Here is a 44,417-nt window from a genome sequence, read left to right as displayed (position 1 = left end):
GCGTGATCTGACGCTGAAAGCGAAGCTTTCACGTGGTCGTGCTTTTAGGTCGACACGGAGTTTAAGTTCGATTCAAACGCTTTGTATTCCTAATATTTGTTTTTCTCGAAGATAAGAGGATGTAAAGTGTGGATGATTAGTTAAGTAGACTACGACAAGATAATGTAACAAAGGAGATGTGGATGGACAGTTATGCTTTATTTTTAATCATTGCTATAGCAACAGTTTTAAGTCCTGGCCCAGGTGTGATTTTGACGCTTACTAATTCGATTCGCTATGGTATGTCTGGCGCTATTGGTGGGATTCTCGGGATTTCCTTTGGGACATTTATAGTCGCAGGTGTATCAGCCACTAGTTTAGGGCTTTTACTGGCAACATCTACACTTGCATTCAGTATCATGAAATTTGTCGGAGCTGCGTATCTTGTTTATCTTGGTATTAAATTATGGCGTTCACCTGCTAGAAAAATTGAAGGTAACGGTTCTGCTATCAGAAGCAAAAAACGACAGTTTATAGAAGGCTTAACAATTCAACTGACAAATCCAAAAGCGGTGTTCTTCTTTATGTCAGTATTCCCACAATTTATCGACTTCACCTCGAATTACGTCGGGCAATTTACGCTCTTAGTGGTCACCTACAGCAGTCTCGTTGTCATCATTCATTTGCTCTATGCGTATCTAGCAAAAACGGCACGTGGCTGGCTTTCTTCTGAAAAAGGTGGACGTATGGTTAATCGTCTTGGCGGAGGAACATTTATCGGCTTTGGTGTGGCTCTTGCGGCTGCTGGTAAGTAGCAAGCTCTTTAGGATGGCAAGGAATTTCCATTCAAATGCTTTGAACTTCCAACCTTTATTCCACTCAGGTGAGCTGAATTAGTGTGCATCTTAGAGTCATTGATAGGTAACAAATATACCAGAAGATCTAAAGAACAACCCATCCTGACCTTCCCCTTGGAAGGAAAAGGGGAAGGGACTAAGCCCCGTTCAACAAAGCTGAATTAGTTGACCAATACATTGCGAATATAGAGCGTTTGAGAGAAGCTTAAGCTCCAAGTCGGCCTAAAGGTGCGACTTACAAAATGAACGCTTCGCTTTCAGCGTCAGATTACGCCTCGTTCCTCGTCTTATCAGACCTACGTTTTTGGGTTCCACTATGAAGTCAGTTCGACGCGACGAAGTTGCGCGACTTTATGGCGTTTCAGAGTCAGTTAAAAATACCCTTCCTCGTCACATCAAAAACAATCCATGCCTTACGATATAACGAGCGTAGGTAGCAATCATGTTCCTACGCAGAAAATCAGGCATTAAAGATCTTAAACAGACTTTTTGGTAACTTTTGCGTCGTTTGGCAAAAGTTACACGCTCAGCAGAGCGGAATAAAGGTCGGGAATACAAAGCGTTTGAATGGAACCAAAGAAAACCAAATCGCCAGCGGCGAAACCTCAATGTAATAACCCCTTAATACCTTTTCCCTTTCTCTAGCTGTTACAACATAGGACGTTTTAACCAAAACAGGAGAAAGTGTCATGTCTAATAAAAAAATCTTAATGATCACGGGTGATTTCACGGAAGACTACGAAACTATGGTGCCTTTTCAGGCGTTGATGAGTGTCGGTCATACGGTGCATGCGGTGTGTCCAGATAAGAAGTCTGGCGATACGGTGGCGACGGCGATTCATGATTTTGAGGGTGATCAAACGTACACAGAAAAGCCGGGTCACCGTTTTGCTTTGAATGCGACGTTTGCGGATATCAAGGTGGAAGATTACGACGCTTTGGTGATTCCAGGTGGTCGAGCACCTGAGTATCTTCGTTTGAATAAAACCGTAGTTGCGATGGTGAAGCACTTTTTTGATACCAATAAACCTGTAGCGGCGGTTTGTCATGGCGCGCAGTTGCTTGCGGCTGCAGGTGTATTGGAAGGCAGAAAATGTTCTGCGTATCCTGCTTGTCAGCCGGAAGTGGAGCTTGCGAAAGGTGAGTTTATGGATATTCCAGTAGATCAAGCTGTGACTGATGGTAATCTAGTAACAGCGCCAGCGTGGCCTGCGCATCCGGCGTGGCTTGCTCAGTTTTATGTGTTATTGGAAAGCTAAGTTGAATGTACTGAGTGAATTCGGGTGAGTTTAGTAAGTGTAAAAGTATGAACTCATCCGACTCTTTTCCCGTATCTTGGGCTAGACTGTTTGCATTGAGCCATTTCATTCCAATAATAAAAATACGTCATTCAGTAGGGAAAATACAATGTGTAAGCTCTTTGTGAATTCAGATCCTAGCCTATGGCAAAATGTCACTCGTTCTTTGCGTATTGATGGCATGGTCACCAGTATTCGATTGGAAAGTTTCTTTTGGTTTACGCTGGAAGAGATAGCTCAGCGCGACAAGTTGTCTCTGTCGCAAATGATCGCCAAGCTCAATCATGAAGCCTTGGACGCTGGTCACGATTTAGATAATTTCACGTCTTTTTTACGAGTTTGTGCGATGCGCTATCTGCATTTGCAAACCATTGGCATGTTGCCTCACTCCCATGAAGTGAGCATTGCGTCTCTTAATACAGATCGTATTCTTGAACAGGAGAGATACTATCTAGAGACGCATCAGTAACAATTTGAGACCTTTTTACGACTACTGTGCTCACCAATACTTTGTTAAAAACAGACTCAAAATACTCATTTATAACCCATAAACTCCGCTTTTTCGTCTGTTTTTGCCTCGTCTTGGTTTCGCTCGTTACATCGTACAAAGGACTCAATATTTATTGGCGGTTATTTTTGCCCAAACATTTTTAGTAGTGTTCCATCTTTCAATACGTATTGATGAAACAATGCTGCAGCGGCGTGTAGCAAGACTAACGTCATCATGATGTTCATCGCTATTTCGTGTACATCTCCCATGATATGAATGCCTAAGTACCAAGCTGTTGCGCCAAATACTGGCACTAAAAACATCAGTAAATATAAGAATTCATGGACGATACGAGAGACGCGGTCGAGTAAACTCTTCGAGTCTGTTTTGAATTTTTTAGACATGAAGCGAACGATAATGCGGATCACAACCAGAGCAATTATGCCCAAGCCGACATATACATGCAGTGATGACACTAAGTTATAGCCAGTGTTGCTGTCGTCTAGATGTTGACGAAAAGCGCGTCCCATTCCTTCACTGACGAAGTAGTTAAAAATAATCAAAGCCGCAATGGCCCAGTGCAGTAAAATTTGCGCTGTGTTGTAAGATCGCTCTTGGTTTTGCATTTGAATCTCCATAGATAACCGATTGAGGTGGTGCCACCGCTTTTGCTCATCAATTCTAGCGATGTAAGATTAAGACTTTCTTAACAGTTATACGATTATGGATATATTTCTAGGTTTCTGGCTTTCCCTCCTAAAATGCTCACTGCGTTTCCTATATAATGGGCGCCATCTCGTTGTTGACGATTCATTCAGTTTAGGCTCTTTTTTAATAAGAAAGGCTTTTTATTAGGTAAAAATGGCACTTTATGTTTAACGCTTCATCTACTCGTTTAAATAAATACATCAGCGAAAGCGGTATCTGCTCTCGAAGAGACGCTGACCGCTTTATTGAACAAGGTAATGTGTTCATCAATGGCAAGCGTGCTTCGGTGGGCGATCAAGTTGTTGCCGGTGATACAGTGCGAGTTAATGGGCAGATCATTGAGCCGCAGGATGCGGATGACTTTGTTTTTATTGTGCTGAATAAGCCCGTTGGCATTGTGAGTACCACGGAAAGTTCTGAAAAAAATAATATTGTTGATTTTGTTAGCCATGGGGTTCGTATTTTCCCAATTGGTCGTTTGGACAAAGATTCCCAAGGTTTGATTTTTTTGACCAACAATGGCGACCTAGTTAATAAAGTATTGCGTGCTGGCAATAATCACGAGAAAGAATATTTGGTGACGGTGAATAAGCCGATCACTGATGATTTTATTGCTGGTTTGGCCGGTGGTGTGCCTATCTTGGGAACGATGACAAAGAAATGTCCTGTTACTAAGGTTACTGCTAACGTGTTTAACATCACGTTAGTGCAAGGTTTGAATCGTCAAATTCGCCGTATGTGTGAGTATTTCGGTTATGAGGTCGTTAAATTAGAGCGAACACGAATTATGAACGTGAGCCTAAAAGGCATTCCAGTAGGAGAGTGGCGAGATTTAACACCCAAAGAATTGTCTGTGTTGCTGAAATCGATTGAAGATTCATCTTCAGTAGTCAGTGCGCCAGCGAAGAAGTCTCGCAATGCGCCACGAAAAAATACTCGTACTGACGGCTCTTCAAAATCAAACTTGTCGTCAAAACCAATGAGCGCAGCAAAAGGGAATACTAAACACCCTAAAGATGACGCTAGAAAACCAGCAGGTTCTAAGGGCAAAGACAGACGTCCTTTTGGTGATAGTAAAAAGCCTGCAGGTAATAGTGCTGGTGGTGGTAAACGACCAACCGGTAAACCGGGTGGATCACCAAAAAGTAATGGCAAGCCGGCTACCAATGGTAAGCGTCCGTCAGTTGGTAGAGGCTCGCAGAAGTCTTCGCGTCCATAGTAATTGATTTGCGTTACAACGGTGGTTTTAATAAAAAAGCCCTAATCAAATTAGGGCTTAGATGACTCGAATTTAACGCCACCATGACAATATGGTGGCTAGCTGGAGGGATTAATTACCTAATACATTGGTCGGAGATTTTTTGGTCACCTTCGCTGCTTTCTTTTCTTTTGCCGTTAAAAGTGGTTTCTTTTTTGTCTCTTTTTTACTGTTTTGACCCTTGCTCATGATATTCACCATTAGTCATCACTGTATAACCTCAGTCGGTTCTCACCAACTTAAGGGCTGTTGCTGCGCACGGTTGCAATAGACGCCGTGAAATTTGTTACGTAGCAAACTGAGTATGTTCTTATTGTAGAGCAAGTAAAGGGATACTTTATTCAATAGTGTTAAGAAAGTTACTTAGTTCAATATGACTTATGCTTTGGTGCTCATTTTGTCAGTTTTTTGAGGCTTTTAAGGGGGAATTAAGAATACTTTTGTATAATATTGTTTGATGGTTTGTGTAACGCCAAGCAAGTTTCTATGATGATTTTTCATCAATGGGGTTTATTATGAAAATCATCAAGCAAATGTTTCGATTTCTATCGGTTGGTATTGTTGTGGTGACGATGACAGCTTGTGTTATGGCGCCTCCTGGACCGCCCGGTCCCAGACATGTCGGTGGACCAGGGTATGGTGGCGCTCCTGCTATGCACCCATGAGAGTGATAAAATTATTGTCATAGAAGGAACGTTTTGACGTTCCTTTTTTTTCGGATGTGGAGCTTAATTTTGATTTAGAAATTGGGTTCTATTTGGTAATGTTCGCAAGTATTTTTGTTCTGCTGATGTTCCGTAGTTTATTTGTAAAAGTACTGTTTATTAGCCACCTATTTGTATTCTCTGGAAAGTATATGAATCCTATTGCCTTGAGTGTTTCTTTATTAATTTGTAGCAACATTTTCATGACGTTTGCTTGGTATGCTCATTTAAAAGAGTTGAATAATAAGCCTTGGATCATTGCTGCTTTGATCAGCTGGGGCATTGCCCTATTTGAGTATTTGTTGCAGGTGCCTGCTAATCGTATTGGCTACACTGCACTGAATGTTGGACAGTTAAAAATTATGCAGGAAGTGATAACCTTGATGGTCTTTGTACCATTTTCGGTTTATTACTTAAAAGAGCCTTTAAAACTGGATTACCTATGGGCTGGGTTATGTTTAGTTGGCGCAGTTTATTTTGCCTTTCGCAGTAAGTTTAGCGTGTAACACAAATTGTATTGTTAAGGATGGTTATGTACACAGACGAAGATTTAAATTTAGCGGTCAAGAATGGTGTCTTTTCTGCTACGTCGGTAGAGGAGTTTCGCCAGCTTGTATCGTCCTCAAATGGCTCCTCGGCAGTAGATGAAGAGAACTTTCGTTTGGTAGGTGGTTTTAACGATATTTTTATTGTGATTGCTTGTGCTTTGCTGTTGTTTTCATCGCTTTGGGTGTTGATGTCGATTAATGAAAGCTTAGGCTATTTGGTGTTTGCTGCCTTATCTTGGGGGCTAGCAGAAGTATTTGTACTGCGCCGGAAAATGGCTTTGCCAGCGATTGTGTTGTTGCTGGCATTTGTTGGTGGAGTGTTTGCTTTTACGGTGTCTTTATTTGGTATTCAATCTAGTTACGCGGTGATTTTCGCTACAGCTTTTTCAACACTGGCTGCTTATGTTCATTGGCGCCGTTTTAATGTGCCTATTACGGTTGCTGTTGGGACAGGGACTGGGCTGGCTTTATTGGGCTCTACAGTGCTGAGTATTTTTCCTGACAGTGCTGGGTTTGCCATGGTGACCTTGTTTTTATGCGGTTGTGTGGCGTTTGTTTTAGCTATGTATTGGGATGCGGGCGATACAAGTCGTACAACACGCAAATCTGATGTGGCTTTTTGGTTGCATTTGTTGTCTGCACCTTTGATTATCCATCCTATTTTTTCAAGCCTTGGGGTGCTAGATGGTAATGAAAGTTTGAGTAATATGTTGCTGATTGTGCTTCTGTATTTATTGATGACGATGGTATCTATCTCTATTGATCGTCGCGCTTTTATGGTGTCGTCATTGATGTATGTGATTTACGCTTTGACGAGTCTAATTGAAAATTACGGCGGTGTTGGTTATAGCTTTGCGATTACTGGTATTGTGATGGGGGCATCTTTGTTGTTGCTATCTATTTATTGGCATGCGGTTCGGTCTGTATTTGTACAACGATTGCCTGAGCGTATACAAGGCTATCTTCCAGTGATTAAGAGAAGGTAGGGTAGTATGTTTTATCGTTTTATAGGAATGGCGCTCATTGTACTTTTGTCTGGTTGTAGCGCTTTACAGAAGACGATGGATGTCCATAAGCCAACGGCATCGGTAACGGGTGTTTCGATTGAGAGTTTATCGACCGAGGCCGTGACTCTGTTGGTCGATGTGAAAGTTACTAACCCTAACTCTTTTGCACTTAAGACAGCGGGTTTTGATCTAGATCTGTTAGTCAATAAACACAATATAGCGACGATAAATCAGCCTGATAGCAGTTTATCTTTGCCTGCAAAAGGCAGTAATAGTGTGCGGTTGCCTGTAACATTGACGTTTGATCAAGTCATTAAGAGCGTAGGCGATTTGGCAAACAAAACAGAATTGGATTACGCAGTTGAAGGCAAAGTGGCGATCAATTTACCTGTATTAGGTCATTTTGATATGCCAGTTGATTTTGCAGGTGTTCTTCCTATCCCTAAGCAACCGGACATTACGTTTAAAAATTTAAATATAGATTCAATTGGTTTAAGTGGCGTTAAGCTTAGTGTCGACTTGGAGATTGTTAATCCTAACCGCTTTGATGTGAACTTGAGTAACGTTCGTTATCAGTTAAATACAGAGGGTAAATCACTAGGCGAAGGCAGGATTCAAAACATCGACTTATTGGAAGGTAAGACTCAGCACCTTTCGATACCACTTTCTATCGCTATGAGTGGTATGGGTTCTAGTTTGTACCGCCTTTTGACAAGTTCTGATCCTATAGCGGTAGATGTGAGTGTTGGTGCCGATGTGGATACTAATATTGGCGGCTGGAAGTCAACCCCGTTGTCATTTGAAACTAAGCAGATATTGAATCGTTAGCGATGATTGATTTTTTGTTTTTTTGTGTTCGTAAGATTAGATATGACGTCTTTCTTTAAACAATGGAAACAAAAGTAAATAGATTAAAGGAAAGGGTTTAAAGGAATAAAAATATGAATAATCCCCCTCGAAAAGCTGCTATTTCGTTGATGACTGACAATGCGTATTTTATGGATTGCTTTGTTGGTTATGTCGTAAATAAAAATCAGACTGCCATGGAAATTTGGTTGTCTATGGCGAAAGAAGCCCCTGAGTGGTTTAACTTCTTAATGTCTCTACGTAACAGAATTGTTAGCTGTCTGGGATTGAAGGACCTTGGGGCATTGGGCGATATTATTTCTTCAAAACAAGCTGATGATTATCTAGAAGGAGATCGAGTCGGCATTTTTTCTGTTTTTATGAATGAAGCAAACGAAGTTATTCTGGAAGACAATGATAAGCATCTTAATGTTAGGTTGTCTTTGTATATAGAGTCGGAAGATGATGTTCAAAAAGTTTCTATCACGACGGTTGTACATGTTAATAACCGCTTAGGTAAGGCTTACATGCTGTTTGTTGGACCAGTCCATAAATTAATTGTGCCAGCGATTTTGTCTCGGCTACCGAAAGTTTAATGAGGGTATCTTTTACTTTTATAGAGCCTTGTGAGTGTGGATTGTTAACTAGGTAGGTTATCAATGCATGAATTGCTTTTGAACATTATATCTTAGATAGCTTGATTCTTGTCTGTGTTCTCGTGTTAGATAGGTTCTTGGGCGTTTTATTAGGGTTCTTTATTGAGTCGTGGTTTTGGTATGAGTCATTACGTGTTTCACGAAAATATAACGACTTGTGAAGAGTGCGATTTCGTTAACAGTATACCGCCGCTGCAGAGTGGTGAGCGTTTTAGATGTCAACATTGTGGCCATGTTTTAGTGAGCATTCATAAACATGTTGCAGCACGAATTATGGGGGCAGGTTTGTCAGCTTTGTTGATGCTGGCGTTAGCCATGAGTTTTCCTTTTCTTGGTTTTTCTACCAACGGTATTGAGCGTAGTGTTACTTTGTTTAATACGTTGAGTGTCTTGCTTAGTCATGGCTATCTTGTGCTAGGGGCTGTCATTAGCTTAGCGCTGTTTGTATTTCCTCTTGTTTACTTGTTTTCGGTTTTATTTCTAGTTTGGTCTTTTCAACATAAAGAAGTGCTGAATTTTGCTCAGCGCTATTGTATTCGATGGCTTGTGGTTGTTCAGCCTTGGTTGATGGTCGATGTTTTTTTAGTTGGCATTCTAGTGGCATTAGTCAAGATGAGTAGCTTGGCTGATATTTCATTGAAACTGTCTTTTTGGGCTTTTTGTGGTTACGTCATTTTGTTATTAAAAACCATCACTTTAGTTGATAAACGTTGGTTTTGGAATCAGGTCGCTGGTAAGGCGGCTGATCACCCTATGATTGATACGACGGCTAAGCAGCAAGGGTTAATTGGTTGCCATTTTTGCGGTGCAACTCAGCTTGGTAATGCGAAGCATTGCGATCGCTGCGGCCACTCTATTAATAGTAGGCGTCCGAAAAGTATCATGACAACTGTTGCCTTGTTAATTGCTTCTTTAGTTATGTATATACCTGCGAATGTATTTCCTATTATGCAGACCACGTTTTTAGGCAGTACCGAACCCTCGACCATTATGGGAGGCGTGTTGTTGCTTTGGTCGTTGGGGTCCTATCCTGTTGCCTTGATTATCTTGTTTGCGAGTGTGGTGATTCCTCTAGCTAAAGTGTTGGCGTTGAGTTGGTTGTGTTGGCAAAGTTATTTTCCAAGTCATAGGCAGACCGAGCAAAAAATAAAACTGTATCGTATTACTGAGCTGGTGGGGCGTTGGTCAATGATTGATGTTTTTGTGGTGGCTATATTGACCAGTTTAGTTCAGATGGGAAATTTCATGTCAATTTTGCCGGGTCCTGCGGTGTTGTCCTTTACGGCCGTTATTGTTTTAACTATGTTAGCGGCAATGACATTTGATCCAAGATTACTATGGGATAAAGACGATGCACCTAGTGCCTCCTCTTTAGCAAGGAGAGAAGAGTGAGTGATCCGAACAAGCAAGTCGAAAATATGCGTCAAGTCCGATTTAACTCTATTTGGCTCGTGCCTTTAATCGCGCTTTTGGTTGCAGGTTGGATGCTCTATCAAAACTGGTCAAGCCAAGGGCCTGTTATTACTTTGTTGGCAGCCAATGCCGATGGATTAGAAATAGGTAAGACAAAACTTAAATCTCGTAACGTAGATGTGGGTAGGGTAATCGATATCCGTCTTAGTGAAGATTATGAGAACGCTATTATTAAAGTTCGCATGAACCACGGTACAGAACAAATGTTGCGTGATGACGCAAGGTTTTGGGTGGTAAAGCCTCGAATTGGTAAAGAAGGGGTGAGTGGCCTTGGTACTCTTCTATCTGGGGCTTATATTGATATGACTCCTGGTATGAAAGGGCGTTTACAAACGGATTTTACGCTTTTAAGTCAGCCGCCACTTTCGACTGAAAATGAAGGTGTACGTCTTGTTTTATCTAGCACTGAAGGTTCTAAACTGGACGTTGGTGCTTTGGTACATTTTCGTGGTTACGAAGTCGGCTATGTTGAAAAAGTCGGCTTTGACACAGAAAAAGGCGCCATCACTTATCGTGTTGTAATTCGCTCGCCTTATGATGCTTTGGTAAATAGTGATGTGCAGTTTTGGATGACGCCTGGGTTATCATTTAAGAGCTCTGCAAGTGGTTTTGAAATTCGACTCGATTCATTAGAGACATTTTTTGCGGGTGGTATTTCCTTTGGGTTACCTCCTGGTAGAACCGCAGGACAACCCGTTAAAGATATGGCTCCATTTCGCCTGTTCTCTTCTAGAGAAAGTGCCGCTAATAATATGTTTAGTGAATTTATTAACTATGTCTTTTTGTTTGAGAGCAATATTAGTGGTTTAACGCCTGGTGCCGCGGTTGAGTTTCGCGGTGTACGAATTGGTACTGTGCTTGATGTGCCATTTAACGGCATCCCAATGGATTCGTTGACTTCCCTTGATACGCCTTTAATTCCTGTTCGTGCACGTATCGAACCCCAGCGTTTGAATTCTTTAGATACCTCTGGTGCGATGTCATTGCAGAAATGGAATGAATTAATCGAAGATCGTATTAATAAAGGGGTTAGGGCCTCTTTAAAAATTGGTAACTACTTGAATGGCGCAAAAGTTATTAATATTGATTTTATGAAAAATCCACCACCAGTGACAATAAAGGAATTTGCCGGTTACCAGATTTTTCCGACGGCACCGGACGCGCTCGCTAATATTGAAACAAAAGTGGGTGCCATCTTAGATAATGTGTCTCAAGTGCCTCTTAATAAGACGTTTGAGCAGCTTGGTCAAACGATGAATGAGGCCAACGAAACATTACGTCAATTACAAGAACTGAGTAAAAGTGTCAAACAGCTGATTGATAAATCAGAGACTCAACAGCTTCCAGCAGATCTTGCTGCAACGATTAATGAGTTGAACCTAACACTGGAAACTTATCAGGCAAATGGTCAAATTGGTCGTCCTTTGAAAGAAAATATGGTGTCGTTAGGACGAGCGTTAAATGAATTGCAGCCATTGCTTCGTCAGCTGAGAGAGAATCCAAATACTTTGATTTTTGACAGTAAACCACGAGCAGATGTTGAGCCGAAAGCGGCGAAGTAGTTGAAAGGAATAAAATGAATATGATGATTTATGGGCGTACTTTTTTGCTGGTATTGATAAGTTGGATGATGGCTGGTTGTGCTACACCAACACCACCTAGCAAAGAATATCTGTTAATGGATACAGGATTGAAAAATGCCCAAGCTCAAGCAACGCAAAAAATGTCTGTGCAGCTGATGCCAATCGTAGTTGCCAATTACTTAGCTGGTAACGAAATTGTATTAGTAACAAAACGGGGAGATGTTCATCGTTCCCAGAGTAATTTGTGGGCTGAGTCTTTGTCTCCTCAATTAACTCGTCTAACGCAACAGCGATTAGAGAAGACTTTGCCTAATATTACCTGGTTTGGTGGTCAGCGATTACCTTCTTATGCGATTGCTTTATTGAATATTGAAGTGGATGATTTTTACGCAGATTTAGAGGGAATGATACACATTTCTGGGCGCTGGCAGGTTATTGCTGCAACGGGGGAGTTGTCTGCCTCTAATACGTTTGAAGTTCAGCGTAAATTAAAATCAGATGGCTATTCAACTATGGTGCAAACACTTTCTGCCAGTTGGTTTGATCAGGTGATTGATCCCATGGCAAAAGAAATAGCCCGGTCATTTAAAAACTAAAAGTCATTAAAAAGCATAATCAAAAAGGGACAACGAATAAGTCCGTTTTGTCCCTTTTTGATTGAAGTATTTAATAGCGCTTATTAGTCCGCTTTGTTGAACTCGTTCATGGCTGCAATGTGTTCAGGTCCAATTCCGCAACATCCGCCAATCAAAGTCGCCCCGTCTTCTACCCATTGTTTAACCCAAGTCAGGTAGGCTGGTGGCGTTAGATCAGCACGTAGCTCATCAAGACCATCGTTTGCCGTGGCATTTTTAGGTTGTGGTGGAAAAGCATTGGCGTAAGCACCGATTTGGATACCGTCAGCATTTAAAGAAGACAATACAGTTTGAGTGACTTGAATGGCTTCACCGATAATTTCAGGCTGGCTGCAATTAAATAGAATCGCATTTACACCGATGGCTTGCATGGCTTTTACGGCTTCAACAACGGTTTCGCCAGAACGCAATAAAGGCTCTGCGGTTGGCTCTGAATCTTCAAGAGTAAAAGACACCCAAAAAGGTTTGTGATCTGTATCAATTTTATCGACAAGGGCTTTTACACGAGTCACTTCATCGATCAAACTTTGTGTTTCTGATAACCAAAGATCCACATAAGGATTGAGCGATTCGATGAGCGGAACGGCCAATTCTTCCACACGGTCTGCTTGATAAAGATCTGCGCGATATGAACCAAACAATGGCGCAAGAGAACCTGCTACTTTTGTATCTGTGCCGCTTTCGTCAGCGGCCTCACGAGCGACTTTACCTGAAAGTACGGCCAATGCACGGCCTTGCTCTTTAAAGACCTCTTCGCCTATATGAAAGGGCACTAAAGCATAACTGTTGGTGGTGATGACACGTGAGCCGCTTTGGATATAAGACTGATGCACTTCTTTCACAATGTTTGGTGCTTCCATCATCGCCAAGGCTGACCATTCTGGTTGTTTGAATGGTGCGCCGCGGCGTTCAAGTTCTCGGCCCATACCGCCATCAAGAATAGTGAATGAAGTCATATAAAATCCTATTGTATATTTGTGTATGCCGCGATTTTAGACAGATTTTTAAAGTATTCAATGGCAACACACATTATCCAAGTGAAACTAGAGGTCTTTTGTATAGCGTTTAAGCATATCCGCGTTAGTTTCAGGCTTCTCGTCACTGCCTATTTGATCATTAATCATGACACCCATAGAAGGTAGAGAAGATCGTTCGATTATTACCTCACTGGACCAGAGTTTTGAGCGCATTAAGGCTTTCGCACAATGCAGAAAAACCTCTGTAATTTGTACCTCAATACAGGCTCTTGGTGGGTTTTGCTCTTCCGAGAAGAGCGCTAAATAGTCAGGCGCTGTACTAATACGAGCAGTACCATTAATGCGCAGAGTTTCATCCACTCCTGGGATTAAGAAAAGACAGCCAATGTTTTTGGTTTCTAATAAATTAACTAAGCTATCTAAACGATTATTGCCCTTTGATTCGGGAATAACGATACATTGCTCATTGATGATTTTTACAAAACCTGATTTTCCTCCTCGAGGTGAACAATCAGTATGACCTTCGGCGTTGTAACTGGCTAGGGTGAAAAATGGGGATAAGTGGATAAATGCCATTGAATGTTTTTCTAATTTTTTCAATAGCTTGTCTTTTGCTCTGCCTTTTGGGAAGCCAAATATGGTTCTTAGAGCCTCTTCAGATTCTATGTACATAACAATATCCTTATTATTTTTGATGCTATATTTTGACTATTTATAAGGTCGTCTTGTGTTTTATAGGTAATTAAAATTTAATGAATAACAGCAGACATCATATATAGGAAGTGGATATGTTGCCAATTTGGAAAGGGCAAGGTTGGATTACACCTGTTATTTTTATTGCTTTTTTTGTGGATGTTCAACTGGTCGTTGACTATTTCATGGGAGATGGTTTTTATAGTGATAACCGCTGGATAAAAGTTATCGCTTTAGTTGCGGTTGCATTCTTAGTCGGTTTTATTGGTTATTTATTAAATAGTCGAGACTGCATTATTCAGGTTGATTCCGAAACAGGAAAAAAAACTAAATCTCCTGCGCATACTTTATTATTTTTGCCGATTGAAGTTTGGGCCATCATAGTTCCCTGCATTTTTTTAGCAGTAGATTATTTTAATGCTGAGCAAGAAAATAAGACACTCGCTTATCTGGCAAAACCAGAGGTAAATGATATCTACGCAGTAGATTTTACAAAGATATTTAAAAATGAAGATCCCGTTTACAAATACGGCAGCATGGTGGTGATTTCCGTTAATCTCAATGTTATAGAGGTACAAAGTAGTACTCATGCTTATGATGGCAAAAGCGGGGTGAGAAAAGACCTACATAACGGAAAAGCCAAAGAAGCGTTTTATTATGCGGATGAGGTGACGCCATTTAACATTCGGGAGTTACTTAAGTTCCACGAAAATGGCGCTATCTTTTCGGTACATCGAGAGTAGCTGTCCCTGCTATTCGTTTTCTCATAAAAAAGCCTTCATAGAATTAAAAACATGCATTGGATGAGTCATATGTAAGCAATGTCCATTGCCTTCTATTATTTCTAGCTTGGCATTTTGTAACTTATCCTTGATATATTCGCCTACGCTAACGGCAACCAAAGTATCGTTTGAGCTTTGTAATATTAAGCATGGGTGAGATATGTCAGGCAATAAAGACCGATAATCGGAGAAAAAAGTCGCTTCAGCGAAAGGCTTAGAATAAGTGACATCAGTAGCGCAAAAACTACTAAGTAACTCATGTACTAATGTATCGCTTTCTGACATTCCTGGGCCAATAGGAGATAAGTCGCTTCCCATAACAATGGGTGCTAAATAGTTCCCCCAGCCGATATAGTCTTTCTCCATTAACTGGATTAGTCCTTCCAAATCTTGTCTTTCAAAACCGCCTTGGTATTCTTCGTCCAAGTTTAAAAAACAAGGAGAAGGGCAAACTGCTACCATCTTAGAAAAAAGCTCAGGGCGTTGCTTAGAGGCTATCCAGCCTATGGTGCTACTCACTGAGTGGCCGACAAAGATGACGTTTTTAAGCTCTAGAGCATCACATATTTCAATGATATCTAAAGAGTAGCCTTCCAATTGTTGGTAGCGATTTTTTTCATACGCTGAAAAGTCTGAGTTGCCACTACCGACATAATCAAACAGTAGAACTTGGTATGTTTTTTCAAGAAAAGGCAGTATAAAACGCCACATGTTTTGATTGCAGCCGAAACCGTGAGCCAAAATAATAGTCTTTTCGCCTTTGCCTATTAGCTTGATATTATTACGAAGCATAATGTCTACTGACTTGGATTCTGCTTGTGGTGTTTTTAGCATTAAAGTGCTCCGTTCTTTATTCGTTTCAATCCTATCTATCATCTAGGTTTTAGATCACAGGTATAAGGCTATTTTATAATACCTGCTCGATCGTTTTTATGATCTACAGCAAGGTTTATTCAAGGAGTGAATGTCTGAATCGCACTGGAAGTAAAAAAAACGCCAACATGCTGTTGGCGTTTTATACTCTAACAATGAAGCTTTCTATATAGGTTCTATAAAAGGCTGTTATAGAGGGATGGGGCGAATGGTTATTTCGCTTTGTCTTTTGCTGCTTGAATGCTTTTTTGAATCAACGGCGAAATAGTTAGACCCTGCACTATGATGGAGAAGATAACAACAACATAGGTAATGATGACCATGATGTCGTGTAAATCTAAACCTTCAATCATCATTTTATTCGTTGGGATCGCCGCAGCCATAGCAAGTGCTAAACCGCCTCGTAAACCACCCCAAGTCAAGATTTTAACAGAGTGTTTATCGTACTCTCGGTAGCGTTTGAAAATTAGGTAAGGACTGCCAACACTGATAAAGCGAGCCAGTAGAACAACGGGAACCATGATCAAACCTAAACCAATAATTTCCCAACTTAATGGCATAGTTACAATCAGCATACCAATGATTAGGAAAAGCAAGGCGTTCAAGAAGCTATCAGTCGCATGCCAAAAATCTTTTACATAACGAGTGCCATCTGGACCGCTTTTCTTGGAAGCTTTTGCTCGTGTGATGTTGCCAAGAAGAATACCACTGGTCACCATCGCAAGTGCACCGGAAATCTCCCAAATATTGGCTAAAGCAAAACCCGCTGAAGGAATGGTTAGGGTGACCAATAGACGTGTATTGATATCTTTGCAATTGATGATAACAAAGTGACCAACCAGAGCAATAACAAGACCAAACACTATGCCACCAATAGCGTCGACTAAAAATAGCTCAGCGACGTCTTGGAAGTTGGCTTCAGTACCATAAAATGCGACCGCAAAGATTGTGGTGAAAATAACCAAACCAACACCATCATTAAACAATGATTCGCCTTCTACTTGGATCGAAATACCCTGCGGTGCACTCATTTGCTTGATGATAGCCAATACTGCAATCGGGTCAGTAGGGCTTATCAAAGCACCAAATAGTAGGCAGTAGATGAAAGGTATAGGGAAGTTGAGTAGAGCAAATACGTAGTAACTTAGGTAGCCGACAATAAAGGTCGACGCTAGCGTGGAAAACAGCACTAATATGGTAATTTCCCAACGCTGTCTTTTTAAGGCCGCAAGGTCGATCTCTAATGCACCAGCAAATAGTAAAAAGCCCAACATGCCTTTTAATAACAGCTGATTAAAGTCGATGCCGGAAACAACTTGAGTAATGAATACTGCTGTTTCATCGCCAAGCATTTTAACCGCAAGAATTAGGAGTAATGAAATTACGACTGATCCTGTGGTAATGGCGATCGTAGTTTGCATTTTTAGTATGTATTGGTTGGTAAAAGCGATAAAAACCGCTAATGCCGAAAGAAAACAGATGAGATACCAAGCGTTCATTTGAGAACCTTAACATTTATCAATAAGAGTGAGAGTCATAAAAGGGTGCATGGGGGGATGCTGGGCAGTATGTTATCCCTAGAATATGCCTCTGTCACTGTTTGACTGTATAAAAAGTAGTCCTAAAGTACGCATTTTTTTCAAAAAAGAGGAGATTTTATTTCAAAAGCTATCTATTTGGGGTGGTTTTGGCTTTTCTTGTAGGAAAATTACAACGGAATTGATGTTGTGTTGTGCATTTTTCGAATATCGCGAGCAAAAAAATTATTCTCCTTTTATATTTACCTCTTCTATTCTGTTGTTCATTGAAACAATTAAAAAATAAAACAGTTAATAATAAAAATAACAAGGAAGCTTCCTATGCGTCAATTCTCATATAAACCTAGTTTACTTGCTCTAGCCATCAGTAGTGTTGCTGCTTATAGCAGTCTCGCTAGCGCTGCAACCCCTTCTGCTATACCGCAGTTAAGTGAAGCAAAATCCTCTGTACTTACTACTAGCTGTGAAGGGCTATCTTCAATTTTAACGGCAAGCAACACCGCGATCAACTCTGTTGAGACTGTGACTAAAGGGACAGTGAAGTTGGGCGATAATGATGTTGAAGAGCACTGTTTAGTCAAAGGACAAATGTATGAGCGTATTGGCGATGTAGATGGAAAGCCTTACGCGATTGGTTTTGAGTTGCGTTTACCGAAGAAATGGAATGGTCGCTTTCTTCATCAAGCAAATGGTGGGTTAGATGGGGCAGTGAGAACAGCAGAGGGCGCACTTGGTGGCGGTCCATTAACAGGGGCTTTATTTCAGGGCTTTGCGGTAATTAGTTCGGACGCTAGCCACGATAAGGGAATCCCAACGTTTGCTTATGATCCGCAAGCGAGACTTGATTATGGTTATCAGGCTGTTGCCAAGCTGACACCGATGGCAAAAAACGTGATCCATCAGGTTTATGGCAGAGATCCTGATCGTAGTTACTTTGCAGGTTGTTCCAATGGCGGTCGTCATGCCATGGTGGCGGCTACTCGATACGCTAATGATTACGACGGTATTTTAGTTGGCTCACCTGGGTATCGTTTACCTCTGGCTGCAGTGGCAAGTATTGCCGGTGCTCAGGTATATGCTTCAGTGCCTAATACGGATAAAAAAGATTTAAAAACAGCTTTTACTTTAGCTGAACGCACAACAGTTTCGAATGCAATATTGGCAAAATGTGATGCTCTTGATGGCCTGCAAGATGGCATGATTCAAGATTTTAAATCTTGTCAGGCTGCATTTAGTATTCAAACAGACGTGGCGACCTGTAAGGCTGATCGCGATGGTAATTGTCTTACTCAACCGCAGAAAGACGCTGTGGATACCATATATAAAGGGGTTACCACGAGTAACGGAAAGCGTTTTTATTCCTCTTTTCCATACGATACCGGCATTAATGATAGCGATCATATTATTTGGGAGTATACATCACCGATTGAGCGAGATTCTGGTGCGGTAGCGATGATTTTTAGCACTCCTCCAGTTGAGCTTAAAGACTACAGTATTCGTAATTTTAATGGTGCCGATTTTGTTTGGAAAGCCAATGTTGATGAATTAGTGGCAAAAGTGAATGCTGTTTCTGGTGTCTATAAGGAATCTGCCATGTCATTTATGGCGCCACCTACGCCAGAAAATATGTCTACTTTACGGGATAATGGCGGCAAGATTATGGTGTATCACGGAGTGTCGGATGCAATCTTTTCTGTGCAGGATACAGAGGCTTGGTATTTGGCGTTAGATGCTGAAAACAATGGCCATGCTGGCGATTTTGCTCAGTTTTATCCAGTGCCGGGTATGGGGCATTGCCGCGGTGGAAAAGCTACAGATCAGTTTGACATGTTAACGCCACTGGTTGCTTGGGTGGAAAAAGGTCAGAAACCTAAACAAGTTATTGCTACAGCACGTGGAGAAGGGAATCTAGGTGGCGTAAATGAAGAACTGCCATCTTCTTGGAGTGCAACTCGCACCCGACCTCTTTGTCCTTATCCTAGTGTAGCGACTTATGACGGCAAGGGTGATGAAGAAAGTGCAAAAAGCTTCGTATGTGACGTCCCGAAAGATATGTGATTTTTCCAGGAACAGAAGGGTTTGCTTATGTTATAGGCAAGCTCTTTCTATACATAAGTTTGGCTAAGTATACCGTGTGTAGCTTCCAATAAGTCATAATGGACTTCATGATTTTTTCATAGTTTGTAAATTCCTTTCATTTCTTTAAAAACTTAGTCTTTTTAGTCGTAATTTACTTACTAAACCTAACCAATTGGTTTGTTACAGATGAAGCAAATGCACAAGGGGCGTATAATGCCGGGCATTTCCACTATATGAAATTTAGTGACATCTTTTAGGAGTATATTATGGCAACACCTTCCCAACATGATTTGCGTAATGACTTTCGAGCATTACTAGCAAGCGGTAAATGTTATTACACCGCTTCGACATTCGATCCAATGTCGGCTCGTATTGCTGCAGATCTTGGCTTTGAAGTAGGGATTTTAGGTGGCTCTGTTGCATCTTTGCAGGTTTTAGCTGCGCCAGATTTTGCTTTGATTACTTTAAGTGAATTTACGGAGCAAGCGACTCGAATTGGCCGTGTTGCTCGTTTACCAATCATTGCCGATGCTGATCATGGTTACGGTAATGCACTGAATGTGATGCGCACTATTGTTGAACTTGAGCGTGCTGGTGTTGCGGCATTAACGATAGAAGATACTTTGTTGCCAGCAAAATACGGTCATAAATCTACAGATTTGATTCCAGTAGAAGAAGCTGTTGGTAAATTGAAAGCGGCTTTAGAAGCGCGTATTGACCCTATTATGAGTATTATTGCTCGTACTAATGCTGGTCAGTTGACCACCGAAGAAACCATCTCGCGGGTTAAAGCTTATCAAGCCGTTGGTGTGGATGGCATCTGTATGGTTGGTATTCGTGATTTCGCTCATCTAGAAGAGATCAGCCAACATATTTCTATTCCAATCATGCTTGTGGCTTACGATAATCCTGAGCTACGTGATCGTGAGCGTCTTGCTGCTAACGGTGTGCGCATTGTTGTAAATGGTCATGCTGCTTATTTTGCTGCGATTAAAGCAACGTATGACTGCCTGCGTGAGCAACGTGGTATTGCAGAAGGTACCTTGGATGCTTCTGAACTGTCTACGCGCTATTCAACGTTAGAAGAAAACCGTGTATGGGCGAATAAGTATATGGATGTTCAAGAGTAATAGTTAATATCCAAAAAACGAAAAGGCCAGCTTATGTAGCTGGCCTTTTTTGTGCTTTTGGGGGTTACTTAAGTGCTTAAGCGACTAAAAATAATACGATTAACCAAGCTGAGCTAATTGCTCATATGTATTACGTAGCCAGACCTTCATGCGTTGACGTTCAGCAATATTCATGATGCCTTTATCATTGGCAACGGCCCAAAAACTGCTGTTATTAAAGTCAATTTTTTGAGTTAACTTACTTTGTAGTTTTGGTAATTCAATGATCAGGGCTTCGCGACTTACAGCTTTCTTAAAGGTGTCAGATTTTTGAAAACGAGAAAAGTCAGTACCGCGACCTAAGTTTTGTACCACCACAAAATCAACTGATGGCAGAGTGTAACGGTCAAGCAAATCATCCAGTAGCGCCACTGAATCAGCACCATCGTCCATGACATGCCATAGGCAGACTTGGTAGCCCATTTCATCTAGTAAACCAAATACATCGGTTTCTTCAATCCATTTGCCCAACGGCTGAGATGCTTGAGCTGCTAGGTCAATAATTAAATCACGATCTGGGTATTCTTCAATGGCCGCTAACATGCCATCTAAACTGTCTTCTTCGCCAATTAAAATAGGAGAAGCGAACTCACTATAGAAACGTGAAAATGTACCGTGAGACGCGTCACAGTCAAACCCTAGAAACGGCTGATCGTTGTCAATATAGAATTGTGCCAAGACACGAGCGGTCATAGATTTTCCGACACCGCCTTTTTCACCGCCTACAAAATGTACCTTACCCATCTAGATTCCCTCATTGAAGATTAACTTGACCATGTGTTTTAAAGGCTTACTGAAAACATTTTTTGTATGAAATACATGCTACCAACATTTTTTGAAAAAGCTTGGCGCTTTCATGACAAAGTAACAGAAAAAAGAATAAATGGGTTAGTAGTATAGGGGATTGAGTGGCTTTTCTAGGTACTTAAACAAATAGGTGCTAGTCTGAATAACTGTAAATTACATAATATAAGGATCATTTTATGGAGATCTTAGCTTTTTTGTTTATTGGTGCCTTGGCGGGTTGGTTAGCTGGTCAGCTAGTAAAAGGTGGCGGCTTTGGTTTGATTGGTAATATCGTTATCGGTGTAGTTGGTTCTTTTGTCGGCGGATTCACATTTCAACTGCTCGGCTTGTATTCAGGTAGTTTCTTGGGTTCTCTTGTTACGGCAACGGTGGGGGCGATTATCCTGCTTTATGTTGTACGGCTCGCTAAATCCTAGTTTTAGACTTTTTAATAAATCAGCCCGCTCTTAGATGCGGGCTTTTTTATGTGTGCTTTTTAAGCTAGGGCTTAGATAAGTTCTAACTCTTCCATAATTCGACGGATGATCGCTTTTGTGCTGTCTTGTAGTGGCACCATAGGCAAACGACATTCTTCGGTGCAAAGACCTAATAATGACATGGCGTATTTTGGTCCCGCGGGATTTGGCTCAATAAAGAGCGCATTATGCAGCGCAAATAACTTGTCCTGCAACTGTGCTGCTTCCACGTATTTTCCCTCGCGGCATAGGCGTTGCAATTCCACGACTTGTTTTGGTGCTACGTTTGACGCAACCGAAATACAGCCGTTACCACCGCCGACGTTATAAGCAACTGTGGTGATATCGTCGCCACTTAAGAAATTGAAAGGTTTGTTAATTAAGGCGCGCTCACGAATAGGACGCGTTAAGTCGCCAGTTGCATCTTTAACGCCAATCACTCTTGGTAGTTCAGCAAGGCGAGCCAATGTAGCAACTTCTAAACCGACAACCGAGCGAGGTGGAATGTTGTAAAGGATGATAGGCAATTTACTGTTGTCGTGTACATATTTGAAGTGTTCGTATAAGCCAGTTTGATTTGGGCGGTTGTAATAACCTGCTACATGTAAGGTTGCATCAGCACCAGCTTGATAAGCGTATTCAGAATAATTCACCGCTTCCACTGGGTTGTTCGAACCTGCACCTGCCAGAACTGGTACCGCTTTATTGGTTTCTTGTACGGTAATTTCTATAACACGTTTGTGTTCGTGTTCGCTTAAGGTAGGGGATTCACCAGTTGTGCCAACAGGTACTAAGCCATTGATACCTTGATCAATTTGCCAGCGGACGATATTGCGCAAAGCGTCTTCGTCTAATTGACCGTTACGAAAAGGAGTGATTAATGCAGTGATTGCGCCGTAGAACATACTTTTGCCTCATTTAGGCCGGTATGCACTCTGCTGAAAAGAGAAGTAGTCCGTCAGCTAGAATGCTGCCGGGGAGTTGTTTAAATCTTAATTCCACACGTCAGCGCCGCAAAGCTTCTTAGCCTTACGTTTATCGCCGTTGCGTTTATTTAAGATGTTGTTATTCATAGGGTAATAGAAAATCTTTATTCAGTTTTATAAATAGTCAGTTTTTCTATGCTGACGTTTTTTCTAAAAAAGGTCAATACACTAACGTGTTTTTTATTCGAACTGTTTTTAGCTCTGGGATGTTCGTTTTTTCGTGTTAGATTGGATAAAATATCGGCGTAATTAAATGCGCTTTTAATAATACTAATAAGAGAAAAATATGGATCTTACTACTTGGCTTTCTTTGGTTGCAGTTTGTGTGATGGGAGCAATTTCTCCTGGGCCAAGCTTAGCTGTCATCTTGCGTGTATCAGTTTCTCAATCCCCGCTTCATGGTGTTTTGGCTGCGATAACACATGGTTTAGGTATTGGTTTTTGGGCTTTTTTGACTCTGCAAGGTCTTGCTATTTTGATGGCCAAGCACCAAAACATATTCTCTGTATTGACTGTTTTAGGTGGACTTTATCTGGCTTGGTTAGGATTTAAAGCATGGCGTTATGCTGGACAAGGTCATGAAATCAAAGTCGAAGGCCAAAAGTCTTCCTATTGGGAGTCTGCTCGTGATGGCATGATGATTTCTTTGATGAACCCCAAAGCTGCATTATTTTTCTTAGCTTTATTTAGCCAGTTGATTCCTACTGAAATTAACACCTTGATCAAGTTTCAGTTATGGGCAACGGTTGTCGTGATTGATACTGGCTGGTATGTGATAGTGGCCTTGTTATTAGCTGGTGGCCCAGTGCTTTCTTGGTTGCGTCGCCATACGGTGTGGGTGGATAGAAGCATGGGCAGCATTTTAATATTGCTTGGATTAAAAGTCGTGATCGGTGCATTTGCTTAGACATAAAAAACGCTCCTAGGAGCGTTTTTTATGTTTTTGTTTAATTAAAATCCTTACTTTTGAAAGATAAAGCTTTCTGTTTCAAGCAGTTTTTTGGTCCAAAGCTCATATGCTTTTGAGTTCAAGTGCAGTCTATCGCCTTCAAATAGGTTTTCTTTTATCTCACCATGTTTGTCGAGCAGTGTAGAGAACAAATCAACGTACTGAGTGTTAGGGCGCGTTTTAGCAAGGCGTACCAATTGACTGTTGGTTTGCTCAATGGTTTTACGCATCTTCAATCGCGCTGGGCTGCACTTAATACTGATTAACGTGACCGGTATGCCTGGAAGATGGCGATCTATTTTTTGCAGTAGCTCGATGTACAAGTCAACAACCTTGTTGCTGTCACAGTGGTTACCAATATCGTTGTCACCAGCATAAATGACCAAAGAACGAGGCTTGTGTGGCAAGATGATACGTTCAAAATAGTAAACGCATGCTTCTAATGTTGCGCTGCTAAAGCCTAAGTTAATCGCGTTCTTGTCGCGGAAATTATGAGCAAAATCATTCCATAAACGCACGGTAGATGATCCGTAGAACGCGACTGGCTGTTCTTTATATTCTTGATAGGCTAGGTGAAATTCTAGTTCTCGTACATCCGATTCGAATTCCACATCGATTTGATTTAGGCTCATTACGTTAGAGCGATAGCCATTTTTACCACTGAATATAGGATATTGGCGAATCTCTCTTGATAGCTCAACTGCTTCGTTAACGTAACCTTTGTACTCCTCCTGATAGGAGGCTAAGAATTGTGCTAACGCCTCTTTATCCTTGTAATCGACTTTGCTGGACAGTTTAAACGCAGGTTTGATGATCACCGTATAAAGGTTGTGATCGGCGCGTTTATCAAAATTTGCCACAACGATTGGAACAATCCAAGGCTCTTCGTTCCCCATTGAACCTGCGAGTTCAAAGGCATGAGGTAACAAGGTACCTGGTGATTGTTGCGTACTAAAGCTTTGTCCTTCTGGTGAGATCATCAGTGGGAAGTTCTGGCGTAAAGTGTCCTGAGATTGTTTGATGAATTCATCGTATTCGGGCGTGTCTTTGGTTAGGTCTTCCCAACTATTGATGAATACATTGCCAAATTTCCCATAAAAATCGTCACGCCAAAACTCACTTTCTTTACTGCGACGTACGACACGTTGACCAGAAATACCATACTGGTTATCGATGACCATGGCGCTTATAAATTGCGCATCCATAGAAAAGCGGAAACCGTTTGGTAGACGGTTAGTTGGAGAGCCTAATAAATGGTTGTAAATGAACAGAGAGCCGGCTTTCTTAGGTAAATTCTCTAGTCCTTTAATGACGTAGGGAACTTGTTGGAAGGCTTGTTTGAATAGCTCTGTACCTAAACGTCTTGCATCTAATGCCGGAGTCTCTTTTGGCAAATTATTTATCGTGTCATAGACATTTTGTAGATGGCGATAAAAAGCATTTTCGCGCTGTAAATCTTTTAGAATGTCCAAGCACATACCAGAAATGGTGCGTTCTAGCACACAGCCAAAGTGTAGGCATTTATAAAGCACACCGAATGCTTCGTCGGTAGTAATCGCGCTTTTCAGTAATTCGCTTACTTTATACAGAGGCGAGCTAACGGGTAAAAGTGCAGCATTTTGGTCTATTACGTTACTTACCGCTAATACTTCATCGTTCGCTATCTGTGAAAGGTAGCGCATTCTGGCCGCTAATAAATGTGCGCCAATCAACCAAATGAGTCGATATAAGTATTTAACTGAAAACTTAGGGCTGTCTTCGAACATTTCTAACAAATCATCGCGTTTGATAAACAAAACGCTACTGTCTCTGGATGAAATGATCGAAGTGCGATTTTTCATTTCTTTATTTTGGGTTGCCCAAGCCAGTACGGTTCCGGTACGGGAAATCGTTCTGGTGGTAATAATGTCGCCAGAGTCAGTTTGATAACTGATGACGACTTTACCCTTGATTAGAATATATAAGCCATTAGCTGGTTGATCTTGTTGGCTTAAAATATCCCCTTGATGTGCTAATAAAATGGACGATTTTTTTGCTAAAGTATGTATTTCAGCTTGAGTAAACGTCTCACAAAAAGGCGCGTAGTTTAGAAGGCTGATGGCATCTTTTAGTGCATGAACTTGCGTTTCAGAATCGATTAAAGGGCGCGTTTCTTCAAAAGCTAATGATTCATTGGAAAAGAAAGGGCGTGTTTGATTCTGTACGTTGGTGAGAACAGGTAAGGACTCTTGATATACAAACTGCAGAAATTGGCTGGCGAAAAGCAAATTGGCATCGAGAATTTTTTGTAATTCAACAATCGGCCAATAGAGTAGTTTAGAAGACTTGGTCGCTGTGAATGTGGTCGCATAACGGGAAGGGTGACGAAAAGCAGACCAGCCAATAGGAGAAAGGAGGTTGCTGATCATGCCGACGTTGTAAGATTTACCGGTATCTTGCAATGGAACGGAAATGGCGACTTCGCCTTCTAGAAGGAAATAGATGTTCTGACCAATCTCAAATTGTTTGGCCAGAATGTCACCAGCTTTTAGTGTTTTAATAGACGCGAGATCTGTTAAGGATGATGCTAACTCAGCATCAATATCTGCCATGAAAGGAAATGTATTTATGTGTTTTGTTATGTCCATCTTTTTTACCTCAAATCTGTATTGCCCTAGTTAGGACGTTTGATCGTCACTGTCTCGCCTAAAAGTGCATAGTCATCGCCACCTATTCGTGCAAGAGGGTTGAGTTTTTTGTTGTCGATGAAAATTCGAGACTTTTCTTCAGTTACAAGATCTTCATCAACGTATAAGTCTAGTATTTCCAAATAAATCGCATTGAACGACGTGTTTCCTAACGTATGCATGTCAAACAGTTTGCAGTGGATAGCGACTTTTGCTTCTGCAATACGGGGTAATGTTTTGGTGAATTCAGTCAGTGACAAGCCTGTTCTGGTTAGTTCAGATTCACCATAGGATAAGCTTGCCGAGCTCTCATTGACGGCATTTATTAAGTCCCCGCTTGGAATATGCAAAACACATTCCTTTTCCCTAAGTAGGTTGTACTTCGTATCTTTGGCGATATCTGTTGTTTTGTTGCCAATGGAAACCATTAAGAGAGCAGGGTCAGAAGATATAGGAGCAAAATATGAAAATGGGGCGAGGTTGAAACTCTCGTTTTCATTTTTCGTCATGATCCACGCAATAGGGCGTGGAGTAATTGTCTGAGTGATCAGGTGGTAGCGTTGATTACCGCTGAGTTGATCAAACTGGAAACGCATAGACTACCCCGTGGTTATGAAACATTACTTGTTAAATTACTACAAATACCAATCCATTGTGAATCTTTGAGTGGAAACTTATGAAATTTATTGTAAAAAAGCAGAGTTTTGGATGGGTAAGTGGTTATACGAGCCAACTCAATCCTTTATGAAAGCTAGAAGGCTCGTAATTTATAGAAATGTTTTATGTCGGCGGGTCAGTAGGCTTCGATAATGGCGTTAAAAGCAATGACAACACGATCTTTATCACCAAAATACGGCAAAGCAGAGTGCTTTAAGTAAGACGGAAAAATGATCACTTGCCCATCTGTAGGAGTGAAATCCCAGACTCCATGTCCACCTAAGTAAGCGGTGCCTGGATCAGCATAATGTTCCGCGTTGACTCTTGGATCGTAAAAACGATTGAGGCCACCATTGCCTTCGATATTGGCATCACCGGGTTCTAAATAATAAATGCCACACCAAGAGCAATTTGGATGAGAGTGGGCATCATGGTAGCCGCCTTTTTGCGTAACATGATACCAAGACTCGATAATATGTGCGTCCGCTTCCATATCTTCTGGCCAAAAAGCTTGATTTACCGAAGCCGCAATTTCTAGAATCAGCTCTTCAAAAGCGCGTTTGGCTTCCATAACATTGGCGTCAGCGAGATCCAGAAAATCCAATGTACTTTCGTGGAGTGCATGTTTTGCTTTTGGAGCAATTTGGCTCTCAATTGCAGTGGTTTGAGTCGCTTTTTGTTGGTATACCGCCGCGAGTAATGCCTCTTTTAAAAAGTCATGATCTGGCATTTGGGTGACGAAAAGTGGTGTGCTCCAGACTGTGAGTTCTTCCAAGACAACGGATTCATTATTCATTTATTTTTTACCTAGGGCATGATGAGGCCGCATAATAACAGGCTGCAAGAATAAGTGAAGTCTAGCAAAGTAAACTTCACTTTATCGAGTTACAGGTTATTAGCCCGCTTTAGGCTCTCTATTACTTTGACTTCTTTATCTATTTCAGACATGCGAGCAGTCATATCTTGAATCGCTCGTATGTTCTCGCTGACATCTCTACTTGCCATGTTGGAAGCATCACCTAGGGATTGAATTTGTGCCGTTAACTCGCCTGTATTATTGGTGAGCCGAGACATGAACTGTTCAATACTTTCGATCGACTGACTGATAGAGCCGGTTGATTTGGTGACAGATGAGATCGTTTCTCCCGTTTTATTTAAGCTGTCTTGCGTGTTTTTAGATAGTTGTCTAACTTCATCGGCAACCACAGCAAACCCTCTACCAGCTTCGCCTGCTCGCGCCGCCTCAATCGCAGCGTTAAGTGCGAGAAGGTTAGTTTGATCAGCAATTCCGGAAATAACTTTTAAAATGGCAAGTACTTGCTCTGAATTGTTTTTTAGCTGAGCTACGTTTCCATTCAGTGCCTTGCGGCCATCTTCTTGCGCATTAATGTCATTTCTTAGGTCATGGAAGGTGCCACTTACATCGCTAATAATCGCTTCTGTCTGCTGTGAGTACTTAGTAATTTTGTTAAAGCTAACTACCACTTGTTCAAGTAAAGGACGATACTCAGATAGATAGTTAATAAGGTCTGCCTGTAAGCGATTGATTTGCATTAAACTATTCAATCTAGATAACGTAAAAAATTCTTTGAAATAACTGTAGTGAATCGGAAAATTATCAACAATAGGGTCCGAAAATGGTTCGTTTTTTGACACTTTGAATAGAAATAATGCAGTGAGTGTTTGGTTCATATGCACGCCTAATAGCTCGCCAAAAGTAGAAAAGCCCGCGGCTTTAATGTTCTGGAAGGCTGTTAGCTCTTTGAGTGCTTTTGCATTATTTAAACGACGTAAAATACAGTCATTAGCTAGCATCGCGATTGGCTGAGGCTTGCCTTTCATAAATTCGTCAAAGGCTTGTTTGGTACTATCGGCAAAGCCTTTAGCTTCTACCAGAATAAGCTCGTCGCCAAAATCTAGGTCGCAGAAAAAATGAATGATCTTGTTATCTAAATCAATGCTGGCGATGGAGCGTATAAATAATTCACTACCAATTTCAACGGCAAATGAGTGGTTTGTTAATTTTGTATTTAGATCGTTTGGTTGGCATTTAAAATAGTCACAAAGGTGGTCGACAATGTTGACTATTTTACCAGTAGATTTGGAAATGACTGTAGTAACAGTACGTCTTTGTGGGTCTGATTCTGCAATATAAAAAGAGCGTTTGGTCTTTTGGAAATTGTGTGTTTTTAGTATGCCGTAGCGAATATTGTCTGCTAACTTAGTAAAAATAACCACAGCGCAATTGTGAGCAACTTTGCTGCCGTCGTAGACAGACGCTTGTTTGAAGTCTAGCTTCCCACCCGCTGATCCACCAATGAAATGACAAGGAAAGCGCTGGCTATCGTACAAGGCTTTCATAAAGAAGTTTTCGCTAGACGACAGTCCATCAATAAATGTAATGGCAATGGTATCTTGGTAGTTGATGGCCATTTTCACATTTATTTTTTCTATTTCGGACTGAATAGTGCGAATTCTATCTTGCTTGTTTTTGGTTACTTTACCTTGCTTTAAATCTTCGCAATGCAGTGGGATAGTTTTTATTTCAGTGGATGCTAGCAGCTCTTCACTGTAGCTTTGTAAGACAATCGAGTCCCATTTTCCATCGGTCGTTTGATAAAAATTTGCTTGTTGGCTGTTAAGTTCGCCAGATGTCATCACAGCAACGACTTTTTCACAGAAAGGCGTGAATCGCTGGATTTTTTCAACAGTACTTTCAAAGTCGAGATTGGAAGACACAAAGGCGAGGATTAATTGTGTTTTCTTTTCTGGAAATTTTAATGCAGCAAGAGTGGCTTCAGACAGTTCAGCGTGAGTTAACTGAAGGATTTTAACGCCTTGATTTTTACCGGTACTATCAGATGGCGCTAATGTTTTTCGTTTAAACCAAGACATAGAAGTCTCCATAAAGCTAGATTATTTTTCTTATCATCCCATTATTAAGGATAGAACAATGTCAGCTTTATGTTTCTATTAGTTTAAATACGTAACATATTGATAATAAAAAATATTTCAATAAATATTATTTATGGTAAGTCCAATTCAGTCACCACAGGTTTGTAGCCACAAAACATCATCACTAGGTTGCGAAAGCCTATTTCGCTGTCTGGGCCTTCTAATCCCTTGATGCTTTTATCAATCAAGGCTAGGTAGTTTTGCATGTAAGGCAGGGTGACTTTGTTGTGTCGCGACATAGCGCTTTCATAAAATGGTACACGCTTGTCCCAAATTTTTTCATTTTGGCAGGCTTGCTTAAAGCTGGAGGATTGCATGCTTTGTAGTAGGTTCGCTAAGGTTTGAATTTCGCGATTAAATAGCCAAAGAATGATGCTGGCTTCAACCCCTTCGCCTAGCAACTGATGTAGGCAGTGCATAGCGTCTTTGGTTTTGCCCATTAACAGTCGATCGCTCAAATCGTAAATTGAGTAACGACTGCTGTCAGCCACGGATTCAGCAACTTTTTCGGCATCAATTTGCACGCCTTGCCCATGCACTAGGGCGAGCTTTTCTAATTCTTGGGAAAGGGCTAAAAGATTCCCCTCTCCACGTTCGCAAATCATGCTGGCAGCATCACGAGTAAGAGATAAATCTAGCGCTTGTGCTCTTTGCTGTACCCATGCAGGAAGTCGGTTTGCGTCTATTGGCCAGATTTGTACAAAAACACCTTGCGATTCCAATTGCGTGAACCATTTGGCTTTTTGAGTTCGAGCGTCAATTTTAGGCAAGGTGAGCAAGATGATATTGTCTTCGCTAAGCGATTGGCTTAATTGAGCCAATGCTTTGCTATGTTTTTCGCCCATCTTGTCTATTTGAATATCAAACATTCTACGCGTGGAAAACAACGACAAACTTTGATTTTCGTTGATGACATCTTGCCAATCAAATTGTGCATCTGCCACGAAACGCAAACGTTCATCAATATTATGATGTTGGGCCGCTTTACGAATGCTGTCTGCCGCTTCTTGGCACAATAAAACTTCGTCACCAGAAATAATATAAATAGGCGCCAAGTTTTTTTTTAGCTGAGATTCTAGTTGGTCAGCTCTGACTTTCATAATGTCCGCCTAAAAGTGATGCGAGTTATAATGGGGCATAACTTAAGTCGTAAACTAGTTGATTGGCTAGATCTTCATTCATGCTTTCTTCTTGCGCTTGGTTATAAGATAACTTGGCGCTTTCTTCAGCATTTTGATTAGTCAGTGTTTTTGTTGTGTTGATGGTTCTAGGGCCATAGAGGGATTTGCCGTCGGCTTGACGAACAAAGTAATGGCTGCTTAAACGGCGCTGCAATTGTGATAGATCATTGTCTGCATCACGGGCCAGTTCTATATCAGTTTTTGTAATAGCATTGATTTTCAGATTAAGGGTGTCTTTATTTGCACTGTTTTTATCGACGATAACAACGCCTGCTTTAGTCAGTGCGATGCGCAGCGCTCTATCGAAACTATCAGAGCCACTTTCTGACGTTAGTGTTATAACTTTAAGCTTTGCTGGTATGTTAGTTTGGCCACGTAAATGGAATCCACAGGCGACAATACTCATGGTCAGTAATGCCAATAATAGTAGACGAGTTGTTTGTGTAAGTGCGGCTATCATATCCGTGATCTCTGTATTGTTGTTGGTAAAAAGGGATGGCTCAGCCATCCCTTAGTGTACCTCAATTAGTTGGCAACAATGTTGACCAAACGACCTGGAACGACAATAACTTTTCTAACTGTTTTGCCTTCAAGGAACTTGGCAACACTTGGATGAGCAAGTGCTTCTGCTTCAATTGTTTTACTGTCAGCACTAGCGGAAACGGTCAATTCAGCACGTTTTTTACCAAGTACTTGAACAACAATAGTTAGCTCGTCCTTGATCAATGCGTCTTCGTCTAGCGTTGGCCAAGGTGTATTAACGATATTGTCACTATGGCCTAGCTCGCTCCATAACTGGTGGGCAATGTGAGGCACAATAGGAGACAACAACAATGTCGCTGCTTCTAATGCTTCTTGTTCTACAGCAAGACCCAATTCGGATGTGTCTTCGAACTTGCTGATCTCGTTACAAAGCTCCATCACGGCCGCAATGGCAGTGTTGAAGGTTTGGCGACGTTCGATATCGTCTGATACTTTCTGAATGGTTTCATGAGTCTTACGACGCAAAGCTTTTTGAGCACCATTCAATTCGGCAATGTTTAGTTCGCCAACTTTACCCGCATTGGTATGACGGTAAGATAACGCCCATAAACGGCGCAGGAAGCGAGAAGCACCATCTACACCGGCATCGTTCCATTCAAGTGATTGCTCTGGTGGTGCACTGAACATCATGAACAAGCGAACGGTATCGGCGCCGTACTTCTCAATCATTTCTTGTGGATCGACCGTATTGCCTTTGGATTTAGACATCTTAGTGCCGTCTTTGTTTACCATACCTTGCGTCAACAGACGTTTGAATGGTTCATCAGAGTTCACAAGACCCGCATCACGTAACAATTTATGGAAAAAGCGTGAGTACAATAGGTGAAGAATAGCGTGCTCTACGCCACCAACATATTGGTCAACAGGAAGCCAGTAGTTCGCTTCTTCTGTCAGCATTGCATCGGTAGAGTCTGGGCAGCAGTAGCGAGCGAAATACCAAGACGATTCCATGAAAGTATCGAAGGTATCGGTTTCGCGTTCTGCTTCTTCGCCATTAAACATAACCGAAGAAAAAGTTGGGTTGTTTTTGATCGGTGAGTTAACACCGTCCATGATCACATCTGTTGGTAGTACAACTGGTAGCTGATCTTTTGGTACTGGTACAACAGAACCATCTTTTAGGTTGATTGTCGGGATTGGCGTTCCCCAGTAGCGCTGACGGCTAACACCCCAATCACGTAGACGATAGTTCACTTTTATTTCGCCTAATTTACGTTCAACCATCCAAGCTGCAATGGCTTCAAATGCTTCTTTAAATGCTAAGCCGTCGAATTCGCCAGAGTTGCATAATACGCCTTTTTCAGTGAAAGCTGCTTTTTCTAGATCAACTAAGTCATCGCCAGCAGGCTGAACAACTTGTTTGATTGCTAGGTTGTATTTTTTCGCGAATTCAAAGTCGCGTTGATCATGAGCAGGAACCGACATAACCGCGCCTGAACCGTAATCCATCAACACAAAGTTAGCCGCATAAACCGGAACTGCTTCACCAGTAATCGGGTGAATGGCTTTGAAGCCAGTGTCCATGCCTTTTTTCTCAACTGTTGCCATATCGGCTTCAGTAGTCGACATTTTTTTGCTTTCTTCGATAAACGTCGCAAGATCAGTATTGTTAGCAGACGCTTCTAAAGAAAGAGGGTGCTGTGTTGCTACTGCAACATAAGTCACCCCCATAATAGTATCTGGACGAGTTGTGTAAACAGATAGACGCTCGTCTTTGCCTTCTACAGCAAAGCTAAATTCTAGGCCTTCTGAACGACCGATCCAGTTACGTTGCATGGCTTTTACTTTTTCTGGCCAGCCATCTAATTGATCAAGATCATTTAATAGTTCTTCTGCGTAATCTGTGATGCGGATAAACCACTGAGAGATTTCTTTCTTCTCTACATTAGTGCCACAACGCCAGCAGCAACCATCTTCAACTTGCTCATTAGCCAATACCGTTTGGTCTTCTGGGCACCAGTTCACAGCAGCTGTTTTTTTGTATGCCAAGCCTTTTTCAACTAATTGTGTGAAGAACCATTGCTCCCATTTGTAGTATTCAGGAGTGCAGGTAGCAATCTCACGATCCCAGTCGTAACCAAAACCAAGTTCTTTAAGCTGGCCTTTCATGTAGGCGATGTTTTCTGTGGTCCATTTTGCTGGTGCAGTTTTGTGCTTGATCGCTGCGTTTTCAGCAGGAAGACCAAAAGCATCCCAGCCCATTGGCTGTAGGACATTTTTGCCTTGCATGCGTTGGTAGCGAGAAATGACATCGCCGATAGTGTAGTTACGAACGTGACCCATGTGCAGACGACCACTTGGGTAAGGGAACATAGAAAGGCAGTAGAACTTTTCTTTGCTAGAATCAGCGATGGCTTTGAAGACTTTGTTCTCGTCCCAAAAAGATTGGGCAGCTTGTTCTATTTGCTGCGGATTATATTGCTCTTGCATGATGTATTCTTATCCCGTGATCGACGAAAGGTTGGTAGACCTGTATTCTCTTTAATGAAAAGAGGACCATTATAGCGACATAACGCAAGATAATGGTGCAATGGCCAGCAGAGTTTGAAAATATCCGTTATTTTATAGAGATGGAGCCCTAATTAGAAGGTGCATAGAGGAGGAGTTATGAAATCTATGAAAAAAGATTCATCAAAAAGCGAAATCGATTCCAATTTGGTTGAAGAAGCGCGTAAGACATTGATTGGAGCAAAGGATTGGTTTTTAGAAGATGTTGCTTTAATGACGGCCTATTGGCATGACAAAATGGGTTACACCGAAGCATGGGTAGATGCGAACTGGCATTACGTGCTTGATGAGAGTCATGAGTTGGTCGAAGAGCTTGACGAAAAAGAGGATACAGCTTTGTTATGGCTGATTAACCATGCGAATAACAACCCTGTGCCGCTTGAAGAGTGTCATGTGGTTGGTACGGTTGTTGAGCCAGGAAGTTATCATTGTATGTCTTGTGGACATGATAACGTTATCGAAACCAAGCAAGCATTAGCACCATGTGAGATCTGCCATTATGGCTTGATGTCGACTCATGATGATCAGACCAATAAAACTGAGTAATTCATTGTTCCTCGTTCCCACGCTCCTGCGTGGTAATGCATAGCATGAGCCTTGGTATTCCATTCACTTGCGCCTGTTTCGCAAGCTCAACGCGTCAGCGTGAATCAAATACCAAGGCTCTTTTTTATCCGTTGTTTACCCTTGTTCTTTCCTTGTTCCCACGCTCGGTCTCTGTTCCTGACTTGGCTCTACCCCCTACATCCCTGTAGGTGTCCTGCGTAGTAATGCATACCATGAACCTTGGTATTCAGTTCTTAAAATAAAAAATACTTGCGCCTGTTTCGCAAGATCCAAGCGTCAGCGTGAATCAAATTCCAAGGTTCATTTCGTTATTGGTTATCTGTTTTTGCGGTTTAGAATTAAGCCGTTTAAATAAGCAAATATCACACAAATCCCCATTAGCAAAAGTGTTGGCCAATAACCCCATTGCACGTATGGTGTATTACCTGTAAAGGCTTTTGCCTCAGCTGTCAGCGTTGTTCTTTCAAATTGCGGCGCTTGTGCGACCACTTCGCCTTTTTCATTGATGAACGCCGTAATACCTGTGTTTGTTGCGCGGATGACATAACGACCGGCTTCTTTCGCTCTAAATTGCGCTATTTGTAAATGCTGCCAAGGACCAAAAGATGTGCCAAACCAACCATCATTACTAATGGTTATTAAGAAATCACTGTCTCTTACCATGCGTCTTACTTGTTCGGCATAAACAATTTCATAGCAAATAAACGGCGCTATACCCCATTCGCCGACTTGTAGTACAGGTTGGTTTTCATCGCCGGGTTTAAAGCTCGACATAGGCATACCAAACACATCTAGGATCGGACCTATGTATTGTGCAAACGGAATATATTCGCCAAAAGGAACGAGTCTGCGTTTGTAATAAAGCCCAAAACCATTTCCTGTTGCCCAGATAGCATTGTAGTAATCTTTATTGTCTTCACTAACATCTGGAATACCAGTAATCAGAGTGGTATTAGTGTTCTCAAGTTCTTTGCTGAAGCCTTCAAAATAGGGTTTTATTCGTGGATAAGAATAAGTAATTGCGGTTTCAGGCCAGACAACTAATTCACTGTCTAAATGTTCAATGGTAGTTTGTTGGTAATAGGCTAGAGATTTTCCTGCTGTTTCAGCCAGCCATTTTTCGTCCTGCTTTACATTGCCTTGCACCAAGGTGGTTTTTAATGTGCCTGTTTGTTGTACCCATGAAACCGGGTAATAGCTTAAATAGGCCGAACCTAACCAGACAATAACGAGCACGAAAACTAGCATGAGTTGATTGGTTTGCTTAAGCAGTATGCTGGCGATCACGCTAGAGGTTAATACTACACATGCGCTAGTGAGCCAAATTCCTCCAACGGGCAAAAGCTCAAATAACCAGGTGTTTTCAATCGAATAGCCGGGCAATAACCAAGGAAAGCCAGTAAAAAGAGTGCTACGGGCGAACTCAGCAATCAATAAACCTAGTGTGACCCATAGACTCGCAGGTATTTTCTGAAAGCGCTGAATGAGTTTCCATGATGCCCAGGCTGAAAGTGCCCAAAAAACGCAGAGCACAGCGACAAATGCAAAGGTGATAAGTCCGGCTATTATGCTGCCAACTTGCCCGTATTCAGCAATGCTGACATAAACCCAAGAAACGCCTGCGCCAAAAAAGCCTAACGCGACAGCTGTACCACGCCAGCAGGCAGATTTTGCTGTTGTACTTGTTAAAACGAGCAGGCTAAATACGATTAAGCTAATAAAATAGCCGGGCCAAAAATGAAAAGGTGAGAAACTGGTTACGCCTAAAGCACCAGCAATAATGCCGATAAGGCCAATAAAAGGGGGAGGGAGTTTGGATATTTTCGCCACCAAGAGAGGCTCCCACCCCGTCTTGGTATTGGTTAAGTCGGGGTGAGGCATGTTCATATTAATCTGGTGTGTTGATGGTTGGTTTGGTGACTTGAATGGTTTTAATGCGGCGTCCATCCGATTTCACCACGCGGAAATGGAAGTTGTTGAAGAAAAGCTCTTCATCACGCAATGGCACATGGCCAAACTGTTGCACAAGTATTCCGCCAATGGTGTCGAACTCTTCTTCGTTTAGTTCGACTTTGAAGAACTCATTAAAGTCTTCAACTGGACATAATGCTGGCACAAGATAAACACCGGGTTCGGTGGTTACTTGAATGCCTTCGTCATCAAGTTTGTCGGTTTCATCTTCTATTTCACCAACGATTTGTTCTAATACGTCTTCAATCGTCACTAAGCCAGACACGCTGCCGTATTCATCTAGAACTAATGCCATGTGATAACGCTTGGTGCGAAAATCATTCAACAATACGTTTAGGCGTTTGCTTTCAGGAATGAAATTAGCAGGGCGTAAACGCGCTAAGATATCTTCTATTGTTACATCGCCTTCTTTAAATAATAAAGGCAATAAGTCTTTGGCAAGCAGGACGCCGAGAATTTCATCGGAATCCTCACCTACAACAGGGAACCGTGAGTGAGAAGAATCTATTATTTTGCGGATTGACGTTTTAGGGTCATCTTCGGACTTAATGACCACCATTTGAGATGGTGGAATCATGATGTCACGTGCCTGAACTTCAGAAACTTCTAGTGCGCCTTCAACAATAGTGAAAGCATCGCGATCAATAACATCGGATTTCACTGCAGCTTCTAGAAGTTTAACGATGTCACCACGGCTGCGTGGTTCATCATTGAATGCTTGGGTTAAACGTTCAAACCAAGATTTTTGTTGATCGTTGGATAAACTCGATCGGTCGTCACTCATTAGGGTATTAGCTCACTCTTTAATCAAATAAGGATCGGAAATAGATAGGGAAGCCAGTAGCTCTGTTTCTATCGATTCCATTTCATCTGCTTCATCATCATTTATATGATCATAGCCGCGTAAATGCAAGATGCCATGAATAGTCATATGAGCCCAATGATGGAATAACTCTTTATTTTGCTCTGCGGCTTCTTTTGCCACAATTTGAGTGCAGATGACCAAATCGCCTAATAATGGAAGCTCTAACCCAGGAGGTGCCTCGAATGGGAAAGATAGGACGTTGGTAGGTTTGTCTTTACCACGATACTCGTGATTAAGTGCGTGGCTTTCTTCTTCGTCGACTATGCGAATGGTAACTTCAAACTCTTCATCTACGTCTGGAAGGGCTTTTTCGACCCAAAGTCTAAAATCCGCTTCGCTTGGTAAATTTGCAGTTTCTTCTGTTGCTATTTGTAAATCAAGCTCTAAATACGCCATTATTTGCTACCTGCAGACTGTTCTGCTTGTGCGGTTAGACGAGCTTCGGTGCGTGCTTTTTTTTCAGCTTCCACTTCAACGTCAAATTTATCATAAGCTTCAACAATACGCTGAACCAGCGGATGACGGACAACGTCAGAAGAGCTAAATAGCGTCATACTGATGCCGCTTACGTCTTTTAAAACGTGCATTGCTTGCGCTAAGCCAGATGTAGTGCCGCGTGGTAAATCTACCTGCGTTGTGTCTCCAGTGATTACTGCGGTTGAGCCAAAACCGATACGTGTCAAAAACATTTTCATCTGCTCGCGCGTGGTATTTTGGCTCTCATCAAGAATAATGAAGGCGTTGTTCAGGGTACGGCCACGCATGAAAGCAAGCGGTGCGATTTCGATGACATTTTTTTCGATCAACTTATCGACCAATTCAAAACCAAGCATTTCGTACAAAGCATCATAAAGAGGGCGCAAGTATGGATCGATTTTTTGTGACAAGTCACCTGGCAAGAATCCCAGTTTTTCGCCTGCTTCGACTGCTGGACGAACCAGCATAATACGTTCAACACGATCAGCTTCTAGCGCTTCGACTGCACAAGCTACGGCTAGATAGGTTTTACCTGTACCAGCTGGTCCGATACCAAAGTTAATATCGTGCTTACGAATCTGCTTGACGTAGCCTTGCTGGTTTTTGCCTTTTGGCTTGATGAAGGCTTTGCGAGTTTTAATCACTAGCTGGTCAGCTTTCTCTCTTTTACTGCTCGTCAGTGATTCAATCGCTGACTCTTGCAGGTAAAGGTGAATCATTTCAGGTGTGATTTCTGTATTCGCCAATGCTTCACGGTAGAGGTTTGCTAGTAGCGTTTTTGTTGCAGCTACGTGCTCAGAATCTTCACCGGAAATGTCGAATAGCTCGCCACGGTATTTGATAGAAACATCAAGTCTCTTTTCTATTAACTTGATGTTCTCGTCGAGTTGACCGCATAGTCCAACCAAAGCATCGGCTTCGGCAGGGACTAAACGGATTTGTTGAGTTGTCTGTGTGATTTCCAAGATTTACCTTTGATTATTGTAGTGCAAAGTCAGAGTCGAGTTCAGAGCCTACTAACTCACCCAATAGGGAGTTAGGGTAAGCATCTGTGATAACAACATCTGCGAATTTACCAATCAATTGCGGATCGAACGCACGGAAATTTACAATCCGATTGTTTTCAGTTCGACCTTGAAGCTGTCCAGGATCGCGAGGTGAATAACCGCTGATCAAAATACGTTGCACTTCACCGACCATAGACAAACTAATGTCGTAGGCTTGTTGGCTAATACGACGTTGTAAAATGGCTAGACGCTCTTTTTTCACGTCTTCTGGCGTGTCATCTTCTAGATTAGACGCCGGTGTGCCTGGTCGTTGACTGTATACAAAACTGAACGAGTGATCAAAGCCGATTTCCTGAATTAGATTCATGGTATCAACAAAGTCGTCATCTGTTTCGCCTGGGAAGCCAATGATAAAGTCAGAAGACAAACTGATCCCTGGGCGCGCGTCTTTAATACGGTTGATTTTATCAATGTAATATTGACGATCATGACCACGTTTCATTGCGCTTAGGATATTGTCTGCACCGCTCTGTACTGGTAGATGTAAGTGACTAACCAGTTTCGGCTGCGTGCGGAACGCTTCTACTAAGCTGTCGCTGAATTCCACTGGATGCGACGTAGTGAAACGAATTCGCTCAACACCATCGATTTGTGCAACCGCATGAATAATGTCAGCAAGATCAGCTTCGTCACCTTCTGCAGTATCGCCACGATACGCGTTAACGTTTTGTCCTAGCAAGTGAATTTCACGTACGCCTTGCTCAGCAAGCTGTACGACTTCTTTCAAAATGCTGTCAAACGGGCGGCTTACTTCTTCGCCTCGGGTGTAAGGCACAACACAGAAAGTACAGTATTTACTACAGCCTTCCATGATAGAAACAAACGCTTCAGCACCATCAACGCGAGGGGCTGGTAGATGATCAAATTTTTCGATCTCAGGGAAGGTCACGTCAGTGATCGGAATGTGTTTTCCGGCTGCATTGATCATCTCTGGTAATTTATGCAGTGTCTGAGGTCCAAAAATCATATCGACATGCTTGGCGCGCTTACGGATCGCATCGCCTTCTTGGCTCGCTACGCAACCACCAACACCGATAACAAGGTTAGGATTTTTTTGCTTAAGTTTTTTCCAACGTCCTAGTTGGTGATAGACCTTGTCTTGCGCCTTTTCACGAATAGAACAGGTGTTAAGCAGCAGTACGTCTGCTTCTTCTGCATTGTCTGTGAGTTCCATTTCATGGCTTTCGCCAAGTAAATCTGCCATGCGAGATGAATCGTATTCGTTCATTTGACAGCCATGAGTCTGGATAAAAAGTTTTTTTGCCATGTAACGTATTAACCTAAAAATGTGTTCGTCTAATCGACTTTGGCGCTATTATATTGGGCTTTGCTTCCGAATCCCAGAGGTGTTCTGAATTCCCTGTAATTTAACGTAAAAAAGTAAGTTGAAATAGTCTTGTTTTCTTACTGGAGCTTTTGCAAAACATCAGCCACAATAATTGCACAATTTGTTTTTACGAGCGTCTTTTTATTGAGAGAGTGTTTTGACTGTATTAGCCCGTATTTTTGTTTCATGTCTTTTTGTTAGTGGTGCTGCCCACGCAGAGAGAGAGCCGCCTAACTTTGCTTTTGGTTTAGGTTATGGGCTTTTGGATGAGAAGTCTTTGATGAATATTGACTTTAAAGTCAATATTCCTATTAACGATTATTTATCCACCCAAGTATTGTTAAACAGCAACTATCTTATCACTGGCTCATCAAAAAGTAGCTTTGCCCAATCCGAGCTTTCTTCGAACTGGTTTCTTCATAACGAATATGGTCGTTTGGGGGTTGGAGTTGGCATTTCTGAACTAGAGCCTATGGATGAAGAGTTAGAAAGCGAGAGAGATGTGATTGGGCAGTTTATCGGAGAAGCATTTTTAGGATCTTTCTCGTTGACGACCAACTATATATCCACTGATACAACATTGAGTAATGTGACTAGTTCACGTATCGGTATAGGTTATTATTTCAATGAAGATCTACGAACTTCACTGTATAGGGAAAAGTATAATCTAGATGAAGTTGGCTGGCGTCTTGAAACGTACTTCCAACCGAAAAAATACCGTCAAATGGGGAGCGTTGGTGTCATTGCAAGAACAGGGGATGATTACGATTATTTAGGTGTAGTTGTTCAGTATTACTTCGATTACGCGGTGTCTTTAAAACAGCGGGATCGAGAGTTCCATTAAAACATCAATTTAGCATTAACTTTTTCTAAATATTTGAGACCTTTTCACAAGGTTACTAACGTAGTAATCGTGCAAAGGTCATCATTTATTTTTTCAGCATGGTCGAGATGTATTCCCATTCACTTTGTGTAATAGGCATTACAGATAGACGGCTGCCTTTTTTTGTTAATAACATCTCAGTCAATTCAGGGTTTTGTTTTAATTCTGCTAATGTCAGAATGGACGGCCACTTTTCAACAAATTCTACGTCCACCATAAACCAACGTGGGCTATCTGGCGTTGATTTCGCATCATAATAAGCGCTATTTTTGTCCCAGCTGGTGTGGTCTGGATAAGCACTTTTACAGACTTTGGCTGTTCCAACTATGCCTGCTGGAGTGCAACTTGAATGGTAAAAAAACACCAAATCACCTTCTTTCATTTCTTTCATGAAATTTCGTGCTTGGTAGTTTCTTACTCCATCCCAAGGTGAGTGTTTTAGTCGTTTTAAATCATCTATTGAAAACGCATCGGGTTCAGATTTCATAAGCCAGTAATTTGGCATGGATACCTCGTTTGCATAATGAAACATACTCTATGTGCACGCTTACAATTATTCTAACTACAATAAGAGGATGATGCTATAAATTGCCAATTCTTTGGGTAGACTTAAGTATGTGTCGGGGTTGTAAGTTCCTTGTAATGGAAGAGAAAAATGAGCCATTTTGCGTGTAAAGCGTTTTCAGCGTTGGAAAAAGAACTTAAGGATGACTTGCTCGAATGCTATGTGGAAGCACAACAAGAAATTGAAGAAACCATTAATAGCATCGAAGGCGATGGTTTTTCATTCGATAAATTAGACAAGCTTTTTCGCTCTTTGCATAGTATGAAAGGCAATTGCTCTGTTTGTTTTCTTGATCCCTTGGTTGGTGTGCTTCACAAGTTAGAAGAAATAGTTGATGGTATGCGTGGTGGGTACATTCAATATCACCCTTATTTGGGTGAACTGATTATTGTGGTTATTGAAAAAGTTTACGATTTGCTTCAGCAAATTTATCGATCTCATGTCGCTGAAATTGCAGTGCGTGATCAATTGCAGCGCGGTTTAGATGAAATTTATGCCGAAGAGGATGATAGCAAACGCCCCGAAATGGCAGCAACCTTACTCAGGCAATGCAACCAAGTAACAGAAGAAGTAAAAGAAGAACCGGCAGTCACTTCTGTGATTGTTAAAGTTGAATATACCGATGAACAAAAGGCTGACATTGAGTCATTTATTGGGTTTAGCCAAAAATTAAACCGCTTACTTGGTTATTCATCAGAACGGAGCGAGCGTATCCTCAAGCTTTGCCAATTGATCAATGCTGAATGTAAAAGCTCTATAGATCCAGCTCAATTAAGTGCAGCGGCTTATATGCATAATATGGGTATGGCGCTGATTCTAAACTGCAAAGACGATGAAGCTGCAAAACGCCAAGCAGAGCACAACCATCCAATGGTTGGCGCTAAACTTCTTTCCAAACATGAAGGCTGGGAAGACGCGGTTGCCATGGTTCAGGCTCATAAAGAACGTTTTGATGGTACTGGTTTCCCCGAAGGTTTGGTGGGCTCTTTGATTCCTCAAGGTGCTTTTATCTTATCAATGGCTGTTATGTTTATTGATGCTGTTTGGGGTAAATCCGGTAGTGATTATAACAAAAGTGCCATGCGTGCCGTACAAATGGTGAACTTCGAAAGTGGTAAAGGTTTCCCGCCACATCTTATTGAGTCTTTTAATGGTGCAATTCGAAAAGTCCTCGTTGCCAAGAGTAAATAATCTCTGCTTTGTATTCATTAAGTAAAACAAGTCTCAAAAGAAAGTGGCATAACCTAAGCGACCCTTGCTAGCATAGCTCTCTTTCTGAAGAGTTAAGTAATCTGTTTTATGAATGCCGCTTTGTTACCACTCGTTTTCCACCCTAATTACAGCATCCCATTTCCCGCAGGGCATCGGTTTCCCATGCGCAAGTTTGGTCTGTTGGCGGAGTCCTTAAGAGAGCAGGGGATCCTGACGGACGAAAACGAATACACACCTGCGCCGCTTTCTCTTAAAGTATTAATGGCTGCTCATCATAAAGAATACGTACAACGCTTTATTCGTGGTGAGCTGAGCAAACGAGAAGAAAAAGAAATTGGCTTGCCTTGGTCTGAATGGCTAGTCGAACGGACCTTGCGCGCCGTCTCTGGCACCATGCTCACCACTGAACTCGCGTTCGAACATGGCTTGGCTTGTCACCTTGCTGGTGGTACGCATCATGCACATCCTTCTCATGGATCTGGATTCTGTATATTCAACGATTTAGCTGTCGCCGCACTTGCTATGATCAAATCTGGCAGGGCGAAAAAAATCCTTATCCTAGACTGCGATGTACACCAAGGCGACGGAACTATTGCCTTCTTCAAAGATAGAACCGATATCATTCCGGTCTCGTGGCATTGTGAAGAAAACTATCCTCCAATCAAACAAACTGCTGGCCTCAATATCGCCATCCCCAAAGGCGCAAATGACCAAGAATACCTATCCATTCTAAAAAGTACATTGCCCGCGATACTCGCCGAACACCAACCTGACTTCATCTTCTACGACGCAGGTGTCGACGTCCATAAAGACGACCGACTTGGCTACGTCAATCTAACCGACCAAGGTATTTTAGAGCGAGATAAATACGTTATAGAAACCTGCATCGCCCTTAAACTGCCTACTGCCTGCGTCATCGGCGGTGGTTATGACAGACAAGAAGAAAAAGTCGCATGGCGACATAGTTTGCTGCATCAAGCGGCTAATCAGGTCTGGCAGGAATATTTTTGATAGGTTTACGTCTCTTACTGCTTTTTCTCAAGGACATGAGGTACGCAAATTGGCGCGCCATCTTCATTGAAAAATGCCGACGGCTTGCTGAAACCTTTTAATTTCCATGTAAGGATTTTTGTCACCATTCGAAAGTTAATGTTGAGAGGGGATGCTTTGAGATCCTCGGGAATGGGCGATTTAGCAAACTGACTAAAAACATACCCTCTGCTTTTTCCCAAATCCACATCTCGTGTTTGTGAGTTGTCCATAAAACTATGAATTACCCCAATAAATGGCCCACCGGCGCTAAATGTATTGCCAATCGGTGTATTGCAACAACTTGCATACCAGCGATGTAAACCTTTAGAACTAAGTCTTAGGCAAGCAATCTGCGACTTTCCTTCCGTGATCGTAAGAGACGACATAGGGGTTTGAAAAATATCTGTTCCACCGTACTGATCTAAAACACTCTCACCTTGTTCCAGATAATGAGCAAATGCTTGGCAGTCATGGCAACAACAAATAATCCGAGTGCCAATCCTTGTACTGACGGAAGCGATCTTTCCTTTAACCGTTCCACACGCGCACTTTAAATTTACGTCAGACATGGGGCAAAGCCTCCTTACTATG

42 protein-coding genes are annotated in these 44,417 nt (G+C 41.8%); 21 read left to right on the top strand and 21 right to left on the bottom strand.

Translation table 11 applies throughout. The features are described 5' to 3' along the window. The first annotated feature begins 182 nt into the window (after positions 1-182). The 3 genes from TY87_RS21195 (at position 183) to TY87_RS21185 (ending at position 2,603) form a co-directional block, all read left to right on the top strand. On the top strand, positions 183-794 hold the full coding sequence (locus TY87_RS21195) for a LysE family translocator (RefSeq protein WP_100188571.1): 612 nt from the start codon (positions 183-185) through the stop codon (positions 792-794). A 731-nt stretch (positions 795-1,525) separates the two neighbouring features. Beyond that, complete coding sequence (locus TY87_RS21190) at positions 1,526-2,095, top strand: DJ-1/PfpI family protein (RefSeq protein ID WP_072838128.1); 570 nt, start codon at positions 1,526-1,528, stop codon at positions 2,093-2,095. Between the two features lie 148 nt (positions 2,096-2,243). Next, positions 2,244-2,603, top strand: a complete 360-nt coding sequence (locus tag TY87_RS21185; protein WP_072838127.1) for a ribbon-helix-helix domain-containing protein — start codon at positions 2,244-2,246, stop codon at positions 2,601-2,603. A gap of 161 nt (positions 2,604-2,764) precedes the next feature. Here the strand turns inward: TY87_RS21185 and TY87_RS21180 are convergent, their stop codons facing one another. Next, complete coding sequence (locus TY87_RS21180; RefSeq protein ID WP_157789931.1) at positions 2,765-3,250, bottom strand: cytochrome b; 486 nt, start codon at positions 3,248-3,250, stop codon at positions 2,765-2,767. A gap of 245 nt (positions 3,251-3,495) precedes the next feature. On the opposite strand from TY87_RS21180, the gene rluF reads away from it, so the two are divergent. The 9 genes from rluF to TY87_RS21140 all read left to right on the top strand — a co-directional run bounded on the left by rluF (position 3,496) and on the right by TY87_RS21140 (position 12,003). Then, on the top strand, positions 3,496-4,551 hold the full coding sequence (gene rluF / locus TY87_RS21175; protein ID WP_100188569.1) for a 23S rRNA pseudouridine(2604) synthase RluF: 1,056 nt from the start codon (positions 3,496-3,498) through the stop codon (positions 4,549-4,551). A 554-nt stretch (positions 4,552-5,105) separates the two neighbouring features. Beyond that, a complete protein-coding gene (locus tag TY87_RS22535) occupies positions 5,106-5,255 on the top strand; it encodes a hypothetical protein (protein WP_157789930.1) in 150 nt (49 codons plus the stop codon). A gap of 191 nt (positions 5,256-5,446) precedes the next feature. Beyond that, positions 5,447-5,800, top strand: a complete 354-nt coding sequence (locus tag TY87_RS21170; protein ID WP_012070624.1) for a DMT family protein — start codon at positions 5,447-5,449, stop codon at positions 5,798-5,800. 26 nt (positions 5,801-5,826) lie between these two features. Further along, positions 5,827-6,828, top strand: a complete 1,002-nt coding sequence (locus TY87_RS21165) for a hypothetical protein (RefSeq protein WP_100188568.1) — start codon at positions 5,827-5,829, stop codon at positions 6,826-6,828. 6 nt (positions 6,829-6,834) lie between these two features. Continuing rightward, on the top strand, positions 6,835-7,677 hold the full coding sequence (locus tag TY87_RS21160; RefSeq protein WP_100188567.1) for an LEA/WHy family protein: 843 nt from the start codon (positions 6,835-6,837) through the stop codon (positions 7,675-7,677). Between the two features lie 113 nt (positions 7,678-7,790). After that, complete coding sequence (locus TY87_RS21155; RefSeq protein ID WP_100188566.1) at positions 7,791-8,291, top strand: DUF2867 domain-containing protein; 501 nt, start codon at positions 7,791-7,793, stop codon at positions 8,289-8,291. Positions 8,292-8,471: 180 nt separating this feature from the next. After that, a complete protein-coding gene (locus TY87_RS21150) occupies positions 8,472-9,743 on the top strand; it encodes a paraquat-inducible protein A (protein WP_100188576.1) in 1,272 nt (423 codons plus the stop codon). Then, positions 9,740-11,386 (top strand): intermembrane transport protein PqiB, encoded by a 1,647-nt coding sequence (gene pqiB, locus TY87_RS21145; protein WP_084122099.1) that lies wholly within the window; start codon positions 9,740-9,742, stop codon positions 11,384-11,386. Before TY87_RS21150 ends, pqiB begins: the two co-directional genes overlap by 4 nt. 14 nt (positions 11,387-11,400) lie before the next feature. Continuing rightward, a complete protein-coding gene (locus tag TY87_RS21140) occupies positions 11,401-12,003 on the top strand; it encodes a PqiC family protein (RefSeq protein WP_232617208.1) in 603 nt (200 codons plus the stop codon). Positions 12,004-12,086: 83 nt separating this feature from the next. On the opposite strand, the gene TY87_RS21135 is transcribed toward TY87_RS21140, so the two are convergent. Together TY87_RS21135 and TY87_RS21130 are read right to left on the bottom strand one after the other, a co-directional pair. Beyond that, the gene (locus tag TY87_RS21135; protein ID WP_198432152.1) at positions 12,087-12,998 is read right to left on the bottom strand and encodes a homocysteine S-methyltransferase family protein; all 912 of its coding nucleotides are present in this window, start codon (positions 12,996-12,998) and stop codon (positions 12,087-12,089) included. An 87-nt stretch (positions 12,999-13,085) separates the two neighbouring features. Beyond that, positions 13,086-13,691, bottom strand: a complete 606-nt coding sequence (locus TY87_RS21130; protein WP_100188565.1) for an MSMEG_1061 family FMN-dependent PPOX-type flavoprotein — start codon at positions 13,689-13,691, stop codon at positions 13,086-13,088. Between the two features lie 116 nt (positions 13,692-13,807). On the opposite strand from TY87_RS21130, the gene TY87_RS21125 reads away from it, so the two are divergent. Further along, on the top strand, positions 13,808-14,455 hold the full coding sequence (locus tag TY87_RS21125) for a hypothetical protein (RefSeq protein ID WP_100188564.1): 648 nt from the start codon (positions 13,808-13,810) through the stop codon (positions 14,453-14,455). A 21-nt stretch (positions 14,456-14,476) separates the two neighbouring features. Here the strand turns inward: TY87_RS21125 and TY87_RS21120 are convergent, their stop codons facing one another. Together TY87_RS21120 and TY87_RS21115 are read right to left on the bottom strand one after the other, a co-directional pair. After that, positions 14,477-15,328 (bottom strand): alpha/beta fold hydrolase, encoded by an 852-nt coding sequence (locus TY87_RS21120; protein WP_072838119.1) that lies wholly within the window; start codon positions 15,326-15,328, stop codon positions 14,477-14,479. A 251-nt stretch (positions 15,329-15,579) separates the two neighbouring features. Further along, positions 15,580-16,866, bottom strand: coding sequence for a cation:proton antiporter (locus TY87_RS21115; protein ID WP_100188563.1), 1,287 nt, complete (start codon positions 16,864-16,866; stop codon positions 15,580-15,582). 360 nt (positions 16,867-17,226) lie between these two features. On the opposite strand from TY87_RS21115, the gene TY87_RS21105 reads away from it, so the two are divergent. After that, positions 17,227-18,963 carry a tannase/feruloyl esterase family alpha/beta hydrolase gene (locus TY87_RS21105; RefSeq protein ID WP_100188561.1) on the top strand — a complete coding sequence of 579 codons (1,737 nt, stop codon included), beginning with the start codon at positions 17,227-17,229 and terminating at the stop codon, positions 18,961-18,963. A gap of 287 nt (positions 18,964-19,250) precedes the next feature. Beyond that, the gene (locus TY87_RS21100) at positions 19,251-20,114 is read left to right on the top strand and encodes an isocitrate lyase/PEP mutase family protein (RefSeq protein ID WP_072838115.1); all 864 of its coding nucleotides are present in this window, start codon (positions 19,251-19,253) and stop codon (positions 20,112-20,114) included. A 99-nt stretch (positions 20,115-20,213) separates the two neighbouring features. Here the strand turns inward: TY87_RS21100 and TY87_RS21095 are convergent, their stop codons facing one another. Further along, positions 20,214-20,897 carry a P-loop NTPase family protein gene (locus tag TY87_RS21095; protein ID WP_072838114.1) on the bottom strand — a complete coding sequence of 228 codons (684 nt, stop codon included), beginning with the start codon at positions 20,895-20,897 and terminating at the stop codon, positions 20,214-20,216. Positions 20,898-21,136: 239 nt separating this feature from the next. Between TY87_RS21095 and TY87_RS21090 the strand changes: the two genes are divergently transcribed. Further along, a complete protein-coding gene (locus tag TY87_RS21090) occupies positions 21,137-21,376 on the top strand; it encodes a GlsB/YeaQ/YmgE family stress response membrane protein (protein ID WP_012070611.1) in 240 nt (79 codons plus the stop codon). Between the two features lie 71 nt (positions 21,377-21,447). On the opposite strand, the gene dapA is transcribed toward TY87_RS21090, so the two are convergent. Next, the gene (gene dapA, locus TY87_RS21085) at positions 21,448-22,320 is read right to left on the bottom strand and encodes a 4-hydroxy-tetrahydrodipicolinate synthase (protein ID WP_072838113.1); all 873 of its coding nucleotides are present in this window, start codon (positions 22,318-22,320) and stop codon (positions 21,448-21,450) included. 367 nt (positions 22,321-22,687) lie between these two features. Here dapA and TY87_RS21080 point away from each other — a divergent pair, with 367 nt between their 5' ends. After that, positions 22,688-23,308, top strand: coding sequence for a LysE family translocator (locus tag TY87_RS21080; RefSeq protein WP_072838112.1), 621 nt, complete (start codon positions 22,688-22,690; stop codon positions 23,306-23,308). Positions 23,309-23,361: 53 nt separating this feature from the next. Here the strand turns inward: TY87_RS21080 and TY87_RS21075 are convergent, their stop codons facing one another. From TY87_RS21075 to leuS, 7 genes are all read right to left on the bottom strand, one after another. Then, positions 23,362-25,977 carry a cyclic nucleotide-binding domain-containing protein gene (locus TY87_RS21075; RefSeq protein ID WP_100188560.1) on the bottom strand — a complete coding sequence of 872 codons (2,616 nt, stop codon included), beginning with the start codon at positions 25,975-25,977 and terminating at the stop codon, positions 23,362-23,364. Positions 25,978-26,003: 26 nt separating this feature from the next. Further along, positions 26,004-26,612 (bottom strand): flavin reductase family protein, encoded by a 609-nt coding sequence (locus TY87_RS21070; RefSeq protein WP_100188559.1) that lies wholly within the window; start codon positions 26,610-26,612, stop codon positions 26,004-26,006. 197 nt (positions 26,613-26,809) lie between these two features. Further along, a complete protein-coding gene (locus TY87_RS21065) occupies positions 26,810-27,469 on the bottom strand; it encodes a TIGR02466 family protein (RefSeq protein WP_072838109.1) in 660 nt (219 codons plus the stop codon). An 89-nt stretch (positions 27,470-27,558) separates the two neighbouring features. Then, positions 27,559-29,568: a methyl-accepting chemotaxis protein gene (locus TY87_RS21060; RefSeq protein WP_100188558.1), complete on the bottom strand. Its 2,010-nt coding sequence runs from the start codon at positions 29,566-29,568 to the stop codon at positions 27,559-27,561. Between the two features lie 131 nt (positions 29,569-29,699). Next, positions 29,700-30,728, bottom strand: coding sequence for a DNA polymerase III subunit delta (gene holA / locus TY87_RS21055; RefSeq protein WP_100188557.1), 1,029 nt, complete (start codon positions 30,726-30,728; stop codon positions 29,700-29,702). Between the two features lie 25 nt (positions 30,729-30,753). Next, positions 30,754-31,317, bottom strand: coding sequence for an LPS-assembly lipoprotein LptE (locus TY87_RS21050; RefSeq protein ID WP_232617207.1), 564 nt, complete (start codon positions 31,315-31,317; stop codon positions 30,754-30,756). Between the two features lie 17 nt (positions 31,318-31,334). Continuing rightward, complete coding sequence (leuS, locus tag TY87_RS21045) at positions 31,335-33,782, bottom strand: leucine--tRNA ligase (protein WP_100188556.1); 2,448 nt, start codon at positions 33,780-33,782, stop codon at positions 31,335-31,337. A gap of 177 nt (positions 33,783-33,959) precedes the next feature. Between leuS and TY87_RS21040 the strand changes: the two genes are divergently transcribed. After that, entirely contained in the window at positions 33,960-34,406 is a 447-nt protein-coding gene (locus TY87_RS21040; RefSeq protein ID WP_084122097.1) for a hypothetical protein, read from the top strand. A 336-nt stretch (positions 34,407-34,742) separates the two neighbouring features. On the opposite strand, the gene lnt is transcribed toward TY87_RS21040, so the two are convergent. From lnt to miaB, 5 genes are read right to left on the bottom strand one after another with little or no spacing between them, the layout of a single operon-like run. Beyond that, positions 34,743-36,374 carry an apolipoprotein N-acyltransferase gene (lnt, locus tag TY87_RS21035; protein ID WP_232617206.1) on the bottom strand — a complete coding sequence of 544 codons (1,632 nt, stop codon included), beginning with the start codon at positions 36,372-36,374 and terminating at the stop codon, positions 34,743-34,745. Then, positions 36,316-37,182: a CorC family transporter gene (locus TY87_RS21030; protein WP_072838104.1), complete on the bottom strand. Its 867-nt coding sequence runs from the start codon at positions 37,180-37,182 to the stop codon at positions 36,316-36,318. The genes lnt and TY87_RS21030 overlap by 59 nt, the downstream gene beginning before the upstream one ends. Positions 37,183-37,194: 12 nt before the next feature. Next, positions 37,195-37,659 (bottom strand): rRNA maturation RNase YbeY, encoded by a 465-nt coding sequence (ybeY, locus tag TY87_RS21025; protein WP_072838103.1) that lies wholly within the window; start codon positions 37,657-37,659, stop codon positions 37,195-37,197. Next, the gene (locus tag TY87_RS21020) at positions 37,659-38,705 is read right to left on the bottom strand and encodes a PhoH family protein (RefSeq protein ID WP_100188554.1); all 1,047 of its coding nucleotides are present in this window, start codon (positions 38,703-38,705) and stop codon (positions 37,659-37,661) included. Before TY87_RS21020 ends, ybeY begins: the two co-directional genes overlap by 1 nt. A gap of 13 nt (positions 38,706-38,718) precedes the next feature. Further along, positions 38,719-40,074, bottom strand: a complete 1,356-nt coding sequence (gene miaB / locus TY87_RS21015; RefSeq protein WP_100188553.1) for a tRNA (N6-isopentenyl adenosine(37)-C2)-methylthiotransferase MiaB — start codon at positions 40,072-40,074, stop codon at positions 38,719-38,721. A gap of 217 nt (positions 40,075-40,291) precedes the next feature. On the opposite strand from miaB, the gene TY87_RS21010 reads away from it, so the two are divergent. Beyond that, complete coding sequence (locus TY87_RS21010; protein ID WP_072838100.1) at positions 40,292-40,978, top strand: hypothetical protein; 687 nt, start codon at positions 40,292-40,294, stop codon at positions 40,976-40,978. Between the two features lie 85 nt (positions 40,979-41,063). Here the strand turns inward: TY87_RS21010 and TY87_RS21005 are convergent, their stop codons facing one another. Beyond that, positions 41,064-41,522: an EVE domain-containing protein gene (locus tag TY87_RS21005; RefSeq protein WP_100188552.1), complete on the bottom strand. Its 459-nt coding sequence runs from the start codon at positions 41,520-41,522 to the stop codon at positions 41,064-41,066. 150 nt (positions 41,523-41,672) lie between these two features. Between TY87_RS21005 and TY87_RS21000 the strand changes: the two genes are divergently transcribed. After that, the gene (locus TY87_RS21000) at positions 41,673-42,773 is read left to right on the top strand and encodes an HD domain-containing phosphohydrolase (RefSeq protein WP_100188551.1); all 1,101 of its coding nucleotides are present in this window, start codon (positions 41,673-41,675) and stop codon (positions 42,771-42,773) included. 108 nt (positions 42,774-42,881) lie between these two features. Next, on the top strand, positions 42,882-43,805 hold the full coding sequence (locus tag TY87_RS20995) for a histone deacetylase family protein (RefSeq protein ID WP_100188550.1): 924 nt from the start codon (positions 42,882-42,884) through the stop codon (positions 43,803-43,805). A gap of 14 nt (positions 43,806-43,819) precedes the next feature. On the opposite strand, the gene TY87_RS20990 is transcribed toward TY87_RS20995, so the two are convergent. Continuing rightward, a complete protein-coding gene (locus TY87_RS20990; RefSeq protein ID WP_100188572.1) occupies positions 43,820-44,395 on the bottom strand; it encodes a DUF6151 family protein in 576 nt (191 codons plus the stop codon). Positions 44,396-44,417 lie beyond the last annotated feature (22 nt).

The organism is Marinomonas sp. BSi20584, assembly GCF_002792415.1.
GTDB lineage: Bacteria > Pseudomonadota > Gammaproteobacteria > Pseudomonadales > Marinomonadaceae > Marinomonas > Marinomonas polaris.
Note: the sequence above shows the minus strand (reverse complement) of the source record. Positions and strands in the feature narration are given on the sequence as shown.

What these genes read in the sequence shown, in the direction of transcription:
- TY87_RS21090 (WP_012070611.1), top strand. Translation starts at nt 21,137, where the DNA reads ATGGAGATCTTAGCTTTTTTGTTTATTGGTGCCTTGGCGGGTTGGTTA.
- ybeY (WP_072838103.1), bottom strand. Translation starts at nt 37,659, where the DNA reads ATGGCGTATTTAGAGCTTGATTTACAAATAGCAACAGAAGAAACTGCA.
- TY87_RS21040 (WP_084122097.1), top strand. Translation starts at nt 33,960, where the DNA reads ATGAAATCTATGAAAAAAGATTCATCAAAAAGCGAAATCGATTCCAAT.
- TY87_RS21115 (WP_100188563.1), bottom strand. Translation starts at nt 16,866, where the DNA reads ATGAACGCTTGGTATCTCATCTGTTTTCTTTCGGCATTAGCGGTTTTT.
- TY87_RS21165 (WP_100188568.1), top strand. Translation starts at nt 5,827, where the DNA reads ATGTACACAGACGAAGATTTAAATTTAGCGGTCAAGAATGGTGTCTTT.
- TY87_RS21185 (WP_072838127.1), top strand. Translation starts at nt 2,244, where the DNA reads ATGTGTAAGCTCTTTGTGAATTCAGATCCTAGCCTATGGCAAAATGTC.
- TY87_RS21130 (WP_100188565.1), bottom strand. Translation starts at nt 13,691, where the DNA reads ATGTACATAGAATCTGAAGAGGCTCTAAGAACCATATTTGGCTTCCCA.
- TY87_RS21100 (WP_072838115.1), top strand. Translation starts at nt 19,251, where the DNA reads ATGGCAACACCTTCCCAACATGATTTGCGTAATGACTTTCGAGCATTA.
- TY87_RS21155 (WP_100188566.1), top strand. Translation starts at nt 7,791, where the DNA reads ATGAATAATCCCCCTCGAAAAGCTGCTATTTCGTTGATGACTGACAAT.
- TY87_RS21180 (WP_157789931.1), bottom strand. Translation starts at nt 3,250, where the DNA reads ATGCAAAACCAAGAGCGATCTTACAACACAGCGCAAATTTTACTGCAC.
- dapA (WP_072838113.1), bottom strand. Translation starts at nt 22,320, where the DNA reads ATGTTCTACGGCGCAATCACTGCATTAATCACTCCTTTTCGTAACGGT.
- TY87_RS21095 (WP_072838114.1), bottom strand. Translation starts at nt 20,897, where the DNA reads ATGGGTAAGGTACATTTTGTAGGCGGTGAAAAAGGCGGTGTCGGAAAA.
- TY87_RS21105 (WP_100188561.1), top strand. Translation starts at nt 17,227, where the DNA reads ATGCGTCAATTCTCATATAAACCTAGTTTACTTGCTCTAGCCATCAGT.
- TY87_RS21060 (WP_100188558.1), bottom strand. Translation starts at nt 29,568, where the DNA reads ATGTCTTGGTTTAAACGAAAAACATTAGCGCCATCTGATAGTACCGGT.
- TY87_RS22535 (WP_157789930.1), top strand. Translation starts at nt 5,106, where the DNA reads ATGAAAATCATCAAGCAAATGTTTCGATTTCTATCGGTTGGTATTGTT.
- TY87_RS21065 (WP_072838109.1), bottom strand. Translation starts at nt 27,469, where the DNA reads ATGAATAATGAATCCGTTGTCTTGGAAGAACTCACAGTCTGGAGCACA.
- TY87_RS21000 (WP_100188551.1), top strand. Translation starts at nt 41,673, where the DNA reads ATGAGCCATTTTGCGTGTAAAGCGTTTTCAGCGTTGGAAAAAGAACTT.
- TY87_RS21195 (WP_100188571.1), top strand. Translation starts at nt 183, where the DNA reads ATGGACAGTTATGCTTTATTTTTAATCATTGCTATAGCAACAGTTTTA.
- TY87_RS21160 (WP_100188567.1), top strand. Translation starts at nt 6,835, where the DNA reads ATGTTTTATCGTTTTATAGGAATGGCGCTCATTGTACTTTTGTCTGGT.
- leuS (WP_100188556.1), bottom strand. Translation starts at nt 33,782, where the DNA reads ATGCAAGAGCAATATAATCCGCAGCAAATAGAACAAGCTGCCCAATCT.
- TY87_RS21135 (WP_198432152.1), bottom strand. Translation starts at nt 12,998, where the DNA reads ATGACTTCATTCACTATTCTTGATGGCGGTATGGGCCGAGAACTTGAA.
- TY87_RS21075 (WP_100188560.1), bottom strand. Translation starts at nt 25,977, where the DNA reads ATGGACATAACAAAACACATAAATACATTTCCTTTCATGGCAGATATT.
- TY87_RS21030 (WP_072838104.1), bottom strand. Translation starts at nt 37,182, where the DNA reads ATGAGTGACGACCGATCGAGTTTATCCAACGATCAACAAAAATCTTGG.
- lnt (WP_232617206.1), bottom strand. Translation starts at nt 36,374, where the DNA reads ATGGACGCCGCATTAAAACCATTCAAGTCACCAAACCAACCATCAACA.
- TY87_RS21070 (WP_100188559.1), bottom strand. Translation starts at nt 26,612, where the DNA reads ATGCGTTTCCAGTTTGATCAACTCAGCGGTAATCAACGCTACCACCTG.
- miaB (WP_100188553.1), bottom strand. Translation starts at nt 40,074, where the DNA reads ATGGCAAAAAAACTTTTTATCCAGACTCATGGCTGTCAAATGAACGAA.
- TY87_RS21150 (WP_100188576.1), top strand. Translation starts at nt 8,472, where the DNA reads ATGAGTCATTACGTGTTTCACGAAAATATAACGACTTGTGAAGAGTGC.
- TY87_RS20995 (WP_100188550.1), top strand. Translation starts at nt 42,882, where the DNA reads ATGAATGCCGCTTTGTTACCACTCGTTTTCCACCCTAATTACAGCATC.
- TY87_RS21140 (WP_232617208.1), top strand. Translation starts at nt 11,401, where the DNA reads ATGAATATGATGATTTATGGGCGTACTTTTTTGCTGGTATTGATAAGT.
- holA (WP_100188557.1), bottom strand. Translation starts at nt 30,728, where the DNA reads ATGAAAGTCAGAGCTGACCAACTAGAATCTCAGCTAAAAAAAAACTTG.
- TY87_RS21120 (WP_072838119.1), bottom strand. Translation starts at nt 15,328, where the DNA reads ATGCTAAAAACACCACAAGCAGAATCCAAGTCAGTAGACATTATGCTT.
- rluF (WP_100188569.1), top strand. Translation starts at nt 3,496, where the DNA reads ATGTTTAACGCTTCATCTACTCGTTTAAATAAATACATCAGCGAAAGC.
- TY87_RS21080 (WP_072838112.1), top strand. Translation starts at nt 22,688, where the DNA reads ATGGATCTTACTACTTGGCTTTCTTTGGTTGCAGTTTGTGTGATGGGA.
- TY87_RS21050 (WP_232617207.1), bottom strand. Translation starts at nt 31,317, where the DNA reads ATGGCTGAGCCATCCCTTTTTACCAACAACAATACAGAGATCACGGAT.
- TY87_RS21125 (WP_100188564.1), top strand. Translation starts at nt 13,808, where the DNA reads ATGTTGCCAATTTGGAAAGGGCAAGGTTGGATTACACCTGTTATTTTT.
- TY87_RS21170 (WP_012070624.1), top strand. Translation starts at nt 5,447, where the DNA reads ATGAATCCTATTGCCTTGAGTGTTTCTTTATTAATTTGTAGCAACATT.
- TY87_RS21190 (WP_072838128.1), top strand. Translation starts at nt 1,526, where the DNA reads ATGTCTAATAAAAAAATCTTAATGATCACGGGTGATTTCACGGAAGAC.
- TY87_RS21005 (WP_100188552.1), bottom strand. Translation starts at nt 41,522, where the DNA reads ATGCCAAATTACTGGCTTATGAAATCTGAACCCGATGCGTTTTCAATA.
- TY87_RS20990 (WP_100188572.1), bottom strand. Translation starts at nt 44,395, where the DNA reads ATGTCTGACGTAAATTTAAAGTGCGCGTGTGGAACGGTTAAAGGAAAG.